Source organism: Microbacterium sp. MM2322, from assembly GCF_964186585.1.
GTDB lineage: Bacteria > Actinomycetota > Actinomycetes > Actinomycetales > Microbacteriaceae > Microbacterium.
Genome location: NZ_OZ075067.1, coordinates 225,032 through 281,912 on the forward strand (window position 1 = coordinate 225,032; position 56,881 = coordinate 281,912).

General features: G+C 68.8%; 52 protein-coding genes and 3 tRNA genes (2 of these 55 cut by a window edge). 24 read left to right on the forward strand and 31 right to left on the reverse strand.

Translation table 11 applies throughout. The annotated features are described in order from the left end of the window. The 7 genes from ABQ271_RS01095 to ABQ271_RS01125 form a co-directional block, all read left to right on the forward strand. Nucleotides 1–732 carry the 3' portion of a glycosyltransferase family 2 protein gene (locus ABQ271_RS01095; protein ID WP_349309727.1) on the forward strand. The gene continues 210 nt to the left of window position 1, outside the view, so 732 of the gene's 942 nt are visible here — the last part of the coding sequence; its start codon lies off the left edge, out of view; its stop codon occupies nucleotides 730–732. Next, complete coding sequence (locus tag ABQ271_RS01100; RefSeq protein ID WP_349309728.1) at nucleotides 729–1,715, forward strand: glycosyltransferase; 987 nt, start codon at nucleotides 729–731, stop codon at nucleotides 1,713–1,715. Before ABQ271_RS01095 ends, ABQ271_RS01100 begins: the two co-directional genes overlap by 4 nt. Beyond that, complete coding sequence (locus ABQ271_RS01105) at nucleotides 1,715–2,452, forward strand: CDP-alcohol phosphatidyltransferase family protein (RefSeq protein ID WP_349309729.1); 738 nt, start codon at nucleotides 1,715–1,717, stop codon at nucleotides 2,450–2,452. The genes ABQ271_RS01100 and ABQ271_RS01105 overlap by 1 nt, the downstream gene beginning before the upstream one ends. Beyond that, a complete protein-coding gene (locus ABQ271_RS01110) occupies nucleotides 2,442–3,392 on the forward strand; it encodes a glycosyltransferase family 2 protein (protein ID WP_349309730.1) in 951 nt (316 codons plus the stop codon). Before ABQ271_RS01105 ends, ABQ271_RS01110 begins: the two co-directional genes overlap by 11 nt. 21 nt (nucleotides 3,393–3,413) lie before the next feature. Continuing rightward, nucleotides 3,414–4,208 (forward strand): DUF4352 domain-containing protein, encoded by a 795-nt coding sequence (locus ABQ271_RS01115; RefSeq protein WP_349309731.1) that lies wholly within the window; start codon nucleotides 3,414–3,416, stop codon nucleotides 4,206–4,208. 188 nt (nucleotides 4,209–4,396) lie between these two features. Next, nucleotides 4,397–9,967: a PKD domain-containing protein gene (locus tag ABQ271_RS01120; protein ID WP_349309732.1), complete on the forward strand. Its 5,571-nt coding sequence runs from the start codon at nucleotides 4,397–4,399 to the stop codon at nucleotides 9,965–9,967. 22 nt (nucleotides 9,968–9,989) lie between these two features. Then, nucleotides 9,990–11,087, forward strand: a complete 1,098-nt coding sequence (locus tag ABQ271_RS01125; protein WP_349309733.1) for a glycosyltransferase family 4 protein — start codon at nucleotides 9,990–9,992, stop codon at nucleotides 11,085–11,087. On the opposite strand, the gene ABQ271_RS01130 is transcribed toward ABQ271_RS01125, so the two are convergent. Next, nucleotides 11,071–12,105 carry a glycosyltransferase family 4 protein gene (locus tag ABQ271_RS01130; RefSeq protein ID WP_349309734.1) on the reverse strand — a complete coding sequence of 345 codons (1,035 nt, stop codon included), beginning with the start codon at nucleotides 12,103–12,105 and terminating at the stop codon, nucleotides 11,071–11,073. The two genes, ABQ271_RS01125 and ABQ271_RS01130, sit on opposite strands and share 17 nt — an antisense overlap. Before the next feature lie 49 nt (nucleotides 12,106–12,154). After that, on the reverse strand, nucleotides 12,155–14,578 hold the full coding sequence (locus ABQ271_RS01135; RefSeq protein WP_349309735.1) for a right-handed parallel beta-helix repeat-containing protein: 2,424 nt from the start codon (nucleotides 14,576–14,578) through the stop codon (nucleotides 12,155–12,157). 207 nt (nucleotides 14,579–14,785) lie between these two features. Between ABQ271_RS01135 and ABQ271_RS01140 the strand changes: the two genes are divergently transcribed. Next, on the forward strand, nucleotides 14,786–15,805 hold the full coding sequence (locus ABQ271_RS01140) for an acyltransferase family protein (protein WP_349309736.1): 1,020 nt from the start codon (nucleotides 14,786–14,788) through the stop codon (nucleotides 15,803–15,805). Here the strand turns inward: ABQ271_RS01140 and ABQ271_RS01145 are convergent. Beyond that, a complete protein-coding gene (locus tag ABQ271_RS01145; protein WP_349309737.1) occupies nucleotides 15,732–17,024 on the reverse strand; it encodes a hypothetical protein in 1,293 nt (430 codons plus the stop codon). The two genes, ABQ271_RS01140 and ABQ271_RS01145, sit on opposite strands and share 74 nt — an antisense overlap. After that, entirely contained in the window at nucleotides 17,021–18,427 is a 1,407-nt protein-coding gene (locus tag ABQ271_RS01150; protein ID WP_349309738.1) for a polysaccharide biosynthesis tyrosine autokinase, read from the reverse strand. The genes ABQ271_RS01145 and ABQ271_RS01150 overlap by 4 nt, the downstream gene beginning before the upstream one ends. Before the next feature lie 338 nt (nucleotides 18,428–18,765). Between ABQ271_RS01150 and ABQ271_RS01155 the strand changes: the two genes are divergently transcribed. Further along, nucleotides 18,766–19,500: a hypothetical protein gene (locus ABQ271_RS01155; protein ID WP_349309739.1), complete on the forward strand. Its 735-nt coding sequence runs from the start codon at nucleotides 18,766–18,768 to the stop codon at nucleotides 19,498–19,500. Here the strand turns inward: ABQ271_RS01155 and ABQ271_RS01160 are convergent. From ABQ271_RS01160 to ABQ271_RS01195, 8 genes are all read right to left on the reverse strand, one after another. Then, nucleotides 19,425–20,618, reverse strand: coding sequence for a glycosyltransferase (locus ABQ271_RS01160; RefSeq protein WP_349309740.1), 1,194 nt, complete (start codon nucleotides 20,616–20,618; stop codon nucleotides 19,425–19,427). The genes ABQ271_RS01155 and ABQ271_RS01160 overlap by 76 nt on opposite strands. Then, entirely contained in the window at nucleotides 20,615–21,772 is a 1,158-nt protein-coding gene (locus tag ABQ271_RS01165; protein ID WP_349309741.1) for a hypothetical protein, read from the reverse strand. Before ABQ271_RS01165 ends, ABQ271_RS01160 begins: the two co-directional genes overlap by 4 nt. Further along, nucleotides 21,765–23,195, reverse strand: a complete 1,431-nt coding sequence (locus ABQ271_RS01170) for a polysaccharide biosynthesis protein (protein WP_349309742.1) — start codon at nucleotides 23,193–23,195, stop codon at nucleotides 21,765–21,767. The genes ABQ271_RS01165 and ABQ271_RS01170 overlap by 8 nt, the downstream gene beginning before the upstream one ends. After that, nucleotides 23,192–24,442: a DUF1972 domain-containing protein gene (locus ABQ271_RS01175; protein ID WP_349309743.1), complete on the reverse strand. Its 1,251-nt coding sequence runs from the start codon at nucleotides 24,440–24,442 to the stop codon at nucleotides 23,192–23,194. The genes ABQ271_RS01170 and ABQ271_RS01175 overlap by 4 nt, the downstream gene beginning before the upstream one ends. Then, nucleotides 24,442–25,962, reverse strand: a complete 1,521-nt coding sequence (locus ABQ271_RS01180; RefSeq protein ID WP_349309744.1) for a sugar transferase — start codon at nucleotides 25,960–25,962, stop codon at nucleotides 24,442–24,444. Before ABQ271_RS01180 ends, ABQ271_RS01175 begins: the two co-directional genes overlap by 1 nt. A 274-nt stretch (nucleotides 25,963–26,236) precedes the next feature. Beyond that, nucleotides 26,237–27,931: an aldehyde dehydrogenase family protein gene (locus ABQ271_RS01185; protein ID WP_349309745.1), complete on the reverse strand. Its 1,695-nt coding sequence runs from the start codon at nucleotides 27,929–27,931 to the stop codon at nucleotides 26,237–26,239. Nucleotides 27,932–27,949: 18 nt separating this feature from the next. Next, nucleotides 27,950–28,210, reverse strand: a complete 261-nt coding sequence (locus ABQ271_RS01190) for a glutaredoxin domain-containing protein (RefSeq protein ID WP_349309746.1) — start codon at nucleotides 28,208–28,210, stop codon at nucleotides 27,950–27,952. Next, nucleotides 28,210–29,343 carry a glycosyltransferase family 2 protein gene (locus ABQ271_RS01195; protein ID WP_349309747.1) on the reverse strand — a complete coding sequence of 378 codons (1,134 nt, stop codon included), beginning with the start codon at nucleotides 29,341–29,343 and terminating at the stop codon, nucleotides 28,210–28,212. Before ABQ271_RS01195 ends, ABQ271_RS01190 begins: the two co-directional genes overlap by 1 nt. 136 nt (nucleotides 29,344–29,479) lie before the next feature. Here ABQ271_RS01195 and ABQ271_RS01200 point away from each other — a divergent pair, with 136 nt between their 5' ends. Next, on the forward strand, nucleotides 29,480–30,307 hold the full coding sequence (locus ABQ271_RS01200) for a hypothetical protein (RefSeq protein WP_349309748.1): 828 nt from the start codon (nucleotides 29,480–29,482) through the stop codon (nucleotides 30,305–30,307). Nucleotides 30,308–30,309: 2 nt separating this feature from the next. On the opposite strand, the gene ABQ271_RS01205 is transcribed toward ABQ271_RS01200, so the two are convergent. From ABQ271_RS01205 to ABQ271_RS01230, 6 genes are all read right to left on the reverse strand, one after another. Next, nucleotides 30,310–31,158, reverse strand: coding sequence for an NAD(P)-dependent oxidoreductase (locus ABQ271_RS01205; RefSeq protein ID WP_349309749.1), 849 nt, complete (start codon nucleotides 31,156–31,158; stop codon nucleotides 30,310–30,312). Nucleotides 31,159–31,195: 37 nt separating this feature from the next. Then, entirely contained in the window at nucleotides 31,196–31,525 is a 330-nt protein-coding gene (locus ABQ271_RS01210) for a hypothetical protein (RefSeq protein WP_349309750.1), read from the reverse strand. Beyond that, on the reverse strand, nucleotides 31,525–31,932 hold the full coding sequence (arr, locus tag ABQ271_RS01215; RefSeq protein ID WP_349309751.1) for an NAD(+)--rifampin ADP-ribosyltransferase: 408 nt from the start codon (nucleotides 31,930–31,932) through the stop codon (nucleotides 31,525–31,527). Before arr ends, ABQ271_RS01210 begins: the two co-directional genes overlap by 1 nt. Nucleotides 31,933–31,954: 22 nt before the next feature. Continuing rightward, nucleotides 31,955–33,199: an alpha-hydroxy acid oxidase gene (locus tag ABQ271_RS01220; RefSeq protein WP_349309752.1), complete on the reverse strand. Its 1,245-nt coding sequence runs from the start codon at nucleotides 33,197–33,199 to the stop codon at nucleotides 31,955–31,957. Between the two features lie 41 nt (nucleotides 33,200–33,240). Further along, nucleotides 33,241–35,283, reverse strand: a complete 2,043-nt coding sequence (locus tag ABQ271_RS01225; protein ID WP_349309753.1) for a bifunctional aldolase/short-chain dehydrogenase — start codon at nucleotides 35,281–35,283, stop codon at nucleotides 33,241–33,243. Nucleotides 35,284–35,344: 61 nt separating this feature from the next. Beyond that, a complete protein-coding gene (locus tag ABQ271_RS01230; protein WP_349309754.1) occupies nucleotides 35,345–36,097 on the reverse strand; it encodes a DeoR/GlpR family DNA-binding transcription regulator in 753 nt (250 codons plus the stop codon). A gap of 51 nt (nucleotides 36,098–36,148) precedes the next feature. On the opposite strand from ABQ271_RS01230, the gene ABQ271_RS01235 reads away from it, so the two are divergent. Further along, nucleotides 36,149–36,283, forward strand: coding sequence for a hypothetical protein (locus ABQ271_RS01235; RefSeq protein WP_255209195.1), 135 nt, complete (start codon nucleotides 36,149–36,151; stop codon nucleotides 36,281–36,283). A 3-nt stretch (nucleotides 36,284–36,286) separates the two neighbouring features. Here ABQ271_RS01235 and ABQ271_RS01240 read toward each other — a convergent pair whose 3' ends face one another. From ABQ271_RS01240 to ABQ271_RS01260, 5 genes are all read right to left on the reverse strand, one after another. Further along, nucleotides 36,287–36,856 (reverse strand): signal peptidase I, encoded by a 570-nt coding sequence (locus ABQ271_RS01240; protein WP_349309755.1) that lies wholly within the window; start codon nucleotides 36,854–36,856, stop codon nucleotides 36,287–36,289. A 2-nt stretch (nucleotides 36,857–36,858) separates the two neighbouring features. Beyond that, nucleotides 36,859–38,064, reverse strand: coding sequence for an RICIN domain-containing protein (locus ABQ271_RS01245; RefSeq protein WP_349309756.1), 1,206 nt, complete (start codon nucleotides 38,062–38,064; stop codon nucleotides 36,859–36,861). Nucleotides 38,065–38,126: 62 nt separating this feature from the next. After that, nucleotides 38,127–38,735: a hypothetical protein gene (locus ABQ271_RS01250; protein WP_349309757.1), complete on the reverse strand. Its 609-nt coding sequence runs from the start codon at nucleotides 38,733–38,735 to the stop codon at nucleotides 38,127–38,129. A gap of 62 nt (nucleotides 38,736–38,797) precedes the next feature. Further along, nucleotides 38,798–39,370 (reverse strand): alternate-type signal peptide domain-containing protein, encoded by a 573-nt coding sequence (locus ABQ271_RS01255; RefSeq protein WP_349309758.1) that lies wholly within the window; start codon nucleotides 39,368–39,370, stop codon nucleotides 38,798–38,800. Between the two features lie 294 nt (nucleotides 39,371–39,664). Further along, a complete protein-coding gene (locus ABQ271_RS01260; RefSeq protein WP_349309759.1) occupies nucleotides 39,665–40,264 on the reverse strand; it encodes a class I SAM-dependent methyltransferase in 600 nt (199 codons plus the stop codon). A 54-nt stretch (nucleotides 40,265–40,318) separates the two neighbouring features. Between ABQ271_RS01260 and ABQ271_RS01265 the strand changes: the two genes are divergently transcribed. Then, nucleotides 40,319–41,071, forward strand: coding sequence for an MBL fold metallo-hydrolase (locus ABQ271_RS01265; protein ID WP_349309760.1), 753 nt, complete (start codon nucleotides 40,319–40,321; stop codon nucleotides 41,069–41,071). 24 nt (nucleotides 41,072–41,095) lie between these two features. Here ABQ271_RS01265 and ABQ271_RS01270 read toward each other — a convergent pair whose 3' ends face one another. The 4 genes from ABQ271_RS01270 to ABQ271_RS01285 form a co-directional block, all read right to left on the reverse strand. Continuing rightward, complete coding sequence (locus ABQ271_RS01270) at nucleotides 41,096–41,245, reverse strand: hypothetical protein (protein ID WP_349309761.1); 150 nt, start codon at nucleotides 41,243–41,245, stop codon at nucleotides 41,096–41,098. A gap of 310 nt (nucleotides 41,246–41,555) precedes the next feature. Continuing rightward, nucleotides 41,556–42,206 carry a hypothetical protein gene (locus ABQ271_RS01275; protein WP_349309762.1) on the reverse strand — a complete coding sequence of 217 codons (651 nt, stop codon included), beginning with the start codon at nucleotides 42,204–42,206 and terminating at the stop codon, nucleotides 41,556–41,558. Between the two features lie 10 nt (nucleotides 42,207–42,216). Continuing rightward, nucleotides 42,217–43,380 (reverse strand): toll/interleukin-1 receptor domain-containing protein, encoded by a 1,164-nt coding sequence (locus tag ABQ271_RS01280; RefSeq protein WP_349309763.1) that lies wholly within the window; start codon nucleotides 43,378–43,380, stop codon nucleotides 42,217–42,219. Continuing rightward, the gene (locus ABQ271_RS01285; RefSeq protein WP_349309764.1) at nucleotides 43,377–43,949 is read right to left on the reverse strand and encodes a TIR domain-containing protein; all 573 of its coding nucleotides are present in this window, start codon (nucleotides 43,947–43,949) and stop codon (nucleotides 43,377–43,379) included. Before ABQ271_RS01285 ends, ABQ271_RS01280 begins: the two co-directional genes overlap by 4 nt. A gap of 911 nt (nucleotides 43,950–44,860) precedes the next feature. Here ABQ271_RS01285 and ABQ271_RS01290 point away from each other — a divergent pair. Continuing rightward, complete coding sequence (locus ABQ271_RS01290) at nucleotides 44,861–46,324, forward strand: P-loop ATPase, Sll1717 family (protein WP_349309765.1); 1,464 nt, start codon at nucleotides 44,861–44,863, stop codon at nucleotides 46,322–46,324. Between the two features lie 234 nt (nucleotides 46,325–46,558). Here the strand turns inward: ABQ271_RS01290 and ABQ271_RS01295 are convergent. From ABQ271_RS01295 to ABQ271_RS01305, 3 genes are all read right to left on the reverse strand, one after another. Beyond that, nucleotides 46,559–46,631, reverse strand: a tRNA-Phe gene (locus ABQ271_RS01295). Between the two features lie 68 nt (nucleotides 46,632–46,699). Beyond that, nucleotides 46,700–46,773, reverse strand: a tRNA-Asp gene (locus ABQ271_RS01300). 21 nt (nucleotides 46,774–46,794) lie between these two features. Then, nucleotides 46,795–46,867, reverse strand: a tRNA-Glu gene (locus ABQ271_RS01305). A 210-nt stretch (nucleotides 46,868–47,077) separates the two neighbouring features. Here ABQ271_RS01305 and ABQ271_RS01310 point away from each other — a divergent pair. Beyond that, nucleotides 47,078–48,538 (forward strand): M23 family metallopeptidase, encoded by a 1,461-nt coding sequence (locus ABQ271_RS01310; RefSeq protein ID WP_349309766.1) that lies wholly within the window; start codon nucleotides 47,078–47,080, stop codon nucleotides 48,536–48,538. 56 nt (nucleotides 48,539–48,594) lie between these two features. Here the strand turns inward: ABQ271_RS01310 and ABQ271_RS01315 are convergent, their stop codons facing one another. Further along, nucleotides 48,595–49,128, reverse strand: coding sequence for an inorganic diphosphatase (locus ABQ271_RS01315; protein WP_349309767.1), 534 nt, complete (start codon nucleotides 49,126–49,128; stop codon nucleotides 48,595–48,597). Between the two features lie 179 nt (nucleotides 49,129–49,307). Here ABQ271_RS01315 and tilS point away from each other — a divergent pair, with 179 nt between their 5' ends. The 10 genes from tilS to ABQ271_RS01365 form a co-directional block, all read left to right on the forward strand. Further along, entirely contained in the window at nucleotides 49,308–50,330 is a 1,023-nt protein-coding gene (tilS, locus tag ABQ271_RS01320; RefSeq protein WP_349309768.1) for a tRNA lysidine(34) synthetase TilS, read from the forward strand. A 9-nt stretch (nucleotides 50,331–50,339) separates the two neighbouring features. Next, nucleotides 50,340–50,891, forward strand: coding sequence for a hypoxanthine phosphoribosyltransferase (hpt, locus tag ABQ271_RS01325; protein WP_349309769.1), 552 nt, complete (start codon nucleotides 50,340–50,342; stop codon nucleotides 50,889–50,891). 69 nt (nucleotides 50,892–50,960) lie between these two features. Then, nucleotides 50,961–52,964, forward strand: a complete 2,004-nt coding sequence (ftsH, locus tag ABQ271_RS01330) for an ATP-dependent zinc metalloprotease FtsH (RefSeq protein ID WP_349309770.1) — start codon at nucleotides 50,961–50,963, stop codon at nucleotides 52,962–52,964. Between the two features lie 10 nt (nucleotides 52,965–52,974). After that, nucleotides 52,975–53,565, forward strand: a complete 591-nt coding sequence (gene folE, locus ABQ271_RS01335) for a GTP cyclohydrolase I (RefSeq protein WP_349309771.1) — start codon at nucleotides 52,975–52,977, stop codon at nucleotides 53,563–53,565. Further along, complete coding sequence (gene folP, locus ABQ271_RS01340; RefSeq protein ID WP_349309772.1) at nucleotides 53,562–54,371, forward strand: dihydropteroate synthase; 810 nt, start codon at nucleotides 53,562–53,564, stop codon at nucleotides 54,369–54,371. Before folE ends, folP begins: the two co-directional genes overlap by 4 nt. Further along, nucleotides 54,368–54,733, forward strand: a complete 366-nt coding sequence (folB, locus tag ABQ271_RS01345; RefSeq protein ID WP_349309773.1) for a dihydroneopterin aldolase — start codon at nucleotides 54,368–54,370, stop codon at nucleotides 54,731–54,733. The genes folP and folB overlap by 4 nt, the downstream gene beginning before the upstream one ends. 20 nt (nucleotides 54,734–54,753) lie before the next feature. Beyond that, on the forward strand, nucleotides 54,754–55,266 hold the full coding sequence (folK, locus tag ABQ271_RS01350) for a 2-amino-4-hydroxy-6-hydroxymethyldihydropteridine diphosphokinase (RefSeq protein WP_349310922.1): 513 nt from the start codon (nucleotides 54,754–54,756) through the stop codon (nucleotides 55,264–55,266). Continuing rightward, nucleotides 55,263–55,754, forward strand: a complete 492-nt coding sequence (locus ABQ271_RS01355) for a DUF3180 domain-containing protein (RefSeq protein WP_349309774.1) — start codon at nucleotides 55,263–55,265, stop codon at nucleotides 55,752–55,754. The genes folK and ABQ271_RS01355 overlap by 4 nt, the downstream gene beginning before the upstream one ends. Next, nucleotides 55,699–56,271 (forward strand): PH domain-containing protein, encoded by a 573-nt coding sequence (locus ABQ271_RS01360; protein ID WP_349309775.1) that lies wholly within the window; start codon nucleotides 55,699–55,701, stop codon nucleotides 56,269–56,271. Before ABQ271_RS01355 ends, ABQ271_RS01360 begins: the two co-directional genes overlap by 56 nt. Then, nucleotides 56,268–56,881, forward strand: partial view of a PH domain-containing protein gene (locus tag ABQ271_RS01365; protein WP_349309776.1) — the start only. 1,165 nt of this gene lie beyond the right edge of the window; the window shows 614 of its 1,779 coding nt (coding positions 1–614); the start codon lies at nucleotides 56,268–56,270; the stop codon falls past the right edge of the window. Before ABQ271_RS01360 ends, ABQ271_RS01365 begins: the two co-directional genes overlap by 4 nt.

Consider the following 56,881-nt stretch of genomic DNA (forward strand, 5'->3'; position numbering starts at 1 on the left):
TCGCGGGCGCTGAACCGCGGCGTCACGTTCGGACACTGCCCGGAGTTCGTCGCCGTGGCCGAGCATGACGATCTCGTCCTGCCGGGACGCTTCGCGGCCCAACTGGCAGCCCTCCGCGCCGACGCAGCGCTCGGGGCCGTCTCGGGCGAGGGCCGATACCTCGGGCCGACGGGGCGGGTCGCCGGGCGCGTCTCGGTGGGGCCGCGGACGGATGCCGAGTTCCACCGGATGCGTGAGGCCGGGCGTGAGATCCTCATCCCGCATCCGGCGATCATGTACCGCCGCGACGCCATCGTCGCCGCCGGCCTGTACGACGCGGACTTCGACGCCGCGCAGGACCTCGAGATCGTCAACCGGTTGGTCTACGCCGCCGGATGGCAGGTGCGCACTCTCGCCGAACCGCACGTGCTGTACCGCATCCACGACACCTCGATGTCGTTCTCGCACATCTCGGCCCAGCGCATGATGACCCGCTACATCGTGTACCGCAACCGCGCCCAGCTCGACGGCGAGGCGTTCGACTCCTTCGCCGAATGGCAGCAGTCGAATCAGCCCGACCGCCGCACCCGCTGGCGGTGGTACCGGAAGGACACCGGCGCGCTGCGGTATCGACAGGCGGGACTCGCGTGGCTCAACCGGCGACCGATCCCGTTCATCGGCAACATCGTCGCCGCAAGCGTGCTGCACCCCCGCTGGGTGCTGATGAAGCTCCGTGTGGCGCGCGGACGATGAGCGCCCTGGTTCCCCGTGCGTTCGCGCCCCCGGCGGTGGTGATCGCCGTGCCGACGTACCGTCGCCCGGACGATCTGCGCCGCCTCCTCCGCTCGCTCGTCCCCGTCTCGGCCCACGCGAGGGCGCAGGGCGCTGCCTCTCGCGTCGATGTGCTCATCGTCGACAATGACGTGAACGGGTCGGGGCTCGCCGTCCTCGCCGAGCCGGTCGAGTGGGTCAGCGGGGTGCACGAGGTCTCGCCCGGGGTCGCTGCCGCGCGCAACCGTGCGCTCGACGAGAGCGGCGGGTACGACGTGCTGGTCTTCATCGACGACGACGAGTCGCCGGCCTCGCCCGATTGGCTGACGCGCTTGCTGAAGACGGCCCGCGATGCCGGCGCGCATGTCGTGGCAGGCCCCGTGGCGACGGTCGTCGACGGCGGCCTCGACCCGTGGATCGAGGCCGGGGGATTCTTCGCCCGCGGACACCGAGCCCACCTTCCGACGGGGGCGGTCATCGAGCGAGCGGCGACGAACAACCTCCTGCTCGACCTCGCATTCGTGCGGGCGAGCGGCATCCGCTTCGACGAGCGGTTCGGTCGCACGGGCGGCGAGGACTCGCTGTTCACGAGCCAGCTGCATCGGGCCGGTGCGCGCATGGTGTGGTGTGCCGAAGCGCTCGTGCACGACCACCTGCCCGAGGCGCGGCGGAGCAGGGCGCACGCCCTCGCGCGCATCCGCGGGATGGCAGCAGCCGGCGTTCGAGTGGGACTCGTCATGGCGCCGACGAGAGCGGGCCGCGTCGCCATCCGCGCGCGATCGGCGCTCGGCGGCGCCGCTCGCATCGGCGCGGGTGCGGCGCGCGCCGCCACCGGGGCGATCGTGCGCTCGAAGCGGCTGAACGCCGTCGGCCGTCGAGACATCATGCGGGGGGTCGGCGCTCTCGAAGGCGTCGCCGGACACCTCCGCATCCACTACGGAGACCGCTTGCGAGGAGCACCCTGATGACGACCACGGATCCGACACCGCCCACCCTGACCGAGACCCTCGCCCGCCTGCGCGGAGCACAGAAGGGGCACGCCCGAGGGGCGCCCGCCTACTCGGTCTACGTCAATCGCCGCATCGGACGGGTGCTCGCCGCCGTCGCGTACCGGTTCGGACTCACACCCAACCAGGTCACCGGGGTGAGCGCCGTGCACACGTTCGCCGGCATTGCCCTCATCGCGACGGTGCCGCCCACCTGGTGGTCCGGCGTCCTCGTCGCCGTGCTGCTCGTCTTGGGCTACGCGTGGGACTCCGCCGACGGTCAGGTCGCCCGACTGCGCGGCGGCGGTTCCCTCGCGGGAGAGTGGCTGGACCACTTCGTCGACGCGTTCAAGATCGCGGCGCTGCACCTCGCGGTCCTCATCGGGCTCTACCGCTTCGGGGACCTCGACGAGGTGTTCCTCCTCGTGCCGATCGGCTTCTCCATCGTCGCGACCGTGACCTTCTTCGGGATGATCCTGAACGACCTCCTCAAGGGTGCGCGCGGTGTGGCCTCGTCCCATGCGCGCGCGGGCGGGACGTTCGGCCGATCGATGCTGCTGCTCCCGACCGACTTCGGAGTACTGTGCCTCGTCTTCCTCCTGTGGGGAGCGCTGCCCGTGTTCCTGACGGCCTACGGAGCACTGTTCGCGGTGAGCACGCTTTTCTTGGGCGCGGCATCCGTCAAATGGTTCCGCGAGATGCGCCGTGTCGACTGACGGCGGCGCGTGGGCCATCGTCGTGGTCAACTACGGTTCGAGCGCGCTGCTCGAAGCGAATCTTGCCGCGACCGCAGCCGAGGCCAAGCCTGACATCGTGGTCGTCGTCGACAACCCCACCACCGAGGCCGAGCGTGAGCGGGTGCGCGAACTCGCGGGGCGTGAGAACTGGACGCTCGTCGAGCCCTCCGTCAATACCGGGTTCGGCGGTGGGGTCAACCTCGGCGTGGCGGCGGCACTCGAGCGGGGCGCCACGGGCCTGCTTCTACTCAACCCCGACGCGCGCATAGGTGCGGATTCGGTGGACAGGCTCCGCGCAGCTACCGCGGGTGAGTCCCTTGCGCTCTGCGCTCCCCGGATCGTGACGCCCTCGGGAACGATCTGGTTCGCCGGTGCGGACGTGTCCCTCTCCGACGGTCGCACACGCGGTCATGCCGCGCGTTCCCGTCAGCGTGACGAGGAATCGTGGGAGTGGTTGACCGGCGCGTGCCTGTGGTTCACCGCGACCTTGTGGCGGAAGACGGGAGGCTTCGACGAGGAGTACTTCCTGTACTGGGAAGACGTCGATTTCTCACGACGAGTCGTCCTCCTCGGGGGGACCCTGCGGGTGGTGACCGATGCGGTCGCCGTGCACGACGAGGGTGCTACCCATCGGTCCCGCGGGCAGAGCGACCGCAGCAAATCGGAGACGTACTACTACTTCAACATTCGGAACCGGATGCTGTTCGCCACCCGCTTCCTCGACGACGAGGGCGTCCGCCGCTGGCGTACCGGGGTGGCGGCATCCGCTCGGGAGGTCATCCTTCGAGGAGGCCGGGCGCAGCTGCTGAGGTCCGTGGCGCCCTGGCGTGCGTATCTGCGCGGCGCGCGCGACGCGCGGCGGATCGCCGACGCACGGCCGGGGGAAAACAGCCGTGTGCGCGCCGCGACGACCCGTTAGGCTCTGTCCGTATCGTGCGACATGTCCTTTGGGGAGGACGGCACGATCTTGGGGGAGGACGAAGTCAGCATGAAGGACGACGAAGCGTTCGCGCAGGACCAGGACGAGTTCGAGAAGCTGCTGAATGAGCGGCATCGACGTGTCTCCGGCAAGACCATCACGGCGCTCGTGGTGGCGGGAGTCGTGGTCGTCGGTGTCGCGCTCGCCTGGGGCCTCAGCGGCCTAGGGAACTCGGCGGCAGCGGAAGGCGCCCCGGGCGCCAGCGCATCGCCGTCGGCGGCCGATCCGGATCCAGGCCCGGCGCCGAGTGATCCGGCCACGCCGCGCGCCTCGGACGAGACGCCCGCGCCGCGCGCCTCGGACGAGACGCCTACGCCGGGCCCGGACGAGCCGGAGGAAGCGAGTCCGGACGCGCGCGAGACGCTGCCGCCGGTCGCCTTGGGCGCGCCGGTTTCGGTGGAAGGCGGACCGACTGTCTCGGTGAGCTCCGTCGAGAGCGTCGAGGGGCAGGCGGTCCTCCCTGGTGAGGTCAGCGGCCCCGCCGTCCGTGTGACGGTCCGAGTGGAGAACGATTCGGACGAGACAATCGACCTGACCACCGCCGTGGTGACGCTGTACGCGGGCGAATCGAACCTTCAGGCGAGCCCGATCACCAAGCCGGCGGGAAAGGCGTTCCCCGCCGACGTGGCGCCGGGCGAGATCGCCGAAGGCGCCTTCGTCTTCGAGCTCCCGGAGAACGAGCGCGCCGACGTGCGCGTCGAGGTCGACCTGTCGGTTTCCGACCCGCTGGTCGCCTTCTCAGGCGACATCGAGTGAACGAAGAGACGGCCATTCTCAGAAAGAGATCGCGCTCGACGCCCGCGAGGGCGTAAGGTGTGCGAGAAATCCTTTGGGGGGATTTCTGGGGACCCGCCAGCACGACGCGCTCTGCGTGTGCGTGAAGGCGCGTATTAGGGGATGTGTAAATCGTGGGGACGATTTCTGTGGGCCGTACGGCCCTGTCGATGCTGATCGCGACTGTCGTCGCGGCAGGACTTGCGCTCGGAGTCGTGCCGGAGGCCGCGATGGCGGCGGATCCGCCGGCAACCGCCGCGGCGCCCGCGCTTCCCGAGACGGTGTCCGCCGACTCGCTGCCGACCGTCCAGATCGACGGGGGCGTCGTCTGGTCTCAGGTCATCGTGGGCAACACGGTCTATGCGGCGGGTCAGTTCTCGAATGCACGGCCAGCCGGCGCCGCACCGGGGACCAGCCTCACGGCGCGCGGCAACATCCTCGCCTACAACCTGACCACGGGCGCCCTGATCACCTCGTTCGCGCCGACGTTCAACAACCGGATCAACGAGCTCGCGGCCTCGCCGGACGGGACGAAGTTGTATGTCACCGGCTCGTTCACTCAGGTCAACGGCCAGAGCCGTCAGCGCTTCGCCGTCCTCGACATCCCGAGCGGCAGCCTCGTCGCGGGAACCGTGGGGCTGAACAACATCGGCAAGTCGATCTACGCGACCTCCGGCGGTGTCTTCATCGGGGGCTATTTCACCTCCGTCGCCAGCCAGCCTCGGCAGCGCATCGTGAAGCTGAACGCGGCCGGCACCGCCGTGCAGCCCTTCGCCGTCCCCGTCGACAACGGGCAGGTGCAGAGCATCGTGGTCAACGCCCCCGGCGACCGTGTGGCGCTGTCGGGCAACTTCACCTCCGTCGGCGGCAGTGACACTCCCGGATTCGGGCTCTACCTCGCCGATGCCGCAACCGGTGTGGGGTTGCCGCTGCCCGCGAACACCCAGGTGCGCAACGCCGGCGAAGCTGCCGGGTTCATGAGCCTGGCCACCGACGGGACGAAGTTCTACGGATCCGGCTGGCACTACGGCGGGACCGGAAACGTCGAGGGCACCTTCGCCGTGACCTGGACAGATGGTGCGATCGCCTGGATCGAGGATTGCCACGGCGACACGTACGACATCGCCATCGTCGGCGAGATCGCATATTCCGCGAGCCACAAGCACTACTGCGGCAACAGCGGCGGATTTCCGCAGACCGACCCGTGGAGCTTCTATCACTCCACCGCGTGGACGGTCGATGCCCGCGGGACGAACACGGCCGACATCTACGGGTACCCGGACCACCCGGGAACCCCTCGCCCCGAGTTGCTGAACTGGTTCCCGCAGACGACGCCCGGAACCTTCACCGGTACCAGCCAGGCGGTGTGGACGGTGACGGGAAACTCGAACTACGTCATCTACGGCGGAGAGTTCCCCAGCGTGAACGGCGCCAGGCAGCAGGGCCTCGTGCGCTATGCCGTCCGCTCGATCGCGCCGAACCTGCAGGGTCCCCGTATGTCGGGTGACGCGTGGAAGTTCTCGGCGAAGTCCTTCGCGGCGGGGCAGGTGCGCGTGAAGTTCCCGACCAACTGGGACCGCGATGACACGACGCTGACGTACCGCGTGTATCGCGACTCGGAATCGTCGACACCCATCGCCGAGAAGACCATCTCGACCGTCTTCTGGAAGCCGCTGACCGAGACCGTCACCGATACCGGGCTCCCCGCGGGCAGTTCGCACAGGTACCGCGTGGTCGCGTCGGATTCGAACGGTAACGTTGCGAAGTCCAGTTGGGTCACCGTGACGGTGTCGGATGCCGTCCTCAGCGACTATGCCAACGAAGTGCTCGCAGACGATGCGGCAAACTTCTGGCGTCTCTCCGACACCGACGCGACGACAGCCGGGGACTGGGCGGGGACGTCCGACCTCCCTATCAGCGGCACGGTGGACTCGTCCGCAGGTGCGATCGTGTCGGATGCCGACACCGCCAAGACCTTCTCGAACGGTGCCTACGGGGCAACGTCGACCGCCATCGAAGGTCCGAACACGTTCACGGTCGAGAGCTGGGTGAAGACGACGTCGACCTCCGGCGGAAAGATCATCGGCTTCGGCAACACCTCGTCCGGGAACTCCGGCAACTACGACCGCCACGTGTACATGGACAACGACGGTCGGATCTGGTTCGGCGTCCACCCTGGGGGCGTGCGCACCGTCAACTCCAGCGCGGGGTACAACGACGGCCAGTGGCACCACATCGTGGCGACGTTGAGCGCGGACGGGATGAAGCTGTACCTCGACGGCAAGCGCGTCGCGCAACGCGCCGACGCCACGGCGGGTCAGGGCTACAGCGGATACTGGCGAATCGGCGGCGACAGCATCGGCGGATGGCCGAATCAGCCCTCCTCGAACTTCCTGACCGGAACCATCGACGAGGTCGCCGTGTACGGCGAAGCGCTCACATTGGCGGAGGTGCAGACGCACTATCGCGAGTCGGGCCGGACGCTCGACGTGCCCGCCGCGCCGACAGACGCGTACGGCGCGCTCGTCTACAACGCGCAGCCGGATCTCTACTGGCGCTACGGCGAGACGTCCGGCACCACCGTGGCCGACAGCGGCACTTCCGGCTATGCGGGAGCGATCGCCGGCACGGTGACGCGCAACGTGCCGGGAGCCATCTCGGGGACGACGGATCCCGCGATCTCGCTCTCCGGGGCGTCGAACGTCTACTCCGTGGCGCAGTTCGGAACACCGAGTGCCTTCACCCTGGAGACCTGGTTCAAGACCACGTCGTCGCAGGGCGGGAAGGTCATCGGGTTCGGAAGCGCCCAGTCCGGGACGTCGGGGAGCTACGACCGGCATGTCTTCATGCGGGACAACGGCCAGCTCGTGTTCGGTACGTGGACCGGTCAGGAGAACACGATCACGTCGCCGAACCCCTATAACAACGGGCAGTGGCACCACGTGGTCGCCACCCAAGGACCCGGCGGCATGGCGATGTACGTCGACGGAGTCCGGGTGGGCACTCATCCGCAGACCTCCGCTCAGGCCTACAGCGGCTACTGGCGGGTCGGCGGTGATACCACATGGGGCTCGTCATCTCCCTTCCTCACCGGAAGCTACGACGAGACGGCGATCTACAGCCGAGCGCTCACCGCCACCGAGGCATCGCAGCACTACGGCGCCGGCTCCACGGGCCAGGCACCGAACATCGCGCCGACCGCACAGGTGACCTCTTCGCTCGATCACCTCGACGCCTCCTTCCAAGGCTCGGCGTCGTCGGATCCCGACGGGACGATCGTGTCCTACGCGTGGGAGTTCGGCGATGGGGCAACGTCGACGGCGGTCAATCCGACGCATCGCTACGCCTCGAGCGGCGACTACACCGTGAAGCTGACGGTCACGGACGACGACGGCGCATCGAATACCGCGCAGGTGCCGGTCTCCGTCGTGGCCAACGTGTCGCCGACCGCACAGGCGGGGTGGAGCGCGGTCGGCCTCGATGCGGCGTTCACGTCGTCGGGCTCGACCGACTCGGACGGCTCGATTGCGGCGTTTGCGTGGAACTTCGGCGATGGGCAGACGGCCTCCACGCCGTCACCGAGCCACAGATACGCCGAGGCGGGGTCGTACACGGTCACGTTGACGGTCACCGACGATGACGGTGCGACCGCGACGAGATCGTTGGACGTCGTCGTCGCCGCCCCGACGAACGCCGCGCCGACGGCGGCGTTCACCCCGACGGTGACCGGCATGTCCGTCTCCGTCACGGGTGCGGCCTCGTCCGACACGGACGGAACGATCGCCTCCTACGCGTGGAACTTCGGCGATGGCGGCACGGCCACCGGCGCCACGGCGACGCACGCCTACACGGAGGCCGGCGAGTACACGATCACGCTCACCGTGACCGATGACGATGGGGCCACCGATACCGAAACCGCCAGCGTCACCGTCCAGGCACCGTCGGCATCGACGCCGTTGCTCCTCGACGAGTTCGCGCGGACCACGGCGTCGGGGTGGGGAACCGCCGACATCGGCGGAGCCTGGTCGCTGCGTACGACGGCGAGCCGCTACTCGGTCTCGGGTGGCAGCGGAAACCTCATCCTGCCGAAGGGCGCGACCGTCTATGCGGACGCCACCTCCGTGAACGCCGACCGGGTGCGCGTGGACGCGACCTTCTCGGTCGACAAGCTCGCTGAGGGAACCTATGTTGCGGTCATCGGACGTCAGGTCGGCGCCGATTACTACGTGCTCCGGGTGAGGATCAGTGCCGACGGAACAGCGCGCCTGTTCGTCTTGCGCAACAACTCCGTCGCGATCGGCTCGTCGTTCACGCTGCCCTTCACGATCCAGGCTGATCAGAAGTACCACGCCATGTTCGAGGTGGCCGGCACCTCTCCGACGTCACTGAAGGCGAAGGTGTGGGCCGCGAGCGCCACCGAGCCGACATGGCAGCGGGAGGCAACCGATGCGACGGCTGCCCTGCAGGCATCCGGTCGAATCGGAGTCTTCGGCTTCCTTCCCGCCGCCGCGACGAACGATCCCGTGACGGTGTCGTTCGATCGCATCGTCGCGATGAATCCGGATGCGGTTGCTCCGCCCACGGGCAATGCGGCACCGACCGCGGCGTTCACGCAGACGAAGACCGGCTTGACGACCGAGGTGAACGGCACCGGGTCGACGGACACGGACGGGAACATCGTGTCGTACGCCTGGCAGTTCGGTGACCCTGCGGGCAGTACAGCCACCGGCGCCACCGCTTCGCACACGTACACGAGCGCCGGGACGTACACCGTGCGGCTCACGGTGACCGACGACGACGGCGCGACTGCCACTGTCACGCACGATGTGACGGTGGCGGCTCCCGCCGGCAACGCACCGCCGACAGCGGAGTTCACGCGGACGCCGACCGGGCTCACCGTCGCCGTCGACGGGGGAGCCTCGACCGACTCCGACGGGACCATCGCGTCGTACGCCTGGCAGTTCGGCGATCCGGCGACCGGAACGGCGACCGGCGCGACCGCGTCGTACACCTACCAGGCCGGCGGTACGTACACGATCACCCTCACCGTGGTCGACGACGATGGAGCGACGGCGACGAAGACGCAGGAGGTCACGGTGGCGACGCCGCCGACCGGCGGCGCGCTCTTCGCCGACGCGTTCGCGCGAACGTCGACCGCGGGCTGGGGGACGCCCGACACGGGTGCCGCATGGACGACTCGGGGTGCGGCGAGCCGCTTCGCCGTCACCGGCGGGGTGGGGACGATGTCGGTGGGGGCGGGAACGTCGCTGTTCGCAGACACCCCGATCATCGACAGCACCTCGACGACCCTCAGCGGGACGTTCACGGTCGACAAGATCAACGAGGGGATGTACGTCGGGATCATCGCCCGCAGAGTCGGAACGACGCAGTGGTTGGTCCGCGCGCGGATCGCCGCGGACGGAAGCGTGAAGCTCAATGTCCTCCGCGGCGACAGTACGTCGGTCGGCGCGGCCGTCACCGGCACGGGCCTGACGATCGCAGCGGGGCAGAAGTACCGATTCGAGGTCGACACCAGGACGACGACCACCACGGCGATCTCGGCGAAGATCTGGAGCGCTTCGGACACCGAGCCGACCGCCTGGCAGATCGAGCGGACGGATGCGACCGCCGCGCTGCAGGGTGCGGGATCAGCGGGTGTCTACGGCTACCTTCCCAGTGCGGCGGCGAACGTGCCCGCGACGCTGGCGTTCGACGATCTCGAGATCACGGCCGCCCCGTGATGGTCGGGGATGTCCGGGCCGAATGAGTGTGGTCGCTGCCGAGACGCGTGTCGTCCAGCTCTATGAGGTGGTGAGAAGCGCTCACCTGGAGCGGGCCGTGGCGATGGAGCCGCGGCCCGTCATCCTCTACCGCCGCACCCGGTACGACTTCGATCCGGCTCTGGCCAGGACGGCGCACGCGGAGCGTCGCAGCCTCTGGGCATCCGTGGTCTTCGCGCTCACGGTCGACATCGACGTGATCGAGGTGAACGAGCCGCTCTCGGGTGATTCGTCGCTCCCGAGCGTCGTCTTCATCGCGGCGGCGCGGCTGCGGGCCGCGGCGCGCCGGCGACCTCGACCGCGGGTGGTCTCGTACGCGATCGAGAATCTCGATCCGGCGACCATGGTGCGAAACCTCCCCTTCACTGCGCGCTGGCGGCACCGGCTGCGACATCTCCCGACCCCGCTGCTCTGGCGATCGCTCGACCGGATCGCCTACGGCACCCGCGACGCTCAGGGCGTGTACGCGCGAACGTTCGGCACCCGGGTGCGCCAGCCGGTCAGTGCGCTGATCGAAGCGCTCCCCGCACCGGTCGGCGACGCGGATGCCTCCCGGGACCACGTCATCCTGTTCCTGGGCGACCTGTCGGAGCGCAAAGGCTTCCCCGACGTCGTGGCGGTGTGGCCCGAGGTGCGGCAGGCGGCTCCGCACGCGCGCTTGTTGGTGATCGGACGCGGGGCGGGCACCGATACGGCCCACGCCCTCGCGGACGTCGACGAGAACGTCACCGTCCTGATCGATCCTCCCCGCGAGGAGATCGCGCGCCGGCTCCGGTCCGCCAAGGTGCTGGTCCTCCCGTCGCGCCGCCGGCCGCTGTGGCGGGAGCAGGTCGGTCTGCCTATCGTCGAGGGTCTGGCGAACGGATGCCTGGTCGTGACGACCACCGAGACCGGACTCGCGGAGTGGCTCTCGCGTCATGGCCACGGGGTGCTGCCCGAGGCGGAGGTGCCGAGCCGTCTGGGTGCGGCGCTCGTCGCCGCGGTGACCAGCCCTCGCTCGCCCGCCGAGGTGCAGGCTGACCTCCCGCCGACGGATGGGCGGCAGGCCGCGCAGGAGTGGATGACTACCGCCCCGCGATGACTCCGGCGATCCGGGCTGCCAGGTGCGCGGTCGTGAATCCGGCTTCGACGTGCGCGCGCGCGAGCCCGCCCTCGGCGGCGGCGGACTCCGGGTCTTCGAGCAGTGCCAGGGTCTCGCGCCCGAGGGCGTCTGCGTCCCCGACATCGACCAGGTGGGCAGCAGACGTGCCGCCGAAATAGTCGTCCATCCCGGGCGTCCTCGTGATCACGAGGGGGCGCCCCGTCGCCATCGCCTCGAGGCCGACGGTCATGCCCGAGACGTGGAGATTCGGTCGGGTGGCGAGGACGACGACCGAAGCCCGTGCGTAGAGGCCTCGCAGCTCCACGTGCGTGAGATAGGGGATGACGGTGACGCCGGCGGGCGGGGCCAGGGTGGTCTTGCTCTGCACCACGATGTCGACGTCGGGGCGAGCGCGCCGCACGGTCGCCATCGCTCGGAGCATGGTCTCCGGATCGCGGTCGCGATCGCCGCCCACGCTGACGACGAGCGGACGTTCCGGGTACGGGGCCGGCCGGAAGAAGTCGTGGTCGACGCCGAATCGCACGTAGTGCACGGGCGGGGCGCCGGGGCCGAGGAAGTCGGCGAGCGGCGCCACCTGCGCGTCGGAGAGCACCCAGAGCCCATCCATTCGCCGCATCGCCCGTCGCATGGTGCGAAACGGTGCCGCGCCGCGCCGCGCGACGCTGTCGGTCAGCCAGACGACTCCGGAGTACCGGGCGCTCAGGCCGTTCGTGGTCGACAAGAGGGAGCCCGCGTTCTCGTCCCAGGTGACGCCCGCCGGGCGCCCGGCACGTCGCATCGGCGGCACGACGGCGGCCAGACGCCGTGCGACGCGCGTGACGGGTGAGGCGGGCGGGAAGTTCTTCGCGGTGACCCGCGGGAGGTGCGCATCGAGCCGATCCAGTCCGTAGGGCCAGCGGTCGGGTGCGGATCCGGCGGCATGTCGCTCGCACCACGCGCTGAGATCACGGTCCGCGGGGTAGAACACCACCGCGCCCGCACCGCCCCCCGAAGCCACGGTCACATCGTATGCGTCGGGGGGCGATCCGCGGGGGAGTCGCGGGGTGTTACCGGAGCGCGGCGGTGAACGCGCCGGGGCGCTTCGCTCCCGCAGCGACTCCGATCGACGCGGCGACGTCGGAGGGCAACGCGGCAAGTGCGGCACGGGGGGCGTCGAGCACGTCTCTGCGCAACGCCAGCGAGGAGGTGAGGATCGGGTCCCCCGTCCAGAGCGCCGAGCTCCGATCGTTGCCGGTGAACGCGGTGAGCTCTGCGAGGGTCTTGACGCTCTTCGTTCCGGACGCGCCGTTCGCCCAGCACGCCAGGTTGTCCGGCGTCGACGAGTCCCGCCGGTAGTAGACGTTGCTGTCCATCGACACGCCGAGCCCCGCTCCGCCGAGCCTGCGCTCCGAGTCCTGGGCGAGGATCGGGCATGAACTCGAATCGACGCCGTACGACAGCACGTTGTTGCGCACCCTGATGTCGTCCAGCACCCAGGGGATGATCGACGTCAGCCCCGCATCCGCCTGACGCCGCTCGTCTTGCGCGAAGCTGAGCGCGCGTGTGGCCGCGTCGATCGTGTTGTTCCAGATCTCGACGTCGCCGCTGTTGATGATCTTCGCGCCGAGCACATTCCGCGACAGGTGATTGTCGGCGATGATCGCCTTCTCGCTGAGTTCGATCTGGATGCCGGTGGTCGAATGTCCGGAGATCGTGTTGCCGGTCACGCGGATGTCCCGCGAGTTCACGTCGAACCACACGCCGGAGCCGATGTTGTCGGCGACGACGTTGCCTTCGACGCGGGCGCCCTTCGCGTTCGTGATCTTGACGCCCCCGGAGGCCGGTGCGGGCTTGAACCTCTGCGCGTTGTTGCCGGTGACGATCGAATCGGTGAGGGTGACGCCCGAGGCGTTGTTCACGCCGAGCCCCATCAGACCGTTGCCGGACAGCGTCACCCGACGGAAGTTCTTGACGTCGTTCCATGCGTAGACGCCGATGGTCGCATTGTCGCGAACCACCATGTTCTCGAGAGTGATGTCGTCGACCTCGGCGGTCACCGCCCCCATCATGGAGAGCGTCGTCGCGTAGCGTTCGATGCCGAACCCGCGGAGCGTGGTGTGCGCGCCCTGGATCTTGAACGCGCGCGCGAGGGTACTTGCCTCGACGTTCCTGCCCGTCGGATCCGTTCCGATCACCAGGCGCTTGCCGCCCTCATCCACGTAGAACGTGCCGGTCGTGACCGCGCTCGCCGAACCGACCTGTCGGAGGGCCTTCTCGTTCACCCACACCTGGTCCGGGTATCCGGCGAGCGGGTTCGCCTCGTCGACGAAACGGCGGGTGTCATCGCGGCCCGCGGTGAAGGACACGGAGTGGTCGAATCGGTGCGTCCACCCGGTCTTGACCCACGTGTCGCCGGACTTCGCCCAGCCGGTCACCGGCGAGCTGCCGTCGAACCACACCGCTTCGCCCGGGTAGGCCTGGATGGTGAGCGCCTTCTTGAAGCCCACGTACACGTACTCGCGGTAGGTGCCACCGCGGAGGACGATCGTCGAGCCCGACGCGGCCTTCGACACCGCGTAGGCCGCACTGCCGTAGGGGTCGCCGAGCGTCCCCGACCCGGTCGGCGTCCCCTTCGGGGCGACGAAGACGGCGCGTGCGGGAACGGCGTACGTCGTGGTGCCGACCGGGGCGCTCCCGACGGACGATCCGGTGTTCGTGGGAGGTGTCGGTGGCGGCGTCGGTGTCGGCGTCGGCGTCGGAGCCGCGGCATCCGCGACGGCGACGTCGTCGAGGCGAACGGTATTCGCTGCCGAGCTCGCGGAGAGGTAGGACGCGATCGCCGGATAGCCGGCTCGCGTGATGCGCTTCGAACTGGTGTCGTCGAACACCGCCTGCCACGCCGGCGTCGTCGCGCCCTCCGTCCAGATGCGCGCACGAACCTGGACGGGCGAGCTGCCCGCGACCGAGAACTCTGCGCGAACGCGCGCGCCGGCGGGAAGGCTCTTGATGGGCTTGAGTGCGCGCAGCACCACCTCCCGGCCGCTGGAACCGTCGAAGCGGCTGAGCCAGAGGGTCACGCCGGTTCGGCCGAGGCCCACGCGCGCCTGGTAGGAGAACTTCCCGTCGGAACGCAGCGCCAGCGAGATCGTCGATCCGTTGCCCGCCGTTGTCGGCTTGACCGCCCAGACGGTCGCGCTGATCGTCGAATCGGTCGTAGAAACGGTGCGGAGCGATTGCACGGTGGCCGCTCCCGGTGTCTGGGCGATCGCCGCGGTGCCCCCGCTCACACTCGTGGCGCCCGGCGAGGAGGTCGTCCACGGGTGTCCGGAGGTCGATGATCCCCAGCCCGCCGCGACGGTGCGGGCGAAGGTGTCGGTCACGCGGGTCGCGGCGGCGGCCGCGGACACCGAGCCGGTGGTGATCAGGGCGAATGCGACGGCAGCGGCGAGTATTCGGGCTCTCACGCGCGTGCGGGCAAGGGAGATTGTCATTTTTCGGCGTTCGCCTTCGGGTGGGTGTGGCGCAGATGGACGCTCATCAGACCACGGGGCATGCCGTCGAGCCCGCGCCATGAGACACTTTTCATCTGCGCATGGGGGGCAGGGAGCGCGAGGTCGAGTAGTCGTCCACGCCGATGATGGGGGGTCATCGTTTCCAGATTCTTTTGGCGACCGGAAACGTCGGTGCACGAGGGCCGCGTGGACTGGGTCGACGCGGGCAAGGGGCTCGCGATCGCGCTCGTCGTCCTCTTCCATTCGGCGCGATGGCTCGCCGGTCTGGTCGGCGACATCTCGGGCTGGCTGTGGCTGAACGATCTGCTCGCCACGATGCGGATGCCACTGTTCTTCACACTGGCGGGTCTCTTCGCGGCCAAGTGGGCCGCCGTCCCGCTCGCGCAGCTGTGGAATGCGAAGTTGCGCCTGTTCGTCTGGGTGTTCCTCCTCTGGGAGGTGCTCGGGCTCGGACCCTACCTCCTGGGGCAGGCGGCGCACGGGGTCGAGATCAACGCACGCCGGGAACTCTTCGACACGGCGATCTCGCCGGTGGTTCCCCGATTCGAGCTCTGGTTCATCTGGGCGCTCGCCCTGTTCTTCCTCCTCAACCGCGCCCTGCGCGCGGTACCGGCGGCCGTATCCCTGTCAGTCGCCGCTGTCGTGTCGGTCGTCGCGTTCACGGACATCCTGCCGCTCCCGTCGCCGAGCTGGACGGGCGTCTGCAAGTACTACGTGTTCTTCCTCATCGGCATGATCGGCCGACGGGCGTTGTTCTCGTACGCCGCTCGCAGCGGATGGATGCTGCGCAGTCTCGTCGTGGCGTGCTGGGCAGCCTTCGCGCTCGTGGTCACCGTGTTCGATCTGAGTCGAATCCCGGGGGTGTACCCGGCACTCGCCTGCCTCGGCGTCCTGGCGGGCGTCGCCATCAGCCAGGTCCTGCAGCGGTCCGCTGTGATCGTGCGCCTCGGTTCGCGCACCCTGCCGGTCTACCTCGCGCACACGCCGATCGTGATCCTGCTGGCCGCCGCCGTCGCCCCGGCCGTAGAGAACGACCTGGTGCGCGCGGTGGCACCGCTGTTGCCCCCTGCGGCGGCGTTGGCGGCGATCGCTCTCTCGCTCGGTCTTCACCGGCTGTCGGTGCGGTCGCCGCTCAGGTTCCTCTTCGATCCGCCGCCGCGGCTCCTCGTGGCAGGCTCGGCCGACCCGACGAGCGCTGCGCGATGACAGCCGCCACCGGCACCGCCAGCACGACGAGCGCCAGGGGCAGGGTCTTCATCGCCGAGACGGCCGGGCTGAATGCCAGATCCCACCCGAGTCGCGTCGCGAGGTAGATCGCCAGCCCCGTGCACGCGCTCGCGCGGAGGGCGCGCTCCAGACCGAGGCCGGCGATCGTCGCGATGACGATGCACACCGCGACTCCGGGGAGGCCGAACCAGAGCCAGAAGTCGCCCAGCATCGAGTGGACTTCGATGCCCCCGCCGAACATGAATCTCTCGACGTAGTTGTTGTTCGGGTCGTATCCGATGGCTGACATCGCGGACTTCGCTGCGGTGACATCGGCCGGCGAGGCGATGATCCCGGAGCCCATCCCCAGGGGATGGAGGCGGATGAGTGCATCGGATGCCGCGATCTCGGGCCTGCCGCCCAGCAACAGCGACCCCGACTCGTCGATCTGCGCCCGCGTACGGTCCTTCGTCGCCTCGCCGAAGAAGCCCTCGAGGATGGCGGCTTGCGCGATGAAGAAGACGGCGACACCGAAGAGGGCGACGCCGACGATGTTTCCGGCGCGTCGCCGCGCCTTTCCCCTCGCTGTGCCGATCCGCTGCCAGATCAGCACGACGGCGGCGAGCAGGAGCATGGCGGTGTTGGATCGTGCGTCGTTGACCGCGCCGATGCCGGCGAGGACGACGATGACGACGAGCTGCGGCACGAATCTCCCCTGGCGCGCGGCGATCGCCATGAGGAGGATCGTCAGGGGGATCGAGAAGGTGAACCGCCAGCTGACGGTGCCGTCGAGGTCGCCCGCGATCCCGAGGAACATCCCGACACCGAAGGCGATCGACACCGCGGACAATCCCACGACGGTCCGCGCCCACAGGAGAGCGCCGACGGCGCCGAGCAGGCAGAGCGCGAGCGCGCTGCGCTCGATCGCGCTCGATGGTGCCGCGATCCGTTCGGCCGACAGCCACCACGTCAGCAGCAGTCCCGTTGCGGTCGCTGCGGTCAGCAGAACGGCGAGCGCGACGAAGAGGCGGTTGCGGCGCAGCAGCGGCAGCCACAGCGGGAGCAGGAGCAGGCCGACGGCGCCGCCGAGCGGGGCGTTGTAGGGAAGGGCGAGCCTGAGTCCGACGAGGACGCAGAGTGCGATCGCGAACACCGGCTCCGCGGTCCACTTCTGCGTGGGGATGCCGGTGCCCTTCGCGGCAGCGGTCGGCAGCGTCATGCCTGCTGCTTCGATCTCCCACCCCGGCGCTCACTCTTGCGCCATCGCCACGGCTGCGCAGACGAGTGGGCGTTGTCGTGGTACGGGCTCGAATCGACGCGCTTGACGGCGTTGAGGACGACACCGAGGATCCTCGTGCGCGTGGACTCCAGCTCGTCCAGCGAGCGTCGGAGCGCGTGCCGCTTCGTGAAGCGGTAGCGGACGACGACGAGGATGCCGTCGGCCACCGGGGCCAGCCAGAGCGGGTCGCTGACGGCGAGGACGGGCGGGCTGTCGATCACCACGACGTCGAATCGCTCACGCGCATCGATGACGAGTTTTCGCAGATGGTCGGACGTGAGCAGTTGGCCGGGGTTGGGGGGGATCGCGCCACTGGGCAGCACGCTGAGGTTGCTGGTGCCCCAGTGCTGGATGGCGTCGGCGAACCCGATGTCGCCGACCAGGATCGTCGTCACCCCGACGCCGCCCTCGAGGCCCGTCATCTTCGCGATCGAACCGCGCCGGAGATCCGCGTCGATGAGCAGCACCCGCTGGCCCTGCTCGGCGAGGATCAGTGCCGTCGACAGGGCGACGGAGGACTTCCCCTCGTTGGAGGTCGCCGACGTCACGAGGATGACGCTCGTATCACCGTCGACGTTGGCGAACCGAAGTCCTGCGGCGACGCCGCGGATCGACTCGGCGGCAAGGCCGGTCTCGGCCCGCCGCACGGCGTCCGGCAAGGTGGCGCCGTGCGTGACGCTGGTGACTTCGCCCAGAACGGGCGCCTCGGTCACGGCGGCGATGTCCTCGCGGGACTGGAGTCTCGTCGCGAGCAGTCGGCGCAGCCACGCGTAGACCATGCCGATCACCAGCCCGCCGAGCGCGCCGACGACGATGAGCAGTCGCGTGTTGGGGGCGATGGGCACGCGCGACTCGGCAGCCGGGCTGATGGTTTCGATCCGCACGGCGGGGCCGGACGTGCTCGTCTGCGGGGACAGGCCCTCGACGGCGTCGGCGAGCTCGACGGCGATCTCGTTCGCGATCGCCGCAGTCCCCGCCGAGGAGCCGCCGGTCACCGCGATGTTCAGCACGGCGGAGTCCAGCGGGGTCTCGACGACGACCTGACCGGCGAGTGCCCGCGGCGTGATCGTCAGTCCGAGCCGATCGATCACCGGCTCGAGGACGACCGGAGACGTCGCCACGAGCGCGTACGTGCTGACCAGGCTCTGCACGTAGCTCGAACCCTGCACGAGCTCGGCCGTGCTGTCACCGCGGGTGGGGAGGACGACGACGGATGCCTGGGCCCGGTACACGTCCGGTTGCGTCTGGGCATATCCGTAGCCGGCCGCGGCGCCGAGCAGCGTCAGCACGACGATGACGAACCACTGCTTGCGCAGCGAGAGTATGTAGTCGTTGAGGCTCACTGGTCGCGCCCCGGCCCCCCGGAGCGCGGCATCCTCACACGGTCGACGTTCTTCATACGACAGGTACCCCCCAGCATCCCGTCCGCCCCAACGGCCCCCGCGGACGCTTCCCTTCCCGCATTGTATGTCGTCGCGCGCGTGTGCGACGCCAGTCGTGGGCGAATCGGGGGGACGAACGCTATCCTCTGACCAGGGGATATGCGGACTTGGGGAGTCACATGCGTACGAGCGGGTTTGGGATCAGACGTGCGGGGCGCCGGGCGGCGGAAGCTGTCGACGGGGTTTTCGCGCGGAGCTTCGGGGCGATTCGCACCGGACCGCCTCGGCGCGTGGGCGTCGTGGGCATCTATCGGGACGCGGAGCCCCTCCGCACCGCGGTCGCGGAACTCCGGGCATCCCGTCACGACGTCGTCGTGAACCTCGGAGCGATGGGCGATGTCCCCGCGGAGATGCGGGCGGACACGGGCGCCGGTCACCTCACCGCCGGCAAATTCCAGAACCTCAACGTGCTCGTGCGGGACCTCCCCGCGGTGGACTGGCTGGTCATCATCGACGACGACGTCGTCCTGCCCCGCGGCTTCCTCGACCTGGCGATCGAAGTGTGCGAGAGACTCGATCTCGCTCTCGCCCAACCGGCGCAGACGCGTTTCAGCAATGCGAACTGGATCGTCGCGAAGCGGCGGTTGTTGAGCGTTGCGCGCACGACCAGGTTCGTCGAGATCGGTCCCGTCACCCTGGTGCGTGCCGATGCCGCGCGGCTCTTGCTGCCGTTCCCCGCCGATCTGCGGTGGGGATGGGGGCTGGATTTCCAGTGGGCGAAGCTGATGGAGGATGCCGCGCTCAGGATGGGCGTCATCGATGCTGCCGCCGTCGTGCACGCCAGCCGGAAGGTCGCGAGCACCTACTCCTGGGATGCGGCGCAAGAGGAGGGGCGAGAGTTCCTTCGGGGTGTGGACCACCTGCCGAACGATGTCGCGAAGGGCCGCGGGCTCCGCACCTATCGGCTGCTGCCGCGGCGCCGGGACGTTCCGGCGCGCCGGGCCGAGCCCGAGCGGACGGCGCGTTCGACGTGACCTCGCACGGCCGCGCGGTACGACTCCGGGGCATGCCGGCGTAGGGCTTCCGCCCGGCTGTCCTCGACGTTCGCCCGCACGGTCGCCCAGGACTCCGTGATCGCCTGCAGGTGCGCCGCGATCGCCGCAGGCTCGTCGACGGGGACCCGTCGCGCCGTGGCGTAGCCCGCGGACGCTTCGCGCAGGCCGCTGGTGTCTGCGACGATGACGGGCCGCAGGCCGAGGACGGCCTCGACCGCGGTGTTGCCGAACGGTTCGTCGATCCGCGAGGGGACGACGACGACGTCGGCTGCCGCCACGTAGCTCCAGACGTCGGGCTGGAACCCGGCGAAGCGCACGGACACCTGCGCGGGCGCGGCGGATGCCTGCGCGCGCAGCTCGTCGCCGAACCACTCGTAGCCGGGGAACGTATCGCCGACGAGGGTGACGTCGACCGCGGCGCCGTCCCGGGCGAGCAGCTCGGCTGCCGAGATGACGAGGTCGGGTCCCTTGCGCGGCGACAACCGGCCCATGTAGAGCACCTGGAGGGCTCCGTCCGGATCCGCGCGGGGCGGTGCGGGCTCCGCAGGGCCGACGACCCCGTTGAGCACGACCTGTGTGCGGGATGCGAGCCGTGGCAGCGCGTGACGGATCGTCGCTTGGCTGAAGCGGCTGTTGACCAGCACCTCGCTCGACAGCAGGTGGGGAATGTACAGGAGCCGGTTGAGCAGCCTGTTCCCCGACGCCTCGGCCTCGTGGACGTGACTGACCGCCGGGATGCCGCGCAGCCGCGCGATCAGCGGCCACAGCGGGATGGTGATGGTGCTGACGTAGACGGCGTCAGGGCGCACGCGGCGGATGATGCGCCACGCCGAGCCGATGCCGAGGATGCTCTCGCTGACCAGGCGTCCCCAGCCGGACGGCCGGAGCAGGGACTTGCTCAGCACGAGGCTGCGGGCGATCACCACTTCCGCGCCGAGAGCGCGCAACTCATCGATCAACGGACCGTAGGTGGGTACGGTCACCACGACTCGGGCACCGCCCTCGCAGAGCCCGGCGACGGACTCTCGCAGCATCCGGTCGGAGCCGAACAGTTCCGCGCCGGGATGGGCGACGAGGACGGTCCACGGCGTCGTCACAGCACCCCGGCCATGGCGAGGATCGAGGTCATGGCCTTCTCTGCAGCAGCGGCATTCGGAGTCGGATCGTGCGCCAGTCGTTCGCCGCGCCTGGCGCGGACGGTCTCGGCGAGATCCTCGTCGCTGACTCCCTCGACGTGCGGCGGAACAGGGCAGGCGGCGAACGCCTCGGCGGTCTTCGCGACCCCCGGAGTCAACACGGGTGTGCCGAACGATCCGGCGACGATCGCCGCATGCATGCTCGTGGTGAAGACGACACCGGCCGCGGCGAGCACGCAGATGATCTCGTCGGCTTCGAGCCCGATGAGTGCGCCGACACCGGCGCGTTCCGCGGCACCCGCCAGCGCGCGGTCCTCTCCGGAGTAGGCACCCAGAGACAGGACAGCGACGGGAAGGCCGGCCAGTGAACGGAGCGCGGCCTCGACACGGGCCTCAGGCCAGCCGTGGAACGCTGCAGCGTGGAAGACGACGAGCGGCTCGTCGACGTCGAGTCGTGCTCGCACGATCTGCCGCCCGCGCTCCGCCGCACCGTCGGGATCGGACAGCGCGGGGTGGGCGAAGATCATGTCCGGGGCGCGGACGATGCGTTCGGCGCCGACCCCCGCCGCTTCGAACTGACGTGCCGCGTGCGACGTGCGAACCCACACACCCCTCACCCGGCTCACCACGGATCGCGCTCGCGCGTCGTGCGTCATCCGGCGCGCGCCGACGGAGACCAGGACGGTCGGCGCCCCGGGCACCCAATCCTCCTGGGGGAGCCACACGCCGGGGCCGGCGAGGAAGTGCCTCCGGGCGAAGAGCTCGGCCCGGAGGCGCAAGAGCCGGCCGTGTCGCTGAGCCTCCGGCACGGCCATGTGGTCGAGCGCGACCGTCGTGGTGTCGAACCGGATCAGGTCACCCCCGCCGACGAGCACGGCTGTCGCGTCCGCGCGTCGGATCTCGCGCAGCGGACGGATCGGTTCACCCGCAAGGGTGGTGCCGGCGAGGGGCGCGAAGTGCTCGACATCCGCCTCCAGCCCGATGCGGCGAAGGAGGTGACCGGTGACACCCGGGTACAGCTGGTCGCCCCAGTTGGACACGGAGTAGTCGCCGACCTGCGCGAGCTTCACGTGCGACGTCCGCACCGGTGCTTCTTGTGGCATCACGTCACTCATGGCGGTGTCCTGTCTCGAGTGTCTCGCCGACGGGTGCGGTGCGCCGTGCGCGGTGCCGGACGAGGAGGATGTTGGGCACGAGCTGGCAGACGACGACGGCGACGATGGAGCCGACGAGTGGGCCGGGGGCGCCGAGCGCCGGTGTCAGCGCGATCGTCAGCCCGAGGTTCACGGGGAGGAGCACGAGCGCGCAGAGCGCTTGGAAGGTGAGTCCCCTCGCATCGGTGAGCGACATGCCGTAGGGCTGCTTGACCGCCTGGATGATGATGAAGACACCGCCCGCCACGAGGATCGGCCAGCCGAGCTCGATGCGCCCGCCGGAGGCGAGCTCGGCGAGCCATCCGGAGAGCGCGAAGATCAGGGCGCCGCCGATGAACGCCAGTCCGGCGAACATCCCCGCCATCGCATGCGGTGAGAACGGCGTGGCCGTTCCCGCTGCCCGGGCGCGCGCGAAGACGGGCCACAGCGACATGCCGGCGGTGGTGAGTACTCCCAGCGCGGGGCCGAACATCTGCATCGTGAGGCTGTACTCGGTGAGATCGTCGAGCGAGCCGAGGTGGCTGAGCACCAGGCGATCGGACGACATCGCGATCGGGAGTGCGATCATCTGCACGAGCATCGGCCAGGCGACGTTCAGGACCCGCTCGCCGCGAACGCGGGGGCTGAGACTCTGCCGGAGCGCGATGCCGATGGTGGGTGAGGTCCGGCGCACGGCGACGATGAAGGCGATGACGCTGACCAGGAAGGTGCCCGCGTACGACGCGACCGCGATGTAGCCGCCACCTGCGCCCGCCGAGATCGTCAGCCAGAGCACGAGGAGCACCACCGGCGTCTGCAGTGCGCTGAGAAGCACGACGAGCGTGTTGAGTCCCAACGCGATGAGAATGCGCTGACCGAAGGAGACGAGCAGGTTGAGCGCGAGGATCGCGAGGCACAGGGTGGCGGCGAGAGCGCCTGAGTCCAGGCTCAGTCCGTCGCCGAGCAGGACATCCCAGTACCCGAACGAGTAGATCCCGATCGCGACCGTGAGGAGCACGATCGCGCAGCAGGCGAGGAGTCGGATGCAGGACACCACGACCCCGCGGAGCTTCATGTCCGTCCGAGGATTCCCCGCGGCGGAGGCGGCGTTCAGGATCGCTGCCGACAGCCCGAGGTCGGCGAACGGCAGCAACGCCGCGATCCCGACGAGGAGCGTGTACTGCGCGTACGTCGCCTCGCCGTAGTTGTCGAGGATGAGTCGGGTGACGACGATGCCCAGGAGCGCGCTCACGGGCATCACCAGCAGCCGTGCGATCGCACTGCCGCCGACCGACGCGAGCATGCCGCGTCGCGTTCCGAGCCGTCGCGCGACGTCGTGGTCGACGTCCGAGGGGGCGTCGCCGGGGGCGGGCGCGTCGTGCGTTCGCACGGTCTCCGTCGTCATCGCGCCGCGCTCACCGCGGTACGTCCGCCCGCACCTCGGTGCGCTGCGCGCGCCTGACCGTGGATCGACTCCCCGACCGCGAGCCGAGCGGCGAGATTCTCGTAGGCGGTCGCCACGTCGTCCCACCTGAAGTCGCTTGCAGCCCGCATCTTGCCGCGGGCGCCGAGCGCGCCGGCGAGGGGAAGGTCGTTCTCGAGGGCGGTGAAGTGTCGCGTCGCGTCGGCGGCGTGCGCGAAGAACAGGCCGTGCTCGTCGAGGGTTTCGTGGTTGAACCCGACGTCGTAGGCGACGACGGCGGTACCCGCACCCATCGCCCTCAGGAGTGACGGGTTCGTTCCGCCCACCGAATGTCCGTGCACGTAGGTGAGTGCATGGAAGTAGAGCGCGTCGAGCAGATCCTGGTCGTACACCCCGCCGAGGAAGCGGATGCGGGGGTCGTCGCCCGCAGCGGCGCGGATGCGCTCCGTGTACTCCGCCGCGTACGGTGCGGAGCCGACGACCACGAGCGGCCGCAGCGCCGCGCTGGCGCGGTAGCCCTCGACGATCTCGAGCACGTGGTTCTCGGGTTCGAAGCGGGCGACCACGAGGTGGTACCCGCCCGGGGCGAGGCCGAGAGCGTGCACGCCGTCGACCGGCGCGTGCTCGAGGAGGGGTGCGCCGTACCGGATGAGTTCGGTCGGCACGCCGAATTCGCGGTCGTAGTACTCGCTGATCCCCGGGGCGTCCGCGACGAGAGCATCCGCGGTGCGGACTCCGAATTCCTCGGCCCAGCGGTAGTAGGCCTTGCCTCGTCGCCCCCACTTCGACCTCTTCCATTCGAGGCCGTCCATGTGCAGGGCGGTCGGGATGCCGCGGGCTCGCAGCGCGGGCAGGAACGGCGAGTTCGCCGCGTTGAACACGAAGGCCGCGTCGGGGCGCCGACCGAGAACGGCGTGCACGGCGGAGAGGCCGGTGTGGCTCAGCGTCTCGAGCTGCTTCACGGGGAGCGCGGGAAGGTGGACGACTTTCATCCCGAGGTAGGTGCGGTCCCGTGTCTGGGATCCCCGGGTGTACACCGTGACACCGTGACCGCGTTCGACGAGCCGGCGCCCGATCTCCTCGACCGCCGTCTCGAAGCCGCCGTAGGAGGCGGGAACGCCGCGGGTCCCGATCATCGCGATGTCGAGGGTCCTCGTCTCGCGGGGCCGCACATCGTGGGCGAGGCGGACGGGCTCGGCGTCGACGCGCCGCGGGTATTCGATGACCATCAGTAAGCTCCCTCGGGCGTGACCATGACTTTGGCTGTTCGCCACATCAGGACGAGGTCCGTCATGACGGTCCAGTTCTCGACGTACCGGAGGTCGAGCCGGACGCTCTCCTCCCAGGAGAGGTCGCTGCGACCCCCGACCTGCCACGGGCCCGTGATGCCCGGCTTGATGTAGAGGCGTCGGAAGACGGTGCCGTCGTAGGCGGTCACCTCGGCGGGCAGGGGCGGGCGCGGGCCGACGACGCTCATGTCGCCGCGCAGCACGTTCCAGAACTGCGGCACCTCGTCCAGCGAGAATTTGCGCAGTGCCTGTCCGACGCGTGTGACCCGCGGGTCGCGCCTCAGCTTGAACAGGGGGCCGGACCCCTCGTTCCGTGCGAGCAGGGCGGCGAGTTCGGATTCCGCATCCACCCGCATCGTGCGGAACTTGAGCATCGCGAACTCGCGGCCGTCCCGCCCGACGCGGGCCTGACGGAAGAAGACCGGCCCGTGGTCGTCGGCGCTGATGGCGACCGCGATCACCGCGGCGATCGGTGCGAACAGGACCAGAGCGCCCAGGGACACCAGGATGTCGAGGGCTCGCTTCACGTAGTAGGTGGCGCCCTCGAAGCGGGGGATTTTGACGTGGATGAGGGGCATCCCCTCGACCGGGCGAAGCGACATCCGGGGGCCGGCGACGTCGGTGAGCCGGCTCGAGATCACGAGCTCCGCCGTGGTTCCCTCGAGCGCCCAGGCGAGGCGCTTGATGAAGGTCGGGTCGCCGGTGGGCTGGCTCGCCACCACGATCGTGTCGCTCTCATGGGTCGTGGCGGCTCGGAGGATGGCGTCCTCCCCGCGGGCGACGGGGTAATCGACGCCGTCGACGCTCACCGTGTCGTCGGAGTCCTCCAGGAGGGCGACGCCGACGACGAGGTAGCCGAGCCGTCCCGAGGGTCCGAGCGTTCTGATCGCGTACTCCACGTCGTCCCGGGATCCGACGACGACCGTGCGTGACGCGTAGCGCCCGCCCGCCCTCTCACGGACGAGCCACCGCCGCCATCCCCATCGTGAGACGAGGAGGGCGACGGTGCCGAGGGGGAGCGCGGTGAAGAGCTGATTCCTGATCCCCTGCCATTCGAAGACGACGAACAGGATCGCGAGTAGCCCGAACGCGAGGCCGGTTGCATGCGCGACGCGTGCGTACTCGGCGGCGCCGGAGCCGATCACGTGCGGCGATCGCGTGGTGAACATCGCGAGGGCCAGGAGCCAAAGGGTCGCGGTCGCGGCGGCGATGGCGACGGCGCTGTGAGGGATGCCGACGGTGCTGCCCCGGAGCGAGAGGACGGTCGCGAGGGCGCACGACACGGCGACGACCGCCGTGTCACTCACCCGCAGCCGAGTGCGGATACGGCGCTCCCACTGCTGGCGGCTCACGGGCGCCGCGGAAGACCGCGGCGCTTCGTCCGTCGCAGCGCGTGAGGTCGTCAGCGTGCTGAGTCCCGCCAGCGACAGCGCGGGGGAGAGTCCCTCGACCGCGCTCACCGAGCGCCCCCACAGACATCGGACAGTGTCCGCATCATGCCCCCAAAGCAAATGCGATCACTGCAACCGCCGCGAGGCGGCTGCATAGTTCCCCAAATGAGCTTCGCGGTTCCCCAAGAACCTCCGCACGACCCCCCGGCCGTGCGATCCACTCGAGTGCAACACTAGCGTGCGCTCGTCGGTCGTGCGACAGCTGATCGTGAACTCGACGTCAGCCGATGTTCATCTCCCCGGAAAACCCGCGCGGCGGGGCGAGTGGTTCGTCCCGGCGGCGTCAGGCGCCGAAGGCGCGAGCGAGGGTGACGAGCAGCGGCCCGATGCGTCCGTCGATCCGGAAGCGGGCGAAGCCCTCCGACACGGCGCGGCCGGTGCGGGAGGTCACGAACCATGGCGGCTTCGGCAGGACGGAGAAGCGGCCGCGCCCGAGCGAGCGCGGGAAGGGACGGAACGGACCGCGCACGACGGTGCGTTCGACGTCGTCCAGCAGGAGGGCGTTGTGGACGATCCCGATTCCACTCGGTGCGTCGTCGACGGTGCCGCCCGGGAACGCGCCCCAGGTCGCGGTGGGCGTGAGGAATCCGAAGGCAGTCCACCCGTTCACCGCGATCGTGCCGTACTCGAGGCGTGCCACGGCGTCGTCGAAGCCGGATCCCAGCCGGGCTTGGGTGGCCGGGTCGATCAGCACGTTGGCGCCGAGGGTGCCCGTCAATCGCTCGTTCGCATGTGCGACGGCGGCGTCGACGAAGGCGGCGCCGGTGCCCGGGAGGTCGATGATCCCGAGAACGGGGGCGAAGTACTCCGTCGTCTCGATCTCGCCGTCACCGGTGACGATCGCCCTCGTGCCGTCGGCGAACCACTCCGAGTCGGGGTAGGTCTCGCGCACGCGCCGGAGGCGATCCGCCGCGTGCGGATACCAGACGGGGCGCTGCGGCGTCCGCGCGAAGGCGCGGCGGAGCTCCCGCTCGAAGTCCTCTCGCTGGTCCCAGTCGCGGCTGAGCAGCACCACCTGGCCGGCGATGCAGTTGTGGCCGCTGTTGTGCAGTCGCATGGTCGCGACGTGCTCGGCCTGGAACCTCAGGTCGGCTGTCGTCCAGCGTCCCGGCACGACGATGATCGGCGATACCCCGCCGAGCTCGGCGGTGATCGGCACGCGCAGGCGATCCTCGCCCGAACCGACGATCGCGCGGAAGGTCGTCTCGGATCCCGTGATGTGCACGTGGTCGATCTCGGGATGCCTCGTCAGATAGGCGCCGACGTCGCCGCCCCCGCTCACGACGGCCGCGAATCCGGCCTCGATGAGCGGCGCGAACGCCCGCTCGAAGACCGGCACGAGCGCGTCCTGCGTGGGGTTCACCTTCAGGAGCGCCACGCGCCCCTCGGCGAGCAGCTCGTACAGCACGTCGAGGAAGGGGATCGAGGTCACGTTGCCGGCACCGAGGACGAGGCCGACCCCGGTGCTGCGAAGCGGATGCCGCGATGCGAGGCCCGCGGCATCCCGAGCCTCGTGGGGGGTCACGCCGGGTCGCAACCACACCTCGGTCGTGTACCCCGACAGCAGGATGCGGTCGGATACCTTCAGCGGCGACGTGTGCACGACGGTGCGTCCGCCGGGTGCCGTGCCGGTGCGGATGCCGGCGAGCGGGCTGCGACCGCGGGCGAGGGCGTCGAGGGTGTCGGCGTACGCGTCGAGCGCGACGATGGCGGCGTAGGGTCCGGCGAGCCATTCCTCACCGGCGAGCGGATGCCGCGGGTCGAGGCCCTTGCTGGCGGCGGCGATCCGCGCCCAGTCGTCGGCTGCCGCGCTCACCGCGGAGCGGATCTCGCGGAGCAGGTAGCGACGTCCAGCGGGAGGAAGGTCGGTCCACGCGCCCGCGCCCGCGCGGAGGCGTGTGAGTGCCGCGTCGAGGCTGGCGCGGGTGTCGGCGCCCGGGGAGAGGTCCCGCGGCGCGGACGGTGACGTCGTCGTCATCGTCTCGGTGTCGTCGGATCAGATGAGCGACAGCTCGCGGAGCTTCGCGGCGACGTCGTCGTTGCTCGGCTCGACGTGGTGCGTGGCGTCCGGGTAGACGACCACGGGGATGTTGGTGCGTCCGGAGATCTCGCGGGCGACGTCGGCGGCGTCGGGCTCGGCTTCCAGATCGACGTAGCGGTAATCGACTCCGAGGCTGTCGAGCTGCGCCTTCGTGCGGCGGCAGTCGCGGCACCATTCGGCGCCGAACATCGTGATCTGAGCGGACGTGTCGGTCATCACTCCAGCGTACGCCTGCCCGCCGCGGCGGGCGCGGTCTCGGGGGAGCTGACCGCGCGGGCCGTTCTGCGGGGTGCATAGACGACGAGGGCGTGGAAGACGAAGCGCAGCACGAACGCGGCGACGAGGGTGAGCGCGGCGGCGAGGACGGCCGGGATGTGCGCACCCTCGACGAGGATCGACAGGACCGGGATGCGGATGATCGCTTCGAGTCCGTTGAAGGAGAACGACTTCACGAACCGCGTGTGCATCCGCCCGGATTCGGAGCGCATGTCGGCGAACACGAGGTATTCGAGCAGCAGGAAGTTCGTGATGATCGTGATGACGCTCGCGACGATCGCCGCCGGCACGTAGTCCATGTCGAGCCGGATGAGTCCCCACATGATGACCAGGTTCGCGATGGCGCCGAACCCGCCGACGAGGGCGAAGGCCGACATCCGTCCGAAGCGGAGCATCGCGAGCTGCGTGAGGAAGCGCACGCCCTGCGTGAACGTCGCCTTGGAGGTGCCGGCGTGACGCTCGGCGAAGTCGAAGGGAACCTCGTCGACGCGCAGCTGCCGTCGGGCGAGGACCTCGAGCAGGATCTTGAACCCGCGGGGGCGGAGCGCATCGACGTCGACGGCCTGGGTGTCGACGAGGAAGAAGCCCGTCATCGGGTCGGAGCAGTTCGCGAGCTTGCGGGGGAACATCGCCTTCGTCAGCGCGGTCGAGGCGCGTGAGACGGCGGTGCGGGTCGCGTCGGCGAGGCCCTTCGAGGTGCCACCCGAGGCATAGCGCGAAGCGATGACGACGTCGACGTCGCCGCGTTCGGCGCGTTCGACGAGTCGCGGGATGTCCTCGGGGGGATGCTGCAGGTCGCCGTCCATGACGAGGCACCAGCGCGAGGTGGCCGCCTGGAATCCGGCGACGACCGCGCCGCCGAGGCCTGCGTCCGCGTTCTCCCGGTGGATCAGGCGCACGGGGAACGGTGCGGTGGCCGCCGCGGCGGTGACGATCGCGGGGGTGTCATCGGTTGAATCGTCGACGAAGATGACCTCGAAGACGCGTCCGTCGAGCGCGTCGCCGATGCGCTGTAGCAGCTCGTCGACGTTCGGACCTTCGTTGAAGGTCGGAACGATGATCGACAGATCCATGGCGGGGCTCGCGATGCTCGGCGGGCACGGGGACGTCTCAGCCTAGCCGTGCCTCGGACAACGGGACTGAGGATGTCCCCGGCGTACGTTCTGGCTCTGCTGACGGTCGGCGGGGGCGATCTGATAGACAGAGGCCATGATCTGGGGGGATGCGGCGCCGCGCGCGCGGCGGGCCGGGCTGTCGCTGGTGATCGCCGCCACCGCCGCTCTGCTCTTGACGGGGTGCGTGTCGACCGCCGTGGAGGCCGGAGGCGAGGCGCGCCCGACGGAGAAGGCAGCGGTGACAGCACCTGCTCCGTCGCCGTCGATGCCACCGGCGCCGGCGGTGATCTCGACGCAGCTGATCTCCGGCGTCGGGCCCCGGGCCGAGGACGGGGTTCCGCTCGACGTGCCGCCCGGGACGCGGTCGGTGCTCATCCACCTCTCGTGCGATCCCGCGGAGCGTTTCACGGCAGAACTCGGCGACTCGATGATGCTGGGGCAGGCGCCGCTGTCCGGACCCTGTGACGATGCGCGCACGCTCGCCTGGCCGTGGGAAGCCCGGTCGACGGGCGTGCTCACCCTCTGGATGGCGCCGGAGGCCGAGTGGGAGGCATCCGTCACGTACTCATCCGAGCCGTTCCCGCAGGACCCTGTGCTCGTCAGCGAGTGCGAGACGTACTCGAATGTCTACAGCCAGGTCACGAACGCCGACGCGGGCTTCGGGTTCTACGCGGCGTTCGACGCGGACGAGTGGAATCGCCGGGTGGATGCCGCGGCATCCTTGGTCGACACGCTCGCGTCGTCGTCGACATCGGTGCTCGCCCCCTATTTCCGGTCGATGCACACGGTGCTCGCGGAGCGCTCGCCGATCCCCGGCGGCATGACCGAGGTGCAGGAGTTCTGGCAGGTGGCGAACCCCATCTCCGAGATCTGCGCGACGAACCACAGCGAGGTGTACGTCCTCGCCGAGTTCGGCGGCTGAGCTCAGCCCACGTGGTCGCGCCAGGAGTGCTGCGGCCGGTAGCCGAGCAGGCGCTGCGCCTTCGCGGTCGAGAACAGCGAGTCGTGGACGCCGAGGTCGCCGCGGAGCTCGACCCCGGGGAACACCTCGGCGACGAGCTCGTCGTTCGGGCGGCTCATGACCGTGTCGGCCGCCGCGATGAGGAAGTGGTCGAAGCCCGGAGCCGCGACCTCGAGCGCGCGTTCGATGGCCTGCGACCCGTCGCGCGCATCGATGTAGCTCCAGAGGTTCCATTTGCGCAGGCGCGCGTCGGCGTCGAACGAGGGGAACTCCGCGTAGTCCTCGGGCCACATGACGTTCGAGAACCGCAACGCGGTGATGGATGCCGCCGGGTACCAGCGCGTGAGCTCGATCGCCATCTGCTCCTCGAGGTGCTTCACGAGCGAGTAGACCGACTCCGGACGCGCCGGGTAGCCCTCGTCGACGGGGATGTAGGGCGGCGGCACGTCGAACGGCAGTCCCTGCACGGTCTCGCTCGAGGCGTAGACGATCTTCGTGATCCCGAGGCGCAGCGCCGCCCAGAACACGTTGAACGTGGTCGTGATGTTGTTGTGGAACGTCGCCACATCGGGGCGGATGCCGGGGGCCGGGATCGCGGCGAGGTGCACGAGCGCGTCGATGCCGTCGTGTTGATCCCCGACGCCGGTGAGGGCGTCGACGACCTGGCCGTGATCGGTGAGGTCGATCTGCACGAAGCCCGGTCCGCGGGTGCCGTGCTGGTCGAATCCGATCACCTCGTGGCCGGCGGCGGCGAGTTCGCGGACGACGACGGACCCGAGTTTTCCGGACGAACCGGTGACGGCGATGCGCATGCCGCCAGCATGTCACGCGCCTCTGACAGTGGGGCCGTCACCACCCGTGGGTGTTGAGCCACTCCCGGCGGTGGGATGCCTCGGCATCCGTCTCGCCCTCGTCGAAGGTGGTGTGCTCGGCGAGGAGACCGGCCTCGAGGGGGAGGAAGCGGTGACACGTCGGGCAGAGGGCGCGACCCTGCGGCCAGCCGTCGTCGAGCGGGGCGGCGGGTTCGCCGGGCCGCCCGGAACCGGGGCAGCCGGCGGGGTCGGCCGCGGCATCCGTCCACATGATCGTGCGGTGCCGGTGAAGACCGGGGTGGTCGAGGGGGCGCGTGCAGCGGCGGCCGGCGCTGCGGCTGCGGCAGAAGCGGACGACGTCCGACATCAGTTGATGATCTCGCCGCCGGAGTTCTCGATGTCGGCGATGCGGCGCTTCCAGTCCGCGAGTGCTTCGGGGGTGAGCCGGGGCCAGTCCGTCACCTCGCCGACGACTCGCAGGGGCTTGGTGCTGCGGTACGAGCGGGTGGGGTTTCCGGGGAACTTCTTGTCGGTCACGTTCGGGTCGTCTTCGAACGGGCCGGTCGGCTCGACCTCGTACAGGCGCGGTTCGCCGTCGCCCGCCGCGAGCTCGGCAGCGAGACCGGCGGGGTCGCGCAGCGCCGTGAAGTAGATGTGGTTCATCACGATCGACGGTCGGTAGTTGGAGGTGCGACCTGCGGTCAGCAGGTCGCCGAGCTGAAGGTCCGCTTTCGTGCCGTGGAAGAAGGGGCCGGTCTCGTCCGCTGCGCTCACCGCGCCAGGGTAGCGCGCTCGGTCAGGCGTCGGAACGGGGCATCGGTGCGAGGCGCGTCAGCTGGGTGACGTGGCGCGGCTCGAGCTCGGCGATCGAGGCGACGCCGAGCAGCTTCATGGTGCGCTCGATCTCGCTCCGGAGGATCTCGATCGTCTTGTCGACGCCCGCCCGCCCACCTGCCATGAGGCCGTAGAGGTAGGCGCGGCCGATGAGGGTGAACTTCGCCCCGAGGGCCATGGCTGAGACGATGTCGGCGCCGTTCATGATGCCGGTGTCGACCATGATCGTCGCGTCCTTGCCGACCTCGCGCACCACGGTGGGCAGCAGGTGGAAGGGGATCGGCGCCCGGTCGAGCTGGCGTCCGCCGTGGTTCGACAGGATGATGCCGTCGACGCCGTGGTCGATGAGGCGCTTCGCGTCGGCGACATTCTGCACGCCCTTGACGACGATCTTGCCGGGCCAGATGCCGCGGATGATCTCGAGATCCTCGTAGCTGATCGTCGGGTCCATCGCCGCGTTGAGCAGGTCGCCGACGGTGCCGCCGGTGGCCGACAGCGACGCGAACTCGAGCTTCGGAGTGGTGAGGAAGTCGATCCACCACCAGGGCCGCGGGATCGCGTTGACGATCGTGCCGAGCGTCAGCTGCGGCGGGATCGAGAACCCGTTGCGCTTGTCGCGCAGGCGCGCGCCGGCCACGGGGGTGTCGACGGTGAACTGCAGCGTGTCGAACCCGGCCTCGGCGGCGCGCTTCGCCAGCCCGTACGAGATCTCCCGCTCGCGCATGACGTAGAGCTGGAACCAGTTGCGACCGTGCGGGTTCGCGGCCTTCACGCCCTCGATCGAGGTCGTTCCGAGGGTCGACAGGGTGAACGGGATGCCGGCGGCCCCCGCCGCTCCCGCGCCCGCGACCTCGCCCTCGGTCTGCATGAGCCTCGTGAAACCGGTCGGCGCGATGCCGAACGGCAAGGCGGACGGCCCGCCGAGGATCTCGACCGAGGTGTCGACGTTCTCCGCGGGGCGAAGCACGTCGGGGTGGAACTCGACGTCCTCGAACGCCTGACGCGCGCGGGCGAGCGAGGTCTCGCCCTCCGCAGCGCCGTCGGTGTAGTCGAACGCGGCCTTGGGGGTGCGTCGCTTCGCGATCGTGCGGAGGTCCGCGATCGTGAACGCGGCATCCAGTCGGCGCTTCGTGCCGTTGAGCTCGGGCTTCTTGAACTGCATGAGCTCGAGCAGCTCGACAGGCTTCGGGAATTGACGCTGCACCATGACGACCATCCTCCTCGGTGTGGTGGGAACGCGGGCCGTGATTAACGCAGGAACGCGGCGGCGACGCCGGAGTCGACGGGGATGTGGAGTCCCGTCGTGCGGGAGAGTTCGGGGCCGGTCAGGACGTAGACGGCGTCGGCGACGTTCTCGGGGACGACCTCGCGCTTGAGGATCGTCCGGTTCGCGTAGAACTGGCCGAGATCCTTCTCTTCGACGCCGTAGGTGGCGGCGCGGTTGGCGCCCCAACCGGCGGCGAAGATGCCGGAGCCGCGGACGACGCCGTCGGGGTTGATGCCGTTGACGCGAACGCCGTGCTCGCCGAGCTCGACGGCCAGCAATCGCACCTGGTGGGCCTGGTCTGCCTTGGTCGCGGAGTACGCGATGTTGTTGGGGCCGGCGAAGACCGAGTTCTTCGACGAGATGTAGATGACGTCGCCGCCCATCTTCTGCTCGATCAGCGCCTTCGCGGCGGCCTTCGCGACGAGGAACGAGCCCTTCGCCATGACGTCGTGCTGCAGGTCCCAATCCTTCTCGGTGGTCTCGAGCAGCGGCTTCGACAGCGACAGGCCCGCGTTGTTGACGACGAGGTCGACACCGCCGAAGGCGAGGACGGTCGCGTCGATCGCGGCCTGGACACCCGCGGCGTCCGCCACGTTCGCGGCGACGCCGATCGCGACGTCCGTTCCGCCGAGCTCGGCCGCGGCGGCCTGTGCCTTCTCGAGATCGAGGTCGGCGACGACGACGCAGGCGCCCTCGGCGGCGAGTCGCGTGGCGATCGCCTTGCCGATGCCGGATGCCGCTCCCGTGACGAACGCGATGCGCCCCTGATGGGTCTTGGGCTTCGGCATCCGCTGCAGCTTCGCCTCTTCGAGGGCCCAGTACTCGATGCGGAACTTCTCGGCGTCCGAGATCGGCGCGTAAGTGGAGAGTGCTTCGGCGCCACGCATGACGTTGATGGCGTTGACGTAGAACTCGCCGGCGACACGGGCGGTCTGCTTGTTCGCGCCGTAGCTGAACATGCCGACACCCGGGACGAGAACGATGAGCGGGTCGGCACCGCGGATCGCAGGGGAGTCCGCGGTCGCGTGCGCGTCGTAATAGGCCTGGTAGTCGGCGCGGTAGGCCTCGTGGAGTTCGCGGAGGCGGGCGATCGAGTCTTCGACAGAGGCGGATGCCGGCAGGTCGAGGATGAGCGGCTTGACCTTGGTGCGGAGGAAGTGATCGGGGCAGCTCGTGCCGAGTTCCGCGAGCGCGGGCGCCTTCTCGGACGCGAGGAATTCGAGGACGACGTCGCTGTCGGTGTAGTGGCCGACCATCGGCTTGTCCGTCGAGGCGAGGCCGCGGATCGTGGGTGCGAGGGCCGCGGCCTTCGCGTGACGGTCGGCGTCGGTGAGGGCCTCGAAGTCGGAGCGGATGCCGCCGAAGGGCTGGGGCGCGCCGTGGTCGTCGATGTGCTTCTCGGCCGTCTCGATGATCCAGAGGCTGTTGCGCTCGGCTTCTTCGGACGTGTCGCCCCAGGCCGTGATGCCGTGGCCGCCGAGGATGCAGCCGATCGCGTCGGGGTTCTCGGCCTTGATCGCGGCGATGTCGAGGCCGAGCTGGAAGCCGGGGCGGCGCCACGGCACCCACGCGACCTTCTCGCCGAAGATCTCGGCGGTGAGCTTCTCGCCGTCGGCGGAGGTGGCGATGGCGATGCCGGCATCGGGATGCAGGTGGTCGACGTGGGCGGCATCCACCAGTCCGTGCATGGCGGTGTCGATCGAAGGCGCCGCGCCGCCCTTGCCGTGCAGGCAGTAGTCGAAGGCGGCGACCATCTCGTCTTCGCGCTCGACGCCGGGGTAGACGTCGACGAGGGCGCGCATGCGGTCGAGGCGGAGGATGGCGAGGCCCTCGGGTTTCAGGGTGCCGAGGTCGCCGCCGGAGCCCTTGACCCAGAGGAGCTCGACGGGCTCGCCGGTGACGGGGTCGGTCGCCACGCCCTTGGCCGACGTGTTGCCGCCGGCGTAGTTCGTGACCTTCGGGTCGGAGCCGAGACGGTTGCTGCGCGCGATGAGTTCGGCGGCGGCGGTGGGCGTGGAAGACATCGACTCTCCTGCGAGGCTCAGACGTGAAAGATGTTGTGAAACCTTTCATAATCTAACAGAGTCAGCGGATGTCGACCAGCCCTCGGAAGGCGGCGAGGCGGTCGTCGGCGGGGTCGAGCTCGGTGACGAGGATGTCGACGTCGCCCCATTCGAGGGCGCGCGCGACGGCGAGGCGTTCGAGCTTCGATGCGTCGGCGAGCACGACGGTCTCGTCCGCGTGAGCGGAGAGGACGCGCTTGACCTCCGCCTCTTCGAGGGTCGTTTCGCTGGTGCCGAATGAGGGGTCGAGGGCGGCGGCGCTCGTGAAGAAGCGGTCGTAGTGGAAGCGGGCCGCGCTCTCGCAGGCCTGCGCGCCGACGAAGCTGCCCGTGCGCGGTTCGAGGCGGCCGCCGAGGAGGATCGCGTCGACCGCGGGGCGGCCCTGGGCGGTGCGGAGGTTGTCGTAGGAGTTCGTGACGACGAGCAGTTCGTGGCTGTCGTCGAGGGTGGCGATGAGGGCACCGACGGTGGACGAGGCATCCATCGCCGCGGCGCCACCGTGGGGGAGGAGGTCGTGGGCCTTGCGCGCGATCTCGGCCTTCGCGCCGCCCCGGGCGGCGATGCGCTCGGTGAAGCCCTGCGGCACGATGGCGGCGACCGCCCCGCCGCGGACGCGCCGCGCGAGCCCGTCGCGGACGAGGTCGTCGAGGTCGCGGCGCACCGTCATCGCCGAGACGCCGAGGGCCTCGGCGGCCGGCTCGAGTCGGATGCTGCCGGACTCGGCGAGCATCTCGACGAGGAGCGACCGCCGTTCGGCGCTGAGCAACTGCGGCATGCGATCAGGGTAGCCGGGCCCGGGTGGTGCCCCCGCGGTTAGGCTCGAGCGGTGAGCGAGCGTGCGGCGGTGATGTGCCCGACCTGCGGCGATCCGCTCCGCTTCGAGATCCTCGACGACGAGCGGTTCACGGTCGCGTGGTCGTGCCTCGACTGCGGTCTCGTGCGTGTGACGGAGCCGCGCTGACGCTCACTCCGTCGAGGCGTCGACGGGCTCGGCATCGTTCTTGCGGCGGGCGGAGACGACGCCGCGCACGATGGTGATGCCCGCGTAGAGCAGCAGGACCGATCCGGCAGCGGGGATGAGCCACGCCCGGGCGCTGCCGCCGGTGGAGGTGTTGACGAAGCCGAGGAGGGGGAGGGAGTACCAGAGCCGTCCCATCACCTGGCCCTCGACGACGGGGTCCTTGTCGGCGACGCTGTTGTTGTCGCCCTTCAGGGTGAAGGTCCGGCTGCCGTCGGCGGCGAGGGTGATCGCGGTCACCCGGTGCGTGATCACGCCGGGAACGTTGGGGCGGATCTGGTAGGTGATGACCTCGCCGACGCGGATGTCATCGGGGTCGACCGGCTTCACGATCAGCAGGGTCCCGGGAGGCAGCCCGGGCTCCATCGAACTGGTCAGCACCGTGAGCGGGATGGCGTTTGCGAGCCGCGGAACGACGATGACGACGGCGGCGAGTGCGAGCACCATGAACAGCAGGCCGAGTTGGATGCCGCGCCACACCCACCGCCACAGTCCGCCGCCCGATGCCGGCGACACGGTCAGGCTCCCTTGTGGAGCGTGAACTGCTGGGCCGTCGACGACGTGCATTCGGTGACGCGGAGCGCGGGTGACGCGGCGGCATCCATGCACAGGTCGTTCCGGTTGCGGAGGAGGAACGTGCCCGAACCGGGGGCGATCGGCACCACCTCCCACTTCTGCGCGCTGATGTTGCTGGTCGTGCGGAGGATGGCGTTGCGTGTGCTCGGGCTGTCCCAGAAGAGGGCGGCCGAGGAGAGGGGGCTGATCTTCAGGTACGAGCCGTCGACGACGAACTTCCACAGCTGGTCCGAGCGGACGGCGCACGCCGTGTCGACCAGGTCTTCGCCGGCGACGGTCGATCCGCTCGCTCCCACGACGCAGCGCTGCGAGGCGACGTTGCGAATCGAGTAGGCGCTGGTGGTGGTGAGCCACCCGGTCGCGTGGAGCACGCCGGGGGACTCCGGTGACACCGCCCCGGCCGTGGAGCCGACCGCACGGACGGTGTAGGCGTAGTAGGTCGACACGTTCAGGCCGGTGTCGGTGAACTGACGTTGGGATGCCGGGACCGTGGCGACCAGGGCGGAGCCCCGGTACACGCGGTACCCGGTGATGGCGGACGAGTCCGACGGCGCCGTCCAGGCGATCGTGATGCTGTCGTCGGTCTCGCTGACCTTCGTGGTCGCTCCGGGGGTGACCGTGTCGGCGACCGTCTGGGTGGCGCTCGAGCGCGCCGTGCTGGTCCATGCGCCCTGTGTGGCCGTCACGACGGCGGTCGCGGCGGTGCGTCCGCCGGCGAGCGCGAATCGCTGCGCCTGGGTGAGCGAGGTTCGCACGCAGTAGACCGCGGTGGCGGCGGGCGCGAGGGTGCCGGTGAGGGCGGCCACCGTGGTCCAGGTGGCCGCTGACCCCGAGGTGGTTGCCCCGGCGGTGCAGCTGGCACGCGTCGGCACGAGCCAGACGTGGACGTCGGTCGCCCGCGACAGCGGGGTGTCGTCGGCGGCGAGTCGCAGGACGTACGGGGCGGGGATGCTGCCGGTGTTGGTGAGCGTGAGGGGAGCGGTCGTACTGAGGGCCGCGGTCGTGTAGGTCGTGGCCAGCGCGGGGAAGCCGGTCTCGGTGATCGTCAGGGTGCCGGACGACACCGCGGTGGTCGCCGGATGATCGGCGGTCGTCCAGCTCGCCGAGGCGGTGGCGGGGACGCCGAGAGGCAGGGTCAGGCCGGTCACGAGAGCGATGATCGCTCGCCGCAGCCGTGGCGGGCGAGGCGTTGCGGCCTTCTGGCGGCCGCTCACGTCTGGGTCCCGGTGAGATGGAGCGCGAACGGTGTCGCGGGCTGCCCCTGGGTCGACGCAGCGGCGGTCAGGGGAAGCGTCGTCGACAGGCAGAGGACGCGGCTCTGACCGGCGGGAAGGGTGAGTGTGGTGGGGCCGGGTTTCGGGGAGGCGAGCGTCCCCGTCCAGAGCGCGCTGATGCTGCCCACAGCGCACGATTGGCCGGATGCCGTAGCCCCGAGGCTGAAGGTCAGGGCTGACAGGAACGGCGAGGTCGCGACTGTGGTGGTCAAGCCCGAGACGGCGATCGACAGCGGCACGGAGCCGGTGTTCGCGACCGTGACCGGTCCGGTCGCCGTCTTGCCCGGGTACAACGCGTCGGTCGGCATCGCGACGGATGACACGGTGAGTTCGGCGGTGCCCGTTGTCAGAGTCGCCGATCCGGTCGCCGCGGGTGAGCTCGCGTCGAGGAGGGCGTAGGTGCCGAGGCCGCCTGACGCCAGCGAGATGGCGAGGCCTGCGCAGAGCAGGAGACCCGCCGTGACGATGCCTCGGCCACGGAAGCGGCGAGAGGCAGGGCGCGCAGCAGCGCTGGCGTTGTCGCGTCGGCCCGGAATCGCGCCCATGCTCTCACCTCTTCTCGTGTCGCGGTCGTCTGGTGATCGTGCCGGCGTATCCGCCGACGCGATCAGTTCTGGGTGAGGGTGACAGCCAGCTCGTCGAGGTCGACCGATCCGAGCTTCGTGTCGTTCTCGAAGCCGGCGGTGGTGCTCTTCGGGAACGTGATGGTCACATCCACCGAGACGACCTCCGAGACGCCGTCGGCGCCTGCGGTCACCGTGTACGGGGCGGGGCCGGCGGAGATGCCGGTGCCGGTGGCATCGAGCACCGCGTTGGCGGTGAGGTAGTCGGCGAGCGCGACATCAGCGGGTGCGGTGGCGGATGTCGGCGAGATCGAGGCCGGGTCGATGTCGAGCGTGGCGACGAGGTTGTCGCCCGTGGCCGTGATCGTCATGTCGGTCGAGTAGGTGACGACGTCACCCGGAACGAGCGGATAGCCGTCGAGGTTCGAGAGGGGCGAGCCGCCGTTGACCGTCCAGGACGGGGCCTCTGCGACCGGGGTGATCGACAGGTCGCCGGCGACGATGGTTCCGCCCGCGGTGGATGCGCTTGCATTCCAGAGCGCGAAGGTGCCCGCGCCGCCGAGGAGGAGGGCGACTCCGGCGCCGGCCGCGATGGTGCCTTTGAGGATGTTGTTCATGAGGGTTCTTTCTGCGCGCCCGTCACGGGCGCCACGGTGTCCACGAACCGTTCAGGAGGCGAGCGGATAGAGGCCGTGCGCATGCACAGCGTCACTCGCGTCGCGGGCGGTGAAGGAAAACCGTCTGAAAGGAGCACTTGAGATGCCACAGAGATGGCACAGGCAGGGGACGATGATCTGCACACGGGCCACAGCTGTTGAGCTGAGAAGAACCCGCTTGGCTTGAGTATCACACGCCGAGGGGAGCGAGTGAATCGTTTCGGCCGTCTTGGGGGACGTTTGGCAGGTAGGGGCTCAGTCGGGACGGCGTTCACAGAGGAAGGCGCCGACCGGCCGCTGGCCCCGTTCTGCGCGTCGGTGGATCTCGATGACCTCGAACCCGGCGGTCTCGAGCTCGCGCTGCAGGTCGCTCGCCCACCAGCGATATGCGCGCGTGATCGCGTGGTCGAAAGCCTCGGTCTGTTCCGCGTCGAAGTAGCCGAGGAGCAGTGATCCACCGGGCCGTATCACGCGCGCGAACTCGGTGAGCGAAACAGCGATCGTCGACGGCTCGTGGTGGATCGTCGAGAACCACGCGAGGATGCCGCCGACCGCGGCATCCGGTGCGTCGATCGTCTCGATGCTCTCGACGTCGAATCTGACGCCGGGGTGGGTCGCGCGGGCGTAGTCGATGAACTCCGGGACGAGGTCGATGCCGCGGATGTCGGCGCCCCGCTCCGCGAGGTGCTGCGTCCAGTGGCCCGGCCCGCATCCCGCGTCAATGAGCCGACCGGATGCCGCGGCTCCCCACGTCTCGATGAGATGGCGGTCGGCGTGGTGCATCGCGCTCACGGATCCGAGGAGATCGACGTACTCCGACGCCCGGTTCGAGTACGCGTCGGTCGTCCGGGTCATCCTGCGAGGCTATCGATCGGCCGCGCCGCTCTGACCGCGTGAGACGATCCCGGAGTGAAGATCACCCAGGTGCGCAACGCGACTCTTCTGCTCGAGGTTGGGGGAACCCGCATCCTCGTCGATCCGATGCTCGGCGCAAAGGGTGCGCAGCCCGGCTTCGCGAGCGCTCGCCGCAATCCGCTTGTCGACCTGGTCGTGCCCCTCGCGGACCTGCTCGACCCGGAGGTCGTCGTGGTCACGCACACCCATTCCGATCATTGGGATGCCGCGGCCGCCGCCCTCCTCCCTCGTGAGGTTCCCGTGCTCGTTCAGCACGTTGCGGATGCCGCCGTCCTCGAGGAGGCGGGCTTCACGCAGGTGAGCGTCCTCGACGAGCCGACCACGATGCAGGGCGTGACGTTCACCCGCACGGGAGGGCTGCACGGCTCGGAGACGACGGTTGCCGCCGCCGAGCTCGGCGAGGTCATGGGTGTCGTTATCGCCCACCCCGATGAGCAGACGCTGTACATCGCCGGCGACACCGTCTATCACCCCGCGGTCGAGGAGGCGCTCGCCGCCCACGAGCCGCATGTCATCGTCCTGAACACCGGGGAGGCCGTGCTGCCCGGCCTCGACCCGATCCTGATGGGCGCCGAGGATGTCGTCCGCGTGCACCGCCTCGCGCCGGACGCCCGCATCGTCGCCGTGCACATGGAAGCACTCGATCACTGCACCGTCACCCGCGACGACGTGCGCGCGACGGCCGAGGCGCACGGGATCGCGGAGTCCGTCGACGTCCCGGAGGATGGCGAGACGCTGAGCGCCTGACGCGCGCTCTCGGCAGCGGGGTGGCTATCGAACGCTGTCGGCGGCGTTCTTCGCAGCGTCACGCTCTTTGTCCAGGAGGCCATCGCGCACACCCCGACGCACCGCGATGTACGTGACGTAGCTCCAGACGGCGAGCAGAGTCGCGGCGAGGACGGCGGAGGTGAACGGATCCATCTGTCCACAATCGCGGAGCACGGCGTTAATGTCTACCGCTCGGAAAAGGCGAAACCCCCGCGAATAGAAGCTTCGCGAGGGTTCCTAGGACCGTTGTAACGACGGTCCGTGTGGCTCCGACAGGCGTCGATCCCGTGACCTCACGATTTTCAGTTGTATTCGCCGGGTTTACGGGTGCTCACGAGTGCTCAATTGCCGCGTGATTCCCCGGAAGTCGTGCTAGTTGCTGATCGCTGGTTCTCGATAGTTTCAACCGAGTTCCCGGCCCGAGACCGGCCCAGAATCGTATACCTTCGGCAACGAGAACTCCCTACTGCCTTTGGTCCGGGTCCAACTCGCGGAGGAATCCATTCCACAACGTCGGGTACGAAATGTCGTTCTCGGCATCGCTGACTGAAGAGCTCGCCCTCTGAGCCTCGAGGGACAACTGAGCAGCCTCACCTCCTGGCCGGCGGACTGCATACTTCGGGCGGCCCGGAAAGAGGTCGCTGAACCTGGAGAACTCTTCGCGCACCCCCTCCATGCCGCCGATGAACACCGCCGCCAGTGGATTGGTTTCGGTCAGCATGCGGGAACGCATTTCTCTCAGACTCGCTTCCCAATGGCCAGGCGTGGGCTCGTCGCCCGCAACTGCCTCGGTCCAAATGAGCTCGCCCACGCCATCGGCTTCGAACCTGCGGGTCGCGGTCGGCAGGACAGTCTCAAAGAGTTGGGACTGGTAGATCACGATCCTTGCTTCGTCGGTCGATGGGAATTCGGCGGCGACGTACATGAGCAACGGCGCGAGAGTTGGATGGGCCGCCGTGACGATCCGAAATTCGCGGGTCAGACACGCGCGTGCGAAGGCTACAACGGCATCCGTGATCTCGAGCGGCTCAAAGTCCCCTTGCCAACGGGCTGCATCGGGGATGCTTCCAGAGAGGAAGATGGAACCCTTCACTGGGGCTCGGGTGCCGCGCATCGGTTCTCTATCAATTGCCACGAGTCCACCACCCGCCCACCGCGTTCTCTGGGATCATGCTCATCCTTCGCCCACCCGAAACCCACTGAAGATGCCTGCTCAGCCGATCAGACAGAAGCCGCGCGCTGTGGACAAGAAGGCCTGGAAGCTCCGCCCCTATCTCGGCGGCGACCTCATCGACTTCCTGCAGATCTGATGCCGTCGGTAAGCGCGGTGTAGTACCGACGACTATTCGCCCCTCGGCAGTCTCGACGAGTAGCCGCCAGTCCTGCAGCGACACGCACGACGCCACACCAGCCGCACGGGCGGCCTCTTCGATGCTCTTGACGAGCATTCTTCGCCGACGTACCAAGCCAAGCGCGTGTGCTTCCTCGACGCGCGAAACTAGACGATCGAGGCCGGCTTCAGTGAACACATCGAAGTTGTGCTCGTCAGTAACAATTTCGGTCTCGCCTATCTGTAGTCGGGGTATCCCAGAACTCCCCGGCACGTCCTGCACGTCTCCCGGCCAGCGAGCTATGAGAACACCCATCGTATGGCTGAGCGCATAGTCGACCTCGTCGTATACCCAGTCTGAAGTGTGAGCGAGCGGAGTCTCCAGAAGGAGCAGGAACGCATGATCTTCAAGCGCGTTCGCTATTTCCGATTGCACATCTGCACCTTCACGAATGGCGAAGCGGTCGATGAACGGCTGGAATCCGAAGTGCGTGAGCCTGTCGTGAAGTTGTTCGGCTGCGCCAAGCCCGTCGTCGCGGCGATGGCTGATGAACACCTTTCGCTGGCGGTCTTCGATACCCAGTTCTTCGAACAGCACACGCACTACTCGGCCGAGCGATTCTTGACCGTTCCATGCGATGGCGTTAGCGAAGGCGAGAATCTTCGGAACCTGCGCGCTGAAGTGTCCAAGGTCGTCGACAAGCGGAAAAATCGTGGTTCCGCGGTTGAGTTCGTAGGCGATCTCATCCGCGATATCAGGGTCAGCTTTCGCGGTCGCGTCCCCCAGGTAGACGCACACATGCGGATTAGTGTCGGATGTTCTGCTCTCCGAGACGGTCACAGTCAGCGAACGATGCAACCCCAGTGTCAAGAGCTCCTGCGCAACGGCCTGGCTGATTGTTCCAGCATCCCCCTCTCGGCCCTTGTGGATCACTCGAATGCCGTATGTCGTGGTCACGTCGAGTTCCGCTGACGTAGAGCCCTGGAGTTGTCCACCAACGTCGCCTTCGCTGAGCGCGCTTGAAATGCTGACTCAATACTGGTTCGCAGGGACTCTAAGGTGGCGGGATAGCTCCGGTAGTAGGCGTAGGAAGCGGCTTCGTTGTTTTTCACCCAGTTGTCCCCGACACGGTCTGGGAGATGGGCCGAGTTGTTCATCGACGGCAGGGGCAGTACGAGAAGACCGCTTCGGCGATTCACGGCGTCATTCCGAAGACTTGACGAGATCTCCCAGTCAACGAACTTCCGGCCCCAGGTTCCTGCTCCGAGAAGCACGATAGTGACCGTTGAATCGGCGAGGTATTTCTCTCGAATGCGTCTTTTGATGTAGTCGGTGTCATTGCTCTCGACGAAGTCGTCTTCCTCAGTGACTCCTACCGACCGTGGGATGAACTCGGAGCCAAAGTCTGTGACGAAGGTCTCGACTTCCAAGAGGTCTGCGACATGGTAGGAAACGAAGCACTTGTGGCGGCTGTCGTCGGTCTTTTTCAGAGAGGCCAGTTCCGCGAGTATCTGGACCTCGCGCATCTGAGATCTACTGCTCATCGTTCCCCCTGTTCCGCACTGCAGGTGCGTCGATTCGTGGTCGAACGCCGCGGACAGCAGCGCCCCCTCCCGCAGGCTATCGCCAACCAGCGGCTGGTCGCAGCTGTACAGGACTGTTGGCGTCGCTAGCGCCGGGTGAGCTGGGGCGCCGGGTTGGCCCGTTTAGGGTCTTCGAATTTGAGGTGTACTCAGTGGTCGAGCGGCTTTGGTCGGATAGGCATCGAACTCCTCCACGATGGAAGTCGGTAGGTTGCCTATCCGAAGGTCCTCGAGGTGCGCAACGCTGCCTTCGCCGACCTTGACCTGACCACGTTCTGCCGGATCAACGAACTCGCTCTCGGAGCCGTCTCGCAGCGTCTCGAGCCGGATTGGACGTCGCCTCGTGCACGAACGATCACCGCCCCATAATGACGCCCAGAGAACGATGACGAGGCCGGGAGAAGGTGCTTGTGCGCGCTCGATAAGGTAGCTCACTATCTCGTCGGCTGCGCTTGTTGGTGGGTCATGCGGCGTTCGCCAAGTGTCTTATTGCGAGCGCGCGTGCCGTTCTTCGAGCCTCCGCGAACCGTCCCGCCATTTTGGACGGGTCTATCCTCTCGGGGTTCTGCGAGTCAACGAGGTTGAGCCCTCTTGAACGGCGCTGCGCTGTGCTCGGCGGGATCGAATACGACGTCATTCTGTCTGAAGTCAGTGGCGCCTGGTGCCTCGACCTGGGCCTGCCCGCGAGCGGCATCCCCTGTTCGTGTGGGGGGTGCGCGTGCCAGAACGACGCGGACGCCCTGTCTGCCGCGCATTCGATGTGCGGCTGCTGCCTCACTCACTGCCCTGACGTGCAGGGGGAAGCGGGGCGCGGATGCACGGTCGCGACGCGATATAGCCGCTACTTTGATCGCATGGTCGCCGCCAAGTTTCCTCAGTTCTCATCTCTCGACTTCGGACGCCTGGACGCTCGCGAGGAAGCGAAGCGTGCTCCGGGCCTTCTGATCAACGGCTACTTCGACTTCGAGAACGCGGCCTACGACGTCGCGTCAGGTCAAGCTTGGATTCTGATCGGTCCGAAGGGGGCAGGTAAATCAGCCTGCTTGGAGCATCTCGGGCTCATATGGAACGGACAGCACGATCGCTTCCTGTCTCGGTGGGATCTCGGAAGCTTTCCCGTGGCGGACGTAACGAAGATCCAGGTGGGGACCTCGCCGGGGCCGACCAGCACTCGGGCAGCCTGGGAATTCCTACTCCTTCTACGAGTGTTCGAATCTCTGATGGCAGATCAATCTGCCGCCTATCCGGCCCCCATCACGGGCTTCCACAAGTCTCTCGTCACCGCTGGTTTGCTCGGCGGACCAGACTTGCGCACAAAGTTCTTCGATTGGTCGAAGACGACCGTGAAGTTCAGTGTGCTCATGTTCGGCGTTGAGGGAAGCACGCAGGAGACTGAAGCCACCCCGCTGCAGGTCGTGGACCTCCTGAGGCGCGCCATCGGCCTTATCGAGACCTCCGCTCGACATGTCGTGTCGGTAGATGGGCTTGACTCCTTTTTCGCTCAAGCACAGGATCAGCGGGACTCCCTCGGCGCACTTGTCGATGCCTCTCACGAGGTCAATCACTTCCTTCTAGACACACAGGCTCGATCTTCTGTCGTGTTGGCTATCAGGCACGACATGTTCGTGTCGCTGCCCAGTACTGACTCGGCGAAACTCGGTGACCATGCGGTCGAACTCGACTGGAGTCGGGGCGGGACGAGCAAGGGAGAGGATCTCTGGAAGCTAATTGGCGCCAAGGCAAAGAGCTCCGTGCCGGCTTCACACACGGGCCTCGCGCTCGGCGACGTGCGCAAGGCATATCTCGCTGAACCGATCGGTATCGGACCCCACAACGACCTGCCCTCGTACTTGTTGGCGCAGACGCGACTGATCCCACGCGATCTGGTCGCCCTTATGGGCGCGCTTCAGAAGCTGCATCAGGGGGCCGGCCAGATTCAGGAGTCGACGGCCGTGGCCGCGGTCAAGCAGTACGCTGACACTTACTTCATTCGCGAGATGCGAAACAACTTGAGCCATGTTTTGCCAGGGCAGAGCGACAAGGTATCCGCCTTCTTCGATGCGTTGAGTGTGCTGAGTTCTCGTCATTTCAACGCGGAAGCGCTGAAACCTGAGCTGGACGGCATCGTAGAGAAGCATGAGCTTAGGGCTCTGCTGAACCAGCTTTTCCTAGCGGGTGGACTTGGAGTGCAGTCTCGTAGCGCAGGGTCGATGCACACGAACTTCATCTTCCGCAAGACCTCCGGCGGAGGGTTCTCCTTCGTCGCGGACTATGTGCTTCACAACGCGTTGGTCTCGGCGCTGAATCTCAACTGGTGACGGGTCCTCGCCCATCTTTGAAAGAGCTTCGGCTTGACAACGGGCCCACCCAGGTGGCTGCAGCCTCTGCATCCGCGCGCGCTCCGCGAATGAACTTACTTCACCCGCTAAGCGACAGATGCTGAGCCTGACGCCGGTAGAGACGCAAATTTGTATCTCAGCAGGGAAAAGGCGAAACCCCCGCGAATAGAAGCTTCGCGAGGGTTCCTAGGACCGTTGTAACGACGGTCCGTGTGGCTCCGACGGGCGTCGATCCCGTGACCTCACGATTTTCAGTCGTGCGCTCTACCAACTGAGCTACAGAGCCTCATGGCATCAGAAGTGCCACGTCTTAGACGAAAAGCCCTCTGAAAACAAAGGGCTCGTCGCTTAGAGCGACCCTGACGGGACTTGAACCCGCGACCTCCGCCGTGACAGGGCGGCACGCTAACCAACTGCGCTACAGGGCCATGCTTATTAAGTTGTGGGAGTGACCCCAACGGGATTCGAACCCGTGCTACCGCCGTGAAAGGGCGGCGTCCTAGGCCGCTAAACGATGGGGCCGAGCGACCCCGAGGGGATCACGCTTACCGAGGGTCAAGCATATGTGATCCCTGACGAATGTGCCAATCGAGGGCGCGCCCCACGTTGCCCGCGTCGAAACGAGGGCAGGATGACGGTGCCCACAGCAGTCTCCCTGTGACGAATGTGACCAGTGTTGCTAGTGTGATGTGCGGATCAGCACGCCATCTGGCTGAGGGAAGGGTGTGTGCAGTGATCGACCTACCCGAAGCGACCGGTGCCGACTGCGGCTGCGCGCCGACCGCCGAAGAGGCGCGCTCGTTCGCCTCTCGAATCAGCCGTCGCAATGCCCTGGGGCTCGGCGTCCTCGGTGTGGCCGCGGCATCCACCGGTGTGGGGTTCGCCCTCCCGGCCTTCGCCGCCACCTCGTATCCCAGCTGGGACGACGTCCAGAAGGCCCGCCAGAACGAAGCCTCCAAGGGCTCTGAGATCACCCGCATCCAGAACCTCATCTCGTCGCTTCAGAATGACGTCGTCGCGAAGCAGGCCGAAGCCGAGCGCCTCGGAGTCGAGTACCAGGACGCCCTCATCGCGTTCGAAGACGCGGCAGCCCGAGCCGAATCGCTCCAAGCCCAAGCGGATGCCCAGACGGCGATCGCCGACGAAGCCGCCAGCAAGCTCGGCGTGCTCGCCGCGCAGCAGTACCGCTCCGGCAAGGGCGACGCGACCATGGAGCTCTTCTTCTCCGACTCGTCCGCCAGCGCCGACGACCTCCTCGGCCGACTCGGCACGATGGACCGCCTCGTCGACGCCAACCGCGACGTGTACGCCGAGGCAGTCGGGGCGCGCGACAGCGCGAAGAACCTCGCCAACCAGGCCGCCGTCGCCCGCGAGGAGCGCGACAAGCGCAAGGTCGAGGCCGAGCAGAAGATGCAGGCTGCGCAGGAGGCCGCCCAGGCCGCCCAGGCCGCGCTCGCCGCTCAGAACGAGCACCGAGAGGTGCTCGAAGCCCAGCTCCAGGCCCTCCAAGACACCACCGCGAAGACCGTCGTCGCGTACAAGGCCGGCGTCGAAGCGGAGCGCAAGCGCCGCGAAGCAGCAGCTCGCAAGGCGCGCGAAGAAGCGGCACGCAAAGCCCGTGAAGAAGAAGCGCGCCGCCTCGCCGAAGAGAAGCGCCGCCGCGAAGAAGCCGCAGCGAACGCGAACAACGGTGGCAGCGGCGGCTCGAGCGGCGGCGGGTCCTCCGGTGGCGGCGGCGGAAGCAGCAGCGGCGGAAGCGGCGGCGTCGTCCAGAGCTCCGGCTGGGTGCGACCCGCCCACGGCTGGATCAGCTCCTGGTTCGGCGTCCGCGGCAGCATCTGTTCCTCCGGTGGCTGCACCGCCAGCGGGCACCGCGGCATCGACTTCGCCAACCCCTGCGGATCGCCCATCTACGCCGCGGCATCCGGCACCGTCATCTTCGCCGGATACAGCGGCGCCTGGGGCAACTACATCCAGGTCCGCCACAGCGACGGAACGGTCACCGGTTACGCGCACATCATCAGCGGCGGCTACAACGTCGGGTACGGCGACTACGTCCGCGCCGGCCAGACGATCGCCTACATCGGCAGCACCGGCGCGTCCACCGGCTGCCACCTGCACTTCGAGGTCTACCTCGGCGGCGTGCGGGTCGACCCGGCACCGTTCCTGCGGAACCGCGGCGTCAGCGTCTGACGTGACAAGACGAAGGGTCGGATGCCGAGCGGCATCCGACCCTTCGTCGTTTCACGTCAGAGCGTGCTGGGCGCTTCGCCCTCACCCTGCGTGCGAGTCTCGCCCTCGTGCTGCTCGAAGCGCTCGAAAGCCTCGCCGACCAGGCGCTCGGCCTCAGCCACGCCGGCCCACTCGTCGACCTTGACCCACTTGCCGGGCTCGAGGTCCTTGTAGCGCTCGAAGAAGTGGCCGATCTCGCCCTTGGTCCACTCGTCGATGTCGTCGACGTCCTGGATGTGCGCCCAGCGCGGGTCCTTGGCCAGGACCGCGACGACCTTGTCGTCGCCGCCGGCCTCGTCGCTCATCTTCAGGACGGCGACGGGGCGGACCTTCGCGAGCACACCCGGGTAGATCTCACGGTCCAGCAGGACGAGCACGTCGAGCGGGTCGCCGTCCTCGCCGAGGGTGTTCTCGAAGAAGCCGTAGTTCGCGGGGTAACCCATGGGGGTGAACAGCACGCGGTCGAGGAAGACGCGGCCTGTGCCGTGGTCGACCTCGTACTTCACGCGGCTGCCGCGCGGGATCTCGATGACGGCGTCGTAGGCGCCCATACCTGTGCTCCTTAGAAAGTCCGGTGGGATGCGCCGACCAGCCTACTGGCGAGGCCGCCCGTGCCGTACTCCGGATGGATCCGCCCTCCCCGCCTCCCGAGGGCGAAGTCTGGGCGTCCATCCGGAGAACGGTCCGCAGACCCGGGGGTGGACCAGGCACCCGTCGGTACGGTGGAGCCGTGCCCTCCCTGAATCCCGCCGTCGCCGAGGTCCGCCGCGCCGTCCGTGCCGCCCTCACGGGTCTTCCCGAAGGGGCTGTCGTCCTCGTCGGGCTCTCGGGCGGCGCCGACTCCCTCGCCCTTGCCGCCGCGGTCGGCTTCGAGGCGCCGAAGCTCGGGCTTCGAGCGGCATCCGTCACCGTCGACCACGCACTGCAGGCCGACTCGGCGGACATCGCGGTCCGCGCCGCCCGCGCGGCCGCCGCCCTCGGAGTCGACCCGCTCATCGTGCGCGTCACCGTCGGCGCCGACGGCGGCCCCGAAGCAGCTGCACGTGAGGCCCGCTACGGGGTCCTCCGGGATGCCGCGCGTGACGCGCAGGCCGCCGCAGTGCTCGTGGGGCACACCCTCGACGACCAGGCCGAGACGGTGCTGCTGGGCCTCGCCCGCGGGTCCGGTGCCGGCAGCCTGCAGGGTATGGCGGCGGCATCCGACATCGACGGCGTTCCGCTGCTCCGTCCCCTGCTCGAGGTGCGACGCGCGACCACCCGCGAGGCGTGCGCGGCGCAGGGACTCGAAGCGTGGGACGACCCGCACAACCTCGACCCCCGCTTCGCGCGGGTGCGCGTCCGCGAGACGGTGCTGCCGATGCTCGAATCCGAGCTCGGACCGGGCATCGCCGAGGCCCTCGCCCGGACGGCCGCCCAACTGCGGGAGGATGCCGAGGCCTTCGACGACATGATCGACGAGACGATCGAGGACATCGTCGAGCACGCCGAGGCCGGCATCGCCGTCTCGGTCGCCGCGCTCGCCGCAAATCCGCCCGCGCTCCGGCACCGCATCATCCGGCACGTCGTCGCGAGCGAATTCCACGTCTCGCTCACCCGCAGCCAGACGCTCGAAGTCGCCCGCCTCGTCACCGACTGGTCGGGGCAGGGACCCATCGACCTGCCCGGATGCCGCGCCCGCCGCGTCGGCGCGATGATCGAGTTCACGGGGGCAGGCGCGGGGGCTGCGGTCCCGGCATCCGATCGCGGTCTTTAGACTTCTGCAATGCGCGCAGCCGAGATCGCCGACCAGCTCACCGATGTCCTCGTCACCGAGGAGGAGATCCAGGCGAAGCTCGAAGAGCTCGCCCGCCGGGTCGAAGCGGACTACGAGGGTAAGGAGCTGCTGCTCGTCGGAGTGCTGAAGGGCGCCGTCATGGTGATGGCCGATTTCGCGCGTTCACTGAAGCGCCCGATCGAGATGGACTGGATGGCCGTGTCGTCGTACGGCGCCGGCACCAAGTCGAGCGGTGTCGTGCAGATCCGCAAGGACCTCGACACCGACATCTCCGGCAAGCACGTCCTGATCGTCGAGGACATCATCGACTCCGGCCTCACCCTCAGCTGGCTGCTCGAGAACTTCGCCTCGCGCGGCGCCGAGTCGATCGAGGTGCTGGCGCTGCTGCGCAAGCCCGAGGCGGCCAAGGTCGAGATCGACTGCCGTTACGTCGGATTCGACATCCCCGTCGAGTTCGTCGTGGGGTACGGATTGGACTTCGCGGAGAAGTACCGCAACCTGCGGGATGTCGCGGTCCTCGCCCCCCACGTCTACTCCTGAATCCGCGCGGTACGCCCAAAACGAACGCACAGACCCCGCATAGCGCTCCGGGGGTAGCCTGAACGCACCATGAACGTCAAGAAGCTCTCCCGCAACCCGTTCGTCTACGTGGTGCTGATCGGCGTTCTTCTGATCATCGGCATGACGTTGATCTCGAACCTCACCGGCGCCAAGAGCATCACCACGCAGGAGGGGCTCAAGCTCCTCGACGGCGACACCGTCTCGCAGGCGGTGCTCACGGACGGCGACCAGCGGGTCGACCTCACGCTCGACAAGGCGTTCGAGGGCTCGACGAACGTGCAGTTCTACTACCTGACGCCCCGCGCCGAGGAAGTCGTCAGCGCGGTGAACTCCGCAGCCCCGAAGGACGGCTTCAACGACGTCGTGCCCCAGACGAGCTGGTTCGGCAGCCTCATCTCGATCCTCCTCCCCATCCTCATCCTCGGTCTGCTCTTCTGGTGGTTGCTCTCCAGCGCCCAGGGCGGCGGCAGCAAGGTCATGCAGTTCGGCAAGTCGCGCGCGAAGCTCGTGACGAAGGAGACCCCCACGGTCACCTTCGCCGACGTCGCCGGCTCCGACGAGGCCATCGAGGAGATGCAGGAGATCAAGGACTTCCTGAAGGACCCGGCCAAGTTCCAGGCCGTGGGCGCCCGCATCCCGAAGGGCGTGCTGCTGTACGGCCCTCCCGGAACCGGCAAGACCCTGCTCGCCCGCGCCGTCGCCGGCGAAGCAGGAGTTCCCTTCTACGCGATCTCGGGATCGGACTTCGTCGAGATGTTCGTGGGTGTCGGCGCGAGCCGTGTCCGCGACCTCTTCAAGGAGGCCAAGGAGAACGCTCCGGCCATCATCTTCATCGACGAGATCGACGCCGTCGGTCGCCACCGCGGCGCCGGCATGGGTGGCGGGCACGACGAGCGCGAGCAGACGCTCAACCAGATGCTCGTCGAGATGGACGGCTTCGACCCCAAGGTGTCGGTGCTCGTCATCGCGGCCACCAACCGCCCCGACATCCTCGACCCGGCGCTGCTGCGTCCGGGCCGCTTCGACCGTCAGATCGGCGTCGACGCCCCCGACCTCAAGGGCCGCCAGCGCATCCTCGAGGTGCACGGCCGCGGCAAGCCGCTGTCGCCCTCGGTCGACCTCGCCGTCATCGCGCGCAAGACGCCCGGCTTCACCGGCGCCGACCTCGCGAACGTCCTGAACGAAGCCGCTCTCCTGACGGCGCGCTCCAACGCGCAGCTCATCGACATGCGCGCCCTCGACGAGGCGATCGACCGCGTCATCGCCGGTCCGCAGCGCCGCACGCGCGTCATGAAGGACAAGGAGAAGCTCATCACGGCGTACCACGAGGGCGGCCACGCCCTCGCTGCCGCGGCGATGAACAACACCGACCCCGTCACGAAGGTCACGATCCTTCCCCGCGGCAAGGCGCTCGGATACACGATGGTGCTGCCGCTCGACGACAAGTACTCCATCACCCGCAACGAGCTGCAGGACCAGCTGACATACGCCATGGGCGGCCGCGTCGCCGAGGAGATCGTCTTCCACGACCCGACCACGGGTGCATCGAACGACATCGAGAAGGCCACGGGCATCGCCCGCAAGATGGTCACCGAGTACGGCATGACCACCGACGTGGGCCCGGTCAAGCTCGGCTCGTCGTCGGGTGAGGTCTTCATGGGCCGCGACATGGGTCACGGGCGCGACTTCAGCGAGCGGGTCGCCGAACGGATCGACGCCCAGGTGCGCGCACTCATCGAGCAGGCCCACAACGAGGCCTACGAGGTGCTGAACGCGAACCGTGAGGTCCTCGACCGCCTGGCCCTCGCCCTCCTCGAGAAGGAGACGCTCGACCACATCGAGCTCGCCGAGATTTTCAAGGACATCACGCGTCTGCCCCCGCGCCCGCAGTGGCTCTCGAGCAGCGAGCGTCCCGTCTCCACCCTTCCTCCCGTCGAGGTTCCGCGTCGCGCGGAAGCCCCCGTCGCGGCGAACACCGAGGCCGAGCAGACGGCCCCCGAGACTTCTCCCGCGCGCCACGCGACGGGACAGGCTCGACCCGCGACGGCCTGAGGCGGCGCGCATGGCGGTCGACCGCACGCGCGTCTCCGAACTGGTTCGGGAACTGCTCGAGGCCATCGGTGAGGATCCGGAACGCCCCGGCCTGAAGCTGACCCCGCAACGCGTCGCCGACGCCTACGCGGAGTTCTTCTCGGGTGTGGGTGAGGATGCCGCGGCTCCCCTCGCGCACACGATCTCCGTCGCGCGGGGCCCGGCGCCCGACACGCTTCCCTCGGGGGCGGTCATGCTCCGCGACATCCGCTTCCGCTCCGTGTGCGAGCACCACCTGCTGCCGTTCGCCGGTCACGCGCACGTCGCCTACCTGCCCGGCGAGCAGGTCGTCGGACTCGGTGCTCTGCCGAAGGTGATCGACATCCTCGCCGCGCGCCCGCAGGTGCAGGAGCGTCTCGGCGAGCAGATCGCCGACACGATCGCCGGTTCGATCGACACTCGCGGAGTGCTCGTCGTACTCGACGCGGTGCACGAGTGCGTCACGATGCGCGGGGGGCGCCAGCCCTCGGCATCCACTGTCACCATCGCCGCTCGCGGCGTGTTCACCGAGGCGGCGGAGCGCGCGGAGGCCCTCGCCCTCCTCACGGGCGGCCGGACATGACCCTCGTCATGGGGGTCGTCAACGTCACGCCGGACTCGTTCAGCGACGGCGGGCGCTACGCGTCCCACGAGGCTGCCGTCGCGCACGGTCGCGCGCTCCGGCTCGACGGCGCCGACCTGCTCGACATCGGCGGCGAATCGACCCGTCCGGGAGCGACCCGGGTGACGGCCGACGAGGAGCAGGCACGCATCGTGCCCGTCATCGAGACGCTCGCCGCCGAGGGCGCGACCATCAGCGTCGACACGATGAACGCGGCCACCGCGGTTGCGGCTGTCGCCGCGGGTGCGCGCGTCGTCAACGACGTCTCGGGCGGTCTCGCCGACCCCGACATGATGAGCGCGGTCGCCGCGACCGAGGCGGACGTCGTCCTCCAGCACTGGCGCGGCCATTCCGCCGACATGTACCGCACCGCTGTCTACGACGACATCGTCGGCGAGGTGGTCGGCGAACTCGGTGAGCGCGTCGCCGCGGCGCGGGCGGCCGGCATCCCGGATCACCGCATCGTCGTCGACCCGGGTTTCGGCTTCGGCAAGACGCCCGAGCAGAACTGGCAGGTCGTGCGCGGCCTCGCGCAGCTGGTGACCAGCGGGCACCGGGTCCTCATCGGAACGAGCCGCAAACGGATGCTGGTGGTCGCCGCATCGGGCGCCGGAATCGAGCTGACCGGCGAGGACCGCTTCGACCTCGCCACGGCGGTCACGAGCGTCCTCGCGGCGCAGGCGGGCGTGTGGGCGGTCCGCGTGCACGACGTCGCCGCGACCCGCCTGGCCCTCGCGGTGCGGACGGCATGGGAGGGTGAAGGATGACCGACGAGATCTCGATCACCGGCATCCGCGCCACCGGGTTCCACGGCGTGTACGACCACGAGCGCCGCGACGGTCAGGAGTTCATCGCCGACGTCGTGCTGTCGCTGTCGCTCGCCCCGGCCGCGGCGAGCGACGACGTCGTCGACACGGTGCACTACGGCGAGGTGGCGGAGCGGGTCGCCGCGATCCTCGCGGGCGATCCGGTGGACCTCATCGAGACGGTTGCCGACCGCATCGCGACGGCCGTCCTCACCGGGTGGCCCCTCGTCGACGCCGTCGCCGTCACGGTGCACAAGCCCGCCGCGCCCATCCCCGTTCCGTTCGACGACGTCGCCGTCACCGTGAGGCGGTCCCGCGCATGAGCCGACGCCTTGCTGAGGGGATGCCGCCGACGCCGCCGCGCGCGGCGGGTCCGGCGCATCGCGCCGTCATCGCCCTCGGCGCGAACCTCGGGGAGCGCGCCGACACGATCTCCGAGGCGATCGCCGACCTCGGGCGTCTGCCGATGACGTCGCTGGTCGCTGCGGCCGACCCGATCGAGTCGGTCGCGATCACCCTCGGCGGTCCGGATGCCGAGGCCCCCCGTTACCTGAACACCGTGGCGCTCGTCGACACGCGACTGGCCCCGACCCTGCTCCTCGGCTACCTGCATGCGATCGAGGGGCGTCACGGCCGGGAGCGCCGCGAGCGGTGGGGGAGTCGCACCCTCGATCTCGACCTCATCGCCTACGGCGACGTGCGCTCTGACGATCCGGCCCTCGTGCTGCCGCATCCTCGCGCGGCGGAACGCGACTTCGTGCTGGATCCGTGGCTGAGCATCGACCCGGATGCCGTCCTGCCGGGCGTCGGGAAGGTCGCCGATCTGCGCGCCGCTCTTCCGGGAGGCCCCTCATGACCCGCACGAACCCACTCCTGCTCGTCGCCGTCGCCGTCGTGGCGGGAGTTGCCGGCTTCTTCGTGGACCAGTTGCTGACCGGGATGGGGCATCCGAGCTTCACCCCGTCGCCGCTCCTTCCGATCCTCCTCGTCGCCCTCGGCGTCGCGGTCGTCCTGGCTGCCATCCCGGTCCGCCGGGCGACAGTCGGCACGGCGGCGCCCGTCGACCCCTTCCGAGCCCTTCGGATCGCGATGATGGCCAAGTCATCCAGCATCGTCGGGTCGCTCGTGGCGGGATTCGCCGGGGGACTTCTCGTCTTCGTGCTCACACGACCCGTCTCGCCCTCGTTAGGCTCGACAGGTGCGGTGGTCGCCGCGCTGGGGGGCGGGCTGCTCCTCGTCGCCGGCGCCCTTGTCGCCGAACACCTGTGCACCATCCGGAAGGACGATGATGACGACCAGCCCGGACCAGACGAACCCGGCTACGGGCTCTCCCACTCCGACTGACGAGACCTTCACGAGGATCCTCGAACCCCGCGGCGCCCACCGGCTGCCGCTGGGGGATGGGACGTGGCGCCAGCTCTCGCGCAAGTACGTGATCGGTCAGATGATCGGCAACGTTGTCGGACTGCTGGTGATCGCCGCCGCGGTGGTGACGCTGTGGCTCGTGTTCGAGGCGACGTGGCCCTTCATCCCGGGCGGCATCCTCTTCGCGATCTTCCTCGTCGCGCTCGTCGTCACCCCGCGCCAGGCGCGCTCGATCGGCTACCAGCTGCGCGAGGACGACCTGGTCTTCCGCCGCGGCATCCTGTGGCAGCGGATGGTGTCGGTCCCCTACGGCCGGCTGCAGCTCGTCGACATCACGCACGGTCCGCTCGATCGGATGCTGGGCATCGCCCAGCTGAAGCTCGTCACCGCGGCGGCATCCACCGGCATCACGATCCCCGGCCTGCCGCAGCGCGACGCGGAGCAGCTGCGGGACACGCTCATCGAGGTGGCTGAGACCCGGCGGACCGGCCTGTGAGCGACCTCGACCCGCAGGTCCCGACGCCAGAGGCGCCCGCCGGCTCGGCTCCGCCCCCTGCCGACTCGGCTCCGCCCGCCGCCGTCTCGGCTCCGCCCCCTGCCGCGGTGCGCTCCGAGATGAGCGACGGCGACTGGCACCGGATGCATCCGCTCTCGCCGCTCCTGCGCGGCGGGCTGACGCTCCTCGTGATCCTCGGCATCCTCGTCGCGAACCTGCGCGACCGGCTCATCTCCTTCTTCCTCCCCGAGGACTTCCGCTACGGCGAGGAGGACCCGGTCGACTTCGTCCTGCAGAACGGCATCGCCGTGCAGGCTCTCGTCGCCGTGGCGGTGGGCCTCGTCATCCTCATCGCTCTGTTCTGGACGGCGTGGCGGTTCCACACCTTCCGGATCACGGGGGATCAGGTCGAGGTGCGCAGCGGCGTGCTCTTCCGCACGCACCGTCGTGCCCCGCTCGACCGGGTGCAGGGCGTCAACCTGACCCGTCCCGCTCTCGCCCGTCTGGTCGGTCTCGCCAAGCTCGAGGTCGTCGGCGCCGGGCTCGACGCGAACGTGAAGCTCGAGTACCTGTCGACCCGCAATGCCGAGACGGTCCGCGGCGACATCCT

Bases quoted from the DNA above. Each gene is read 5' to 3' on its own strand.
- ABQ271_RS01100 (WP_349309728.1), top strand. From the start codon at position 729: ATGAGCGCCCTGGTTCCCCGTGCGTTCGCGCCCCCGGCGGTGGTGATC.
- ABQ271_RS01105 (WP_349309729.1), top strand. From the start codon at position 1,715: ATGACGACCACGGATCCGACACCGCCCACCCTGACCGAGACCCTCGCC.
- ABQ271_RS01115 (WP_349309731.1), top strand. From the start codon at position 3,414: ATGTCCTTTGGGGAGGACGGCACGATCTTGGGGGAGGACGAAGTCAGC.
- ABQ271_RS01120 (WP_349309732.1), top strand. From the start codon at position 4,397: ATGCTGATCGCGACTGTCGTCGCGGCAGGACTTGCGCTCGGAGTCGTG.
- ABQ271_RS01125 (WP_349309733.1), top strand. From the start codon at position 9,990: ATGAGTGTGGTCGCTGCCGAGACGCGTGTCGTCCAGCTCTATGAGGTG.
- ABQ271_RS01135 (WP_349309735.1), bottom strand. From the start codon at position 14,578: ATGACAATCTCCCTTGCCCGCACGCGCGTGAGAGCCCGAATACTCGCC.
- ABQ271_RS01145 (WP_349309737.1), bottom strand. From the start codon at position 17,024: ATGACGCTGCCGACCGCTGCCGCGAAGGGCACCGGCATCCCCACGCAG.
- ABQ271_RS01165 (WP_349309741.1), bottom strand. From the start codon at position 21,772: ATGAGTGACGTGATGCCACAAGAAGCACCGGTGCGGACGTCGCACGTG.
- ABQ271_RS01170 (WP_349309742.1), bottom strand. From the start codon at position 23,195: ATGACGACGGAGACCGTGCGAACGCACGACGCGCCCGCCCCCGGCGAC.
- ABQ271_RS01175 (WP_349309743.1), bottom strand. From the start codon at position 24,442: ATGGTCATCGAATACCCGCGGCGCGTCGACGCCGAGCCCGTCCGCCTC.
- ABQ271_RS01185 (WP_349309745.1), bottom strand. From the start codon at position 27,931: ATGACGACGACGTCACCGTCCGCGCCGCGGGACCTCTCCCCGGGCGCC.
- ABQ271_RS01190 (WP_349309746.1), bottom strand. From the start codon at position 28,210: ATGACCGACACGTCCGCTCAGATCACGATGTTCGGCGCCGAATGGTGC.
- ABQ271_RS01195 (WP_349309747.1), bottom strand. From the start codon at position 29,343: ATGGATCTGTCGATCATCGTTCCGACCTTCAACGAAGGTCCGAACGTC.
- ABQ271_RS01200 (WP_349309748.1), top strand. From the start codon at position 29,480: ATGATCTGGGGGGATGCGGCGCCGCGCGCGCGGCGGGCCGGGCTGTCG.
- ABQ271_RS01205 (WP_349309749.1), bottom strand. From the start codon at position 31,158: ATGCGCATCGCCGTCACCGGTTCGTCCGGAAAACTCGGGTCCGTCGTC.
- ABQ271_RS01210 (WP_349309750.1), bottom strand. From the start codon at position 31,525: ATGTCGGACGTCGTCCGCTTCTGCCGCAGCCGCAGCGCCGGCCGCCGC.
- ABQ271_RS01220 (WP_349309752.1), bottom strand. From the start codon at position 33,199: ATGGTGCAGCGTCAATTCCCGAAGCCTGTCGAGCTGCTCGAGCTCATG.
- ABQ271_RS01225 (WP_349309753.1), bottom strand. From the start codon at position 35,283: ATGTCTTCCACGCCCACCGCCGCCGCCGAACTCATCGCGCGCAGCAAC.
- ABQ271_RS01230 (WP_349309754.1), bottom strand. From the start codon at position 36,097: ATGCCGCAGTTGCTCAGCGCCGAACGGCGGTCGCTCCTCGTCGAGATG.
- ABQ271_RS01250 (WP_349309757.1), bottom strand. From the start codon at position 38,735: ATGGGCGCGATTCCGGGCCGACGCGACAACGCCAGCGCTGCTGCGCGC.
- ABQ271_RS01255 (WP_349309758.1), bottom strand. From the start codon at position 39,370: ATGAACAACATCCTCAAAGGCACCATCGCGGCCGGCGCCGGAGTCGCC.
- ABQ271_RS01260 (WP_349309759.1), bottom strand. From the start codon at position 40,264: ATGACCCGGACGACCGACGCGTACTCGAACCGGGCGTCGGAGTACGTC.
- ABQ271_RS01270 (WP_349309761.1), bottom strand. From the start codon at position 41,245: ATGGATCCGTTCACCTCCGCCGTCCTCGCCGCGACTCTGCTCGCCGTC.
- ABQ271_RS01275 (WP_349309762.1), bottom strand. From the start codon at position 42,206: ATGCGCGGCACCCGAGCCCCAGTGAAGGGTTCCATCTTCCTCTCTGGA.
- ABQ271_RS01285 (WP_349309764.1), bottom strand. From the start codon at position 43,949: ATGCGCGAGGTCCAGATACTCGCGGAACTGGCCTCTCTGAAAAAGACC.
- ABQ271_RS01290 (WP_349309765.1), top strand. From the start codon at position 44,861: ATGGTCGCCGCCAAGTTTCCTCAGTTCTCATCTCTCGACTTCGGACGC.
- ABQ271_RS01315 (WP_349309767.1), bottom strand. From the start codon at position 49,128: ATGGGCGCCTACGACGCCGTCATCGAGATCCCGCGCGGCAGCCGCGTG.
- hpt (WP_349309769.1), top strand. From the start codon at position 50,340: ATGCGCGCAGCCGAGATCGCCGACCAGCTCACCGATGTCCTCGTCACC.
- ftsH (WP_349309770.1), top strand. From the start codon at position 50,961: ATGAACGTCAAGAAGCTCTCCCGCAACCCGTTCGTCTACGTGGTGCTG.
- folE (WP_349309771.1), top strand. From the start codon at position 52,975: ATGGCGGTCGACCGCACGCGCGTCTCCGAACTGGTTCGGGAACTGCTC.
- folP (WP_349309772.1), top strand. From the start codon at position 53,562: ATGACCCTCGTCATGGGGGTCGTCAACGTCACGCCGGACTCGTTCAGC.
- folB (WP_349309773.1), top strand. From the start codon at position 54,368: ATGACCGACGAGATCTCGATCACCGGCATCCGCGCCACCGGGTTCCAC.
- folK (WP_349310922.1), top strand. From the start codon at position 54,754: ATGCCGCCGACGCCGCCGCGCGCGGCGGGTCCGGCGCATCGCGCCGTC.
- ABQ271_RS01355 (WP_349309774.1), top strand. From the start codon at position 55,263: ATGACCCGCACGAACCCACTCCTGCTCGTCGCCGTCGCCGTCGTGGCG.
- ABQ271_RS01360 (WP_349309775.1), top strand. From the start codon at position 55,699: ATGACGACCAGCCCGGACCAGACGAACCCGGCTACGGGCTCTCCCACT.